51 protein-coding genes, 1 tRNA gene and 1 pseudogene (2 of these 53 running past the window's edge) are annotated in these 57671 nt (G+C 40.6%); 33 read left to right on the top strand and 20 right to left on the bottom strand.

All coding sequences use genetic code 11. The annotated features are described in order from the left end of the window. Positions 1 to 194: the 5' end (the start) of an FAD-dependent oxidoreductase gene (locus ACQY3F_RS03615; protein ID WP_428353546.1), read on the bottom strand. 1471 nt of this gene lie to the left of the window's left edge; the window shows 194 of its 1665 coding nt (coding positions 1-194); it begins with the start codon at positions 192 to 194; the stop codon falls past the left edge of the window. Positions 195 to 376: 182 nt separating this feature from the next. On the opposite strand from ACQY3F_RS03615, the gene ACQY3F_RS03610 reads away from it, so the two are divergent. Together ACQY3F_RS03610 and ACQY3F_RS03605 are read left to right on the top strand one after the other, a co-directional pair. Further along, positions 377 to 1081, top strand: a complete 705-nt coding sequence (locus ACQY3F_RS03610; protein ID WP_428353544.1) for a sulfite exporter TauE/SafE family protein — start codon at positions 377 to 379, stop codon at positions 1079 to 1081. Then, entirely contained in the window at positions 1078 to 2037 is a 960-nt protein-coding gene (locus ACQY3F_RS03605; protein ID WP_428353543.1) for a sigma-54 interaction domain-containing protein, read from the top strand. The genes ACQY3F_RS03610 and ACQY3F_RS03605 overlap by 4 nt, the downstream gene beginning before the upstream one ends. A gap of 326 nt (positions 2038 to 2363) precedes the next feature. Here the strand turns inward: ACQY3F_RS03605 and ACQY3F_RS03600 are convergent, their stop codons facing one another. From ACQY3F_RS03600 to ACQY3F_RS03590, 3 genes are all read right to left on the bottom strand, one after another. Continuing rightward, on the bottom strand, positions 2364 to 5735 hold the full coding sequence (locus ACQY3F_RS03600) for a DUF748 domain-containing protein (RefSeq protein ID WP_428353542.1): 3372 nt from the start codon (positions 5733 to 5735) through the stop codon (positions 2364 to 2366). Positions 5736 to 6016: 281 nt separating this feature from the next. Continuing rightward, a complete protein-coding gene (locus ACQY3F_RS03595; protein ID WP_428353541.1) occupies positions 6017 to 7321 on the bottom strand; it encodes an ammonium transporter in 1305 nt (434 codons plus the stop codon). Between the two features lie 15 nt (positions 7322 to 7336). Continuing rightward, complete coding sequence (locus tag ACQY3F_RS03590) at positions 7337 to 7675, bottom strand: P-II family nitrogen regulator (RefSeq protein WP_428353539.1); 339 nt, start codon at positions 7673 to 7675, stop codon at positions 7337 to 7339. Positions 7676 to 7898: 223 nt separating this feature from the next. On the opposite strand from ACQY3F_RS03590, the gene ACQY3F_RS03585 reads away from it, so the two are divergent. Further along, positions 7899 to 9392 (top strand): SulP family inorganic anion transporter, encoded by a 1494-nt coding sequence (locus ACQY3F_RS03585; protein WP_428353537.1) that lies wholly within the window; start codon positions 7899 to 7901, stop codon positions 9390 to 9392. Continuing rightward, positions 9392 to 10276, top strand: coding sequence for a universal stress protein (locus tag ACQY3F_RS03580; RefSeq protein ID WP_428353536.1), 885 nt, complete (start codon positions 9392 to 9394; stop codon positions 10274 to 10276). The genes ACQY3F_RS03585 and ACQY3F_RS03580 overlap by 1 nt, the downstream gene beginning before the upstream one ends. A 271-nt stretch (positions 10277 to 10547) precedes the next feature. Here ACQY3F_RS03580 and ACQY3F_RS03575 read toward each other — a convergent pair whose 3' ends face one another. Continuing rightward, positions 10548 to 11798, bottom strand: coding sequence for an ammonium transporter (locus ACQY3F_RS03575; RefSeq protein ID WP_428353534.1), 1251 nt, complete (start codon positions 11796 to 11798; stop codon positions 10548 to 10550). Positions 11799 to 11822: 24 nt separating this feature from the next. Next, positions 11823 to 12161: a P-II family nitrogen regulator gene (glnK, locus tag ACQY3F_RS03570; RefSeq protein WP_428353533.1), complete on the bottom strand. Its 339-nt coding sequence runs from the start codon at positions 12159 to 12161 to the stop codon at positions 11823 to 11825. A gap of 338 nt (positions 12162 to 12499) precedes the next feature. On the opposite strand from glnK, the gene ACQY3F_RS03565 reads away from it, so the two are divergent. From ACQY3F_RS03565 to ACQY3F_RS03540, 6 genes are all read left to right on the top strand, one after another. After that, positions 12500 to 13693, top strand: coding sequence for a porin (locus ACQY3F_RS03565; RefSeq protein ID WP_428353532.1), 1194 nt, complete (start codon positions 12500 to 12502; stop codon positions 13691 to 13693). A gap of 466 nt (positions 13694 to 14159) precedes the next feature. Beyond that, positions 14160 to 14723, top strand: coding sequence for an IPTL-CTERM sorting domain-containing protein (locus ACQY3F_RS03560; protein ID WP_428353531.1), 564 nt, complete (start codon positions 14160 to 14162; stop codon positions 14721 to 14723). Positions 14724 to 15298: 575 nt separating this feature from the next. Further along, positions 15299 to 16273, top strand: a complete 975-nt coding sequence (locus ACQY3F_RS03555; protein WP_428353530.1) for a hypothetical protein — start codon at positions 15299 to 15301, stop codon at positions 16271 to 16273. Between the two features lie 871 nt (positions 16274 to 17144). Beyond that, the gene (locus ACQY3F_RS03550) at positions 17145 to 17351 is read left to right on the top strand and encodes a hypothetical protein (RefSeq protein WP_428353529.1); all 207 of its coding nucleotides are present in this window, start codon (positions 17145 to 17147) and stop codon (positions 17349 to 17351) included. 43 nt (positions 17352 to 17394) lie between these two features. Beyond that, positions 17395 to 18399, top strand: coding sequence for an IS630 family transposase (locus ACQY3F_RS03545; RefSeq protein ID WP_428353111.1), 1005 nt, complete (start codon positions 17395 to 17397; stop codon positions 18397 to 18399). Positions 18400 to 18414: 15 nt separating this feature from the next. Next, the gene (locus ACQY3F_RS03540) at positions 18415 to 19380 is read left to right on the top strand and encodes a nucleotidyltransferase domain-containing protein (RefSeq protein ID WP_428353528.1); all 966 of its coding nucleotides are present in this window, start codon (positions 18415 to 18417) and stop codon (positions 19378 to 19380) included. Here the strand turns inward: ACQY3F_RS03540 and ACQY3F_RS03535 are convergent. The 8 genes from ACQY3F_RS03535 to ACQY3F_RS03500 form a co-directional block, all read right to left on the bottom strand. After that, the gene (locus ACQY3F_RS03535) at positions 19377 to 20552 is read right to left on the bottom strand and encodes a glycosyltransferase (RefSeq protein WP_428353527.1); all 1176 of its coding nucleotides are present in this window, start codon (positions 20550 to 20552) and stop codon (positions 19377 to 19379) included. The genes ACQY3F_RS03540 and ACQY3F_RS03535 overlap by 4 nt on opposite strands. Positions 20553 to 20554: 2 nt before the next feature. Continuing rightward, positions 20555 to 20911 (bottom strand): VanZ family protein, encoded by a 357-nt coding sequence (locus ACQY3F_RS03530; RefSeq protein WP_428353525.1) that lies wholly within the window; start codon positions 20909 to 20911, stop codon positions 20555 to 20557. Beyond that, a complete protein-coding gene (locus ACQY3F_RS03525; RefSeq protein WP_428353523.1) occupies positions 20908 to 22026 on the bottom strand; it encodes a glycosyltransferase family 4 protein in 1119 nt (372 codons plus the stop codon). The genes ACQY3F_RS03530 and ACQY3F_RS03525 overlap by 4 nt, the downstream gene beginning before the upstream one ends. A gap of 727 nt (positions 22027 to 22753) precedes the next feature. Beyond that, positions 22754 to 23179, bottom strand: coding sequence for a type VII toxin-antitoxin system HepT family RNase toxin (gene hepT, locus ACQY3F_RS03520; protein WP_428353522.1), 426 nt, complete (start codon positions 23177 to 23179; stop codon positions 22754 to 22756). Beyond that, entirely contained in the window at positions 23172 to 23579 is a 408-nt protein-coding gene (gene mntA, locus ACQY3F_RS03515) for a type VII toxin-antitoxin system MntA family adenylyltransferase antitoxin (protein WP_428353520.1), read from the bottom strand. Before mntA ends, hepT begins: the two co-directional genes overlap by 8 nt. Before the next feature lie 299 nt (positions 23580 to 23878). After that, positions 23879 to 24418 carry a Uma2 family endonuclease gene (locus ACQY3F_RS03510; protein WP_428353518.1) on the bottom strand — a complete coding sequence of 180 codons (540 nt, stop codon included), beginning with the start codon at positions 24416 to 24418 and terminating at the stop codon, positions 23879 to 23881. Positions 24419 to 24560: 142 nt separating this feature from the next. After that, positions 24561 to 25106 carry a hypothetical protein gene (locus tag ACQY3F_RS03505; RefSeq protein WP_428353517.1) on the bottom strand — a complete coding sequence of 182 codons (546 nt, stop codon included), beginning with the start codon at positions 25104 to 25106 and terminating at the stop codon, positions 24561 to 24563. Between the two features lie 13 nt (positions 25107 to 25119). After that, complete coding sequence (locus ACQY3F_RS03500; protein WP_428353516.1) at positions 25120 to 25464, bottom strand: type II toxin-antitoxin system Phd/YefM family antitoxin; 345 nt, start codon at positions 25462 to 25464, stop codon at positions 25120 to 25122. A gap of 915 nt (positions 25465 to 26379) precedes the next feature. Here ACQY3F_RS03500 and ACQY3F_RS03495 point away from each other — a divergent pair. Continuing rightward, complete coding sequence (locus ACQY3F_RS03495; RefSeq protein ID WP_428353514.1) at positions 26380 to 27384, top strand: IS110 family transposase; 1005 nt, start codon at positions 26380 to 26382, stop codon at positions 27382 to 27384. A gap of 310 nt (positions 27385 to 27694) precedes the next feature. On the opposite strand, the gene ACQY3F_RS03490 is transcribed toward ACQY3F_RS03495, so the two are convergent. Continuing rightward, positions 27695 to 29056: an IS1380 family transposase gene (locus ACQY3F_RS03490; RefSeq protein ID WP_428353459.1), complete on the bottom strand. Its 1362-nt coding sequence runs from the start codon at positions 29054 to 29056 to the stop codon at positions 27695 to 27697. A 293-nt stretch (positions 29057 to 29349) separates the two neighbouring features. On the opposite strand from ACQY3F_RS03490, the gene ACQY3F_RS03485 reads away from it, so the two are divergent. Further along, the gene (locus ACQY3F_RS03485; protein ID WP_428353366.1) at positions 29350 to 30309 is read left to right on the top strand and encodes an IS1634 family transposase; all 960 of its coding nucleotides are present in this window, start codon (positions 29350 to 29352) and stop codon (positions 30307 to 30309) included. Continuing rightward, the gene (locus ACQY3F_RS03480) at positions 30281 to 31153 is read left to right on the top strand and encodes an IS1634 family transposase (protein ID WP_428353512.1); all 873 of its coding nucleotides are present in this window, start codon (positions 30281 to 30283) and stop codon (positions 31151 to 31153) included. The genes ACQY3F_RS03485 and ACQY3F_RS03480 overlap by 29 nt, the downstream gene beginning before the upstream one ends. A 275-nt stretch (positions 31154 to 31428) precedes the next feature. On the opposite strand, the gene ACQY3F_RS03475 is transcribed toward ACQY3F_RS03480, so the two are convergent. Next, entirely contained in the window at positions 31429 to 31659 is a 231-nt protein-coding gene (locus tag ACQY3F_RS03475) for a sulfurtransferase TusA family protein (RefSeq protein ID WP_428353511.1), read from the bottom strand. Between the two features lie 100 nt (positions 31660 to 31759). Between ACQY3F_RS03475 and cysG the strand changes: the two genes are divergently transcribed. Together cysG and ACQY3F_RS03465 are read left to right on the top strand one after the other, a co-directional pair. After that, entirely contained in the window at positions 31760 to 33166 is a 1407-nt protein-coding gene (cysG, locus tag ACQY3F_RS03470; RefSeq protein WP_428353510.1) for a siroheme synthase CysG, read from the top strand. Between the two features lie 204 nt (positions 33167 to 33370). After that, positions 33371 to 33703: a cytochrome c gene (locus ACQY3F_RS03465; RefSeq protein ID WP_428353509.1), complete on the top strand. Its 333-nt coding sequence runs from the start codon at positions 33371 to 33373 to the stop codon at positions 33701 to 33703. Between the two features lie 270 nt (positions 33704 to 33973). On the opposite strand, the gene ACQY3F_RS03460 is transcribed toward ACQY3F_RS03465, so the two are convergent. Then, the gene (locus tag ACQY3F_RS03460; protein WP_428353507.1) at positions 33974 to 34603 is read right to left on the bottom strand and encodes a hypothetical protein; all 630 of its coding nucleotides are present in this window, start codon (positions 34601 to 34603) and stop codon (positions 33974 to 33976) included. Positions 34604 to 34709: 106 nt separating this feature from the next. Then, positions 34710 to 35921, bottom strand: a complete 1212-nt coding sequence (locus ACQY3F_RS03455; protein WP_428353505.1) for an argininosuccinate synthase — start codon at positions 35919 to 35921, stop codon at positions 34710 to 34712. 491 nt (positions 35922 to 36412) lie between these two features. Between ACQY3F_RS03455 and ACQY3F_RS03450 the strand changes: the two genes are divergently transcribed. Then, positions 36413 to 36488: transfer RNA gene (locus ACQY3F_RS03450), tRNA-Phe, on the top strand. Positions 36489 to 36795: 307 nt separating this feature from the next. On the opposite strand, the gene ACQY3F_RS03445 is transcribed toward ACQY3F_RS03450, so the two are convergent. Then, on the bottom strand, positions 36796 to 37992 hold the full coding sequence (locus ACQY3F_RS03445; protein ID WP_428352931.1) for an ISAzo13 family transposase: 1197 nt from the start codon (positions 37990 to 37992) through the stop codon (positions 36796 to 36798). A gap of 480 nt (positions 37993 to 38472) precedes the next feature. Between ACQY3F_RS03445 and ACQY3F_RS03440 the strand changes: the two genes are divergently transcribed. From ACQY3F_RS03440 to ACQY3F_RS03365, 16 genes and pseudogenes are all read left to right on the top strand, one after another. After that, complete coding sequence (locus tag ACQY3F_RS03440) at positions 38473 to 38775, top strand: helix-turn-helix transcriptional regulator (RefSeq protein WP_428353504.1); 303 nt, start codon at positions 38473 to 38475, stop codon at positions 38773 to 38775. Between the two features lie 23 nt (positions 38776 to 38798). After that, entirely contained in the window at positions 38799 to 40085 is a 1287-nt protein-coding gene (locus ACQY3F_RS03435) for a type II toxin-antitoxin system HipA family toxin (RefSeq protein ID WP_428353502.1), read from the top strand. 1722 nt (positions 40086 to 41807) lie between these two features. Continuing rightward, on the top strand, positions 41808 to 43391 hold the full coding sequence (mmoX, locus tag ACQY3F_RS03430; protein WP_428353500.1) for an aromatic/alkene monooxygenase hydroxylase subunit alpha: 1584 nt from the start codon (positions 41808 to 41810) through the stop codon (positions 43389 to 43391). A gap of 39 nt (positions 43392 to 43430) precedes the next feature. Beyond that, complete coding sequence (gene mmoY, locus ACQY3F_RS03425) at positions 43431 to 44609, top strand: aromatic/alkene monooxygenase hydroxylase subunit beta (RefSeq protein WP_428353498.1); 1179 nt, start codon at positions 43431 to 43433, stop codon at positions 44607 to 44609. Between the two features lie 13 nt (positions 44610 to 44622). Next, positions 44623 to 45045: a methane monooxygenase regulator MmoB gene (gene mmoB / locus ACQY3F_RS03420; protein WP_428353497.1), complete on the top strand. Its 423-nt coding sequence runs from the start codon at positions 44623 to 44625 to the stop codon at positions 45043 to 45045. 9 nt (positions 45046 to 45054) lie between these two features. Further along, positions 45055 to 45558: an aromatic/alkene monooxygenase hydroxylase subunit gamma gene (mmoZ, locus tag ACQY3F_RS03415; RefSeq protein WP_428353496.1), complete on the top strand. Its 504-nt coding sequence runs from the start codon at positions 45055 to 45057 to the stop codon at positions 45556 to 45558. 206 nt (positions 45559 to 45764) lie between these two features. Then, positions 45765 to 46034: a soluble methane monooxygenase-binding protein MmoD gene (mmoD, locus tag ACQY3F_RS03410; RefSeq protein ID WP_428353495.1), complete on the top strand. Its 270-nt coding sequence runs from the start codon at positions 45765 to 45767 to the stop codon at positions 46032 to 46034. Continuing rightward, the gene (locus ACQY3F_RS03405) at positions 46034 to 46453 is read left to right on the top strand and encodes a 2Fe-2S iron-sulfur cluster-binding protein (protein ID WP_428353494.1); all 420 of its coding nucleotides are present in this window, start codon (positions 46034 to 46036) and stop codon (positions 46451 to 46453) included. Before mmoD ends, ACQY3F_RS03405 begins: the two co-directional genes overlap by 1 nt. 66 nt (positions 46454 to 46519) lie before the next feature. Continuing rightward, a complete protein-coding gene (locus ACQY3F_RS03400; RefSeq protein ID WP_428352931.1) occupies positions 46520 to 47716 on the top strand; it encodes an ISAzo13 family transposase in 1197 nt (398 codons plus the stop codon). Further along, positions 47700 to 48389, top strand: coding sequence for an FAD-binding oxidoreductase (locus ACQY3F_RS03395; protein ID WP_428357596.1), 690 nt, complete (start codon positions 47700 to 47702; stop codon positions 48387 to 48389). Before ACQY3F_RS03400 ends, ACQY3F_RS03395 begins: the two co-directional genes overlap by 17 nt. 76 nt (positions 48390 to 48465) lie before the next feature. Further along, positions 48466 to 48783 carry a hypothetical protein gene (locus tag ACQY3F_RS03390; protein WP_428353493.1) on the top strand — a complete coding sequence of 106 codons (318 nt, stop codon included), beginning with the start codon at positions 48466 to 48468 and terminating at the stop codon, positions 48781 to 48783. Between the two features lie 62 nt (positions 48784 to 48845). Beyond that, positions 48846 to 49865: a TCP-1/cpn60 chaperonin family protein gene (locus tag ACQY3F_RS03385; RefSeq protein WP_428353491.1), complete on the top strand. Its 1020-nt coding sequence runs from the start codon at positions 48846 to 48848 to the stop codon at positions 49863 to 49865. A gap of 86 nt (positions 49866 to 49951) precedes the next feature. After that, positions 49952 to 50859: pseudogene (locus ACQY3F_RS03380) on the top strand (tyrosine-type recombinase/integrase). Continuing rightward, on the top strand, positions 50856 to 51932 hold the full coding sequence (locus tag ACQY3F_RS03375) for an IS91 family transposase (protein ID WP_428352924.1): 1077 nt from the start codon (positions 50856 to 50858) through the stop codon (positions 51930 to 51932). The pseudogene ACQY3F_RS03380 and the gene ACQY3F_RS03375 overlap by 4 nt, the downstream one beginning before the upstream one ends. 329 nt (positions 51933 to 52261) lie before the next feature. After that, positions 52262 to 52972 (top strand): TCP-1/cpn60 chaperonin family protein, encoded by a 711-nt coding sequence (locus ACQY3F_RS03370; protein ID WP_428357594.1) that lies wholly within the window; start codon positions 52262 to 52264, stop codon positions 52970 to 52972. Positions 52973 to 53331: 359 nt separating this feature from the next. Continuing rightward, on the top strand, positions 53332 to 55098 hold the full coding sequence (locus ACQY3F_RS03365; protein ID WP_428353489.1) for a sigma-54-dependent Fis family transcriptional regulator: 1767 nt from the start codon (positions 53332 to 53334) through the stop codon (positions 55096 to 55098). A gap of 275 nt (positions 55099 to 55373) precedes the next feature. On the opposite strand, the gene ACQY3F_RS03360 is transcribed toward ACQY3F_RS03365, so the two are convergent. Continuing rightward, on the bottom strand, positions 55374 to 55580 hold the full coding sequence (locus ACQY3F_RS03360; RefSeq protein ID WP_087870097.1) for a cold-shock protein: 207 nt from the start codon (positions 55578 to 55580) through the stop codon (positions 55374 to 55376). Between the two features lie 1008 nt (positions 55581 to 56588). Here ACQY3F_RS03360 and ltrA point away from each other — a divergent pair. Further along, on the top strand, positions 56589 to 57671 hold the 5' portion of the coding sequence (ltrA, locus tag ACQY3F_RS03355) for a group II intron reverse transcriptase/maturase (RefSeq protein ID WP_428353488.1). Its footprint extends 249 nt past the window's final position; the window shows 1083 of its 1332 coding nt (coding positions 1-1083); the start codon lies at positions 56589 to 56591; its stop codon lies beyond the right edge, outside the window.

Raw genomic sequence — 57671 nt, 5'->3', positions numbered from 1 at the left:
GCAACCAATAATTTTTCTTCTTCCTTAATCACATTCCCTACAAAATAGGGCAAGCCGCAATTAGCAAAGGAAACATGTTCGCCTTTATCAAATAACACTATTTCACAACTTTCGCATAAACGCCTCAATCGTGCTGCGCAAGAAGCCCCTCCTGCTACACCACCGACAATTAAAATACGTTTCTTGTTTTGCATTTGCTTTAACTCCATTGCGTTGAGAGATACCTTAAACCTAGAAAAATCATAAAATATAACGGTTATTTTGATGAGTCTGGTGAAATTCGATTAAATAATAATTTATCTATGCTATATAACACGGCTGATATGGCATATAACTTATTAATAATTATATTATAATAGCACCTACCTTACATTAAATGCCTTATGTTATTATAGCGATTATGGAATTCAATCAAGTAATAAGCTCACCCGTTTTTATTGCCTTTTTTATAGGCCTATTCAGTAGTCTGCACTGCGTGTCTATGTGTGGCTCTATTATTGGCACATTATCCTATAGTTTAAAACCAGAAATACGCAAAGATAAATCAAAAATGCTCACCTTTATTTTTAGCTATAATTTTGGGCGTATATTCAGTTATATGTTGGCGGGATTAATTATAGGCTTGATTGAATCAGTGCTCACGCTGCCTTTAGGAGCGGAACATGGCCATAGATTTTTACAGATCATATCAGCACTTATTATTACCGGCGCTGGTTTCTATATAGCAGGATGGTTTCCAAGCTTTGCCTATATAGAAAAAACCGGTTCGTATTTCTGGAAAACTATCGAACCTTATGGCCGCAAGCTAATTCCTGTCACCACCTTAAAACAGGCTTTTCTGTTTGGTATGGTCTGGGGCTGGATTCCTTGTGGACTAGTTTATACAGCACTCGCTCTGGCTGCCACTACCGGCGACATCACCCTCAGTATGCTTTCCATGCTTACCTTCGGATTAGGCACCTTACCTGCTGTTATGGGGTTAGGCATGGTTAGTTCATTTATTACCCGTTTGTCTAGTATGCAAACAACTAAACAAGTTATCGGTATGCTCTTAGTTCTGGTCGCAATTATTAGTTTATGAGTCATTTTAAAAATATCATCACCCACAACCCGGTGTTTGATAATGTGCTACGTAGCGCACGTATGGTCGCCGCAACGGACGTCACAGTCCTGATCAAAGGCGGAACAGGGACAGGGAAAGAAATACTGGCAGGAGCCATTCAAAACGACAGTCATCGAGCTGACAAGCCCTTTATCACCTTAAACTGCGCAGCTTTGCCCGAGTCACTTATAGAGTCCGAATTATTTGGCCATAGAAAAGGCTCATTTACCGGCGCAGTTGCCGATAAAAAAGGAATCTTTCAGGCAGCAGACGGCGGGACTTTATTTCTTGATGAGATCAACTCTCTACCCATCAACATTCAGGCAAAATTATTACGTTTTTTAGAAAATGGTGAATGTCTAGCCGTTGGCGATACAGTTCCTTATATGGTAGATGTGCGCATTATTTCAGCGACCAATAGCGATCTACAAAAACAGATTGATGCAGGAAGGTTCAGGGAGGATTTGTACTTTCGACTGAATGTCATCCCTTTAGAAATACCGGCGTTAAAAGAAAGAATTGAAGACATAGAACATTTACTGAAACACTTTAATGAGATTTTTTCTAAACAACATTCTAGAACAGCCCCAAAATTTAGCAAACAAGCCATTAAAATTCTGCAAAATTATGATTGGCCTGGTAATGTACGCGAATTACGAAATTTGTGCGAACGCACGTCAGTACTTTTATCTGGTCAGCTCATAGAAGCTGAAAATTTTCCTCATGACTTCTTTGCGACTAAAACGACCAGCTCAGATAACCAGGATTTTGCTTTGCCTGATGCCGGAATTAATCTCAATAAGCTGGAAGCCGACCTTATCCACCAGGCACTCATAAGAACGAATGGAAATCGTGCTAAATCTGCACGTTTACTGGGATTATCACGAGATACCCTCTTGTATCGTATACAAAAGCACGGTCTGGCAAATCAATAGTAAACTGCGCCAACCTCCAACCCGTAGTTGTAATGTAATAAGATAGCAAATTAGTAACTACTCAGCTTATCTGATAGTTACGAAATTAGATTGTATATTTCCAGCTAGGCACCAGAGAAGCAGGTATTTGATAATAAATATCATGATAGAACAAGCGTTTTGTAGATGGGCAAAGGAGGTACGACGTGCCCATCATGTTTTCGTTGATGGGCACGGATGAAGCCCTTTGCCCATCCTACAGCGTTTATTTTGCTGTAACTACTCAGCTTGTCTGAATTCGTTACGCAAATTATTATATTAGGTAGTGACGCCTTCCTTCTCGCTCCTTACTGCACTGTTAATGCCAACTCGGTATTTAACTGATTATTCTCAGCATCAGACACCACTTTACCATCGAGTATAAAAATTCGTGGCTGCTCGACTCCACCATTCTTGACCATATATCTAGCAATATTTCTAGCTCGTGTCAATGCCAGAATATTCAGCTTATTTTCATCGGGGGCAATCATCGCGGTTAACATATTATTAGCAACCGTATAAAATTCGCCCATATCGGGATAAGTTAACCTAGGCGTACCAAAGATAGAACGGTCAGCCAACTCAGGAAATGTCTTGATATATAAATCAGCAAGCAAGCGCTGATATTCATCCTCAGATAATTCTATATATTCGGCCCGTTTTGTTTTACCCGCTTTTTTTAATTCATCCGAGTATATCTTTTTTAGCTTATCCCTTAAGGCAGCCTGGTTCATCGCGGGCCAGTCCTGATTGGTATATGCCATTCCCTTTACTTCAAGACTTAGATCCTTTTTCTGCACTAGAGCCGTAGCTAACTCATCTAATTTTTTACCCTGCTCGGCATTGATTTCAGCATTACCTTCGGCAAATGTCACTACACTAAAATCAGCATCACTATTTAAAAAAGAACCAATCGCCGTAAAAGGAGATGCAGCCACTTTAGTTAGTAGATTAATAAAAACATCCAGTATCAATCCCCCCAGACTAAACTCAGGATCATCCATACTGCCTTTTACCGGCATATTGATACTGATCCTACCGTCTTTATCTTTTAGCAACACAGACGCCAAACGCAAAGGCAGTTTAACCGCATCTGGATTATCCACCTTTTCACCTAACTCGAATTGATCGATGACTAATTCATTAGTCGCAGATAATTGCTTATCGGTTACCTGATACCTTAAATCCAGCGACATTTTACCTTTTTCTATCTTATCACCGGAAAATTCAACCATATAAGGCGAGATGAAAGGTAAAGGAAAGCTTTTAAAGTGCAAGGCAATATCCAGATCATCTAGGCTGGAATTGAAATCACCCTGTATAGCAACAGGCGATAAATCAAAAGCTTTACCTTTTAGATCAACTTTGGTTTTAGTTTTCTGGTTTGATGAAATGCTATCTATTTGCCCTTTTAAATCATTTAAATGTACGACAAAAGGTAATATAAGTGAGTAGTCAGAAAAATCTGATGCTCCTTTTTTAATAGTAATTTTATCAATTTTATAAACAAAAGGACTTGCCGCTTTTTTGGACGAATTAACTTTTTTCGCAGCCTTGCTTTGCTTGGTAGGTTTATCGTCTACGAGCACATCATTAATATTAGTTGTCTTATCTTCCTTGATAGTCACTCTGGCATAAGGCTGATCCAAACTAACCGTTTTGATTTTTAAATTACCCGGCTGTAAATTAAAGTCTATCCCTGCCAAGGTTAATTTCTGCCATTTTAGAAAATCCTGGTTTAAAATCTGATCGCGGGTATGCAGCGCTTTAATATCAATTTGACCTCTGTATTGTAATTTCAGGTCCGCTTGTTTAGCTTGAGCAATAGATAGCTTACCCTGCGTATTAAAATTACCGCCAATAATATCCAGCTTCGCACCTTGATTTATATAAGGCTCAAAACTATCAATTCCTACTTTGCTTATCGCTATATCTAGATCTGTTTTAAAGGGCTCTAAAATTGAGTGCCCTGATATTTTAATGATGCCATGCTGATTAAAACGCGAATTAAAGGTCACCGGTAAGCGCGTCCCTTGCTGGTTACTATATTCAGTCAAGGTGAAATTCATATTCGTTAAATTCAAAGCCGCAGGCTTTGCAAGGGTATAGTCTTTAAACTGTAGGGCATAATTTTCAATTTTAAATTCACCCAGCTCTATTAACCACGGCTTTTCCTGCGCATCACTTGTTGTAGATTCAACAGGCTGTTGTGTGGTTTTCTCAGCATTCCGGGTAAATAAATTTTGATAATTAAGTTGGCCGTTTTTTGCCAGCCATAATTTGATCAGCGCATCACTTGTATTAATCGCTTGAATTTTAATTTTTCTATCCTGCAAGTTAATATCAAGTTCACTTGCTTTGATACCAGGAATTTTTACCAGCTCAGCATCTTTCTCAGTCGATAAAACCAGGTTCTGCAGATTTATAACACCCTGGTTTGCCGTCAGCTGTACTTCTTTATCAGTCACTAAATGATAATTCTTAAGCGCTATATCCAAAGCTCCTATATTGAGTAATACAGCCTCTGCATTGCGCGTGTCTGACAGATTGATTTTTGTGCCATTCAATCCTATGTCCTGAATATTAATATTCCAGGGTAACACCTGTTCCTGTTGCGCTTGTTGCCCGCTTTCCGGCTCTGTACCTGCTTCAGTTGCAAAAACTGTCTGATAATTAAGTTGACCAGAAGCTTCAAACCAGAATTGTAAATCTACCTCTGTGGATTCAATTTTTTGGATATCAATGGTTTGTCTATTAAGGTCTAGGCTTAGGCCTTCTACCGATAAACGAGGAATAGTTAAAAACTCCTGCGTATTTTCCTCACCGATAAATGTCAGACCCTCGGTCACTAAATTCCCTTCCGTTAATTTAAAAATCAGCTCATCATCGGGATAGGAAAGGTCATATTTAAAGCCTATGACCTGGGTTCCAGCTATCCATTTGAAGTGCACTAAATCTTGCAGAAACAAGCTCCATACATCATTAAACTTTAGCCCTTCTACATTAATTTCACCTTGAGACTGGATAGGGTTAACGCCGAAATTTCCACTCCAATTTAACCGGGTTCCTCCATTTAGGGCCATGGAAAAGCCTAATTCTGCACCTTTATCTACCAGAGTCGTAAAATTTTCCAGATGCAAGGTAATATTTTTGACTACCTTATGAACCGGTTCATTTTTTAATGCATCAACCGCTTGCAATTCGCCATTAATAAGGTCTATATTATTAATGATGATAGGGAAAATGCCCTCGGACTCTTCTTGCGTTTGCTCTTCCTCCGCCTCACCGCTGAGTAAATCACTAAAATTATATTGCTCATCTTTTAATGTTTCTATGCGTACAAACGGATCTACTAATTTTAAATCTTCTAACACCAAAGTCATATGTCTAATACTCGACCAGACCTGAACATTTGTAAAAAATTCTTTAAATGATACAAAAGTCTGTAAATCTTGCTCTTGCATGACAAAGCCTTGCAGACTTAATTCCAGAGAAAAAGGATTAAATTCAACCAATTCAAGTGATGCTTTACGCCCCGTTTCTGTCTCTATTAATTCAGGCAGTTTGCTTTGCATAAACTTAGGTAACAAAACAAAACCAGCTAATGTATAAAACAACAATAGGCCCACCGCAATCAGGACTGGTTTACGATATTTTTCAATTAACTGTGAAGTATCCATATAATTTAAGAATTCCGCTGTATAACATTAATAACAAAACATTTTCGGCATGCAAGCAATCATCACACAACTCAATAATAGTCTTTCTCTACTATTGCTTAGGAGCAAGGGTTTAATAATATCCAAAAGTATGACGCAGGATTTTGACATCACTGGCGTGCTAGGAAAGCAGGCGTAGTGAGGCTACGCAACTGTTTTCTAGTGCGACGGCTGGGTCAAAATAAACAACATCCCTGCGTAGGCAGTAACAAGTCAGACTCGGGTATTATTGAATTCTCATCCTACAAATTATGGTAGCCCGTTTCTTCATGTAAAACAATATCGAGACCTTCTACTTCATCGTCCTCTGACACACGTAGACCCATTAAACTATCTAGAACTTTTAAAATAACATAGGTACAAGCCACACTCCAGATAACTGTTGCCAATACAGCGACTGCCTGGACACCCACCTGATGTAATATAGTCACACCACCTAACCCAAGTCCGCCCATACTTTCAGCGGCAAACACGCCGGTTAAAATCGAGCCCACTATGCCGCCAACTCCATGCACTGGAAAGACATCCAGAGAATCATCTATATGAAAGTGACGCTTGATAATTTGTACTGCATAAAAACAGACTATACCTGCTGTTATACCTATTGCCAAGGCTCCGACAGGACCTACATAGCCAGACGCAGGGGTAATAGTACCTAAACCAGCAACCATTCCAGTGACAATACCTAGTACACTGGGTTTACCAAAACGTATCCACTCCATCACCATCCAGGTTAATGATCCTGCTGCTGCACTGATGTGAGTAACTAACATCGCCATCCCAGCAGAACCATCGGCTGTCAAAGCGCTACCTGCGTTAAAACCAAACCAGCCTACCCATAACATTCCTGCTCCAGTAACCACCATCGGCATATTATGCGGTGGCATTGCAACAGTCGGAAAACCTTTTCTGTTGCCCAGCACTAACGCAGCAACCAAGGCAGAAATACCTGCGGTAATATGGATCACAATTCCACCGGCAAAATCCATAACACCCATTTCTGCTAACCAGCCACCACCCCAGACCCAGTGACACACAGGTACATAGACAAATAGCGCCCAACAAGCACTAAAGACCATCATAGTGGAAAACTTCATTCTTTCGGCAAATGCCCCCACAATTAAAGCCGGGGTAATAATGGCAAAAGTCATCTGAAACATAAAAAATACGGATTCAGGTATATTACCAGTCAGGCTATCAGGACCCATATCGGCAATAAAGGCCTTAGATAAACCCCCTATAAAAGACTGCACAGCGCCGCCGTCAGTAAAAATCAGGCTGTACATACCGACTAACCACATAATGGATATCATGCAAGTAATAGCAAAACATTGCATTAATACAGATAAGACGTTTTTGCTACGTACCAAACCTGCATAAAATAGTGATAAACCAGGCAATGTCATAAATAAAACTAAGACAGTGGAGGTTAAAACCCATGCCGTATTTGCCTGATTTAGCTCATCAGCTACTGCCAAACCAGGTAACAAAATCATAGCTATTAATAAAATAGTTTTTTTATAGTTTTTTTTGTCTAAATTATTCATTATATACCCTATCGTTTAAACTGCCTCATCGCCCATTTCTCCGGTACGAATACGTACTACTTGCTCGAGATTCGTCACAAAAATCTTACCATCACCGATTTTTCCAGTATTAGCAGCCTTAACAATCGTTTCTATGGCTTGCTCAACATTCTCATCAATGACAGCAATTTCCATTTTTACTTTAGGTAAAAAATCTACCACATATTCAGCACCTCGATATAACTCCGTGTGCCCTTTTTGACGACCAAATCCTTTAACTTCGGTAACCGTCACCCCGCTAATACCTATTTCTGATAATGCGCCACGGACATCGTCTAGCTTAAAAGGTTTTATAATCGCAGTGATTAATTTCATAATAGCTTTCCTGATATTAAAAAAAACGAATGCCCATTCTACACAATAATAATGATGCATTGCAGACAAAGTATTATCCAGAGCAATTTTGACCTTTGCAGATTATCTCTACTATAAAATAAATATATGCTGACACTCAGTAGTTGGTATGATATCCGGTTATATTTTTTAGTGTATGGATACACAATCGTTACAAATCCTTATAACTCCTTACAAGTTAAACATGCTCTTACTTTCAAAAAAACAAGACTGGCTTGGCAATATACGTGGTGATGTGCTTGCCGGTACAGTCGTTGCCTTAGCCCTTATTCCTGAAGCCATTGCCTTTTCTATTATTGCCGGCGTAGACCCAAAGGTAGGTTTATACGCTTCATTTTGCATCGCAGTCATTACCGCCTTTATTGGTGGCAGACCTGGGATGATTAGCGCAGCTACGGGTGCAATGGCACTATTGATGGTAACCCTGGTTAAAGACTACGGTTTGCAATATTTGTTAGCTGCCACTCTATTAACTGGCGTACTACAAGTTATTTCTGGCTATATAAAACTTGGCAGTCTGATGAGCTTTGTCTCACGCTCAGTGGTCACTGGCTTTGTAAATGCTCTGGCTATTCTAATCTTTATGGCCCAGCTGCCTGAATTAACCGATGTTAGCTGGCATGTTTATGCCATGACTGCTGCAGGGCTAGGCATTATTTACTTATTCCCTTACGTGCCATTTGTGGGTAAAACTATCCCCTCTCCTCTGGTCTGTATTGTTGGCCTGACAGGGGTTGCAATTTATCTAGGTCTGGATATTCGTACCGTAGGTGATATGGGCGAGTTACCCGATACGCTGCCCATCTTTTTGTGGCCAGAAGTTCCGTTAACTTTCGAAACATTGCAAATTATCTTTCCATACTCCGCAGCATTAGCTGTCGTTGGCATGTTAGAGTCCTTAATGACGGCAACGATTATTGATGATTTAACTGACACTAGCAGTGATAAAAACCGCGAGTGCAAAGGACAGGGAATCGCCAATATAGGCGCGGGACTTTTAGGCGGCATGGCGGGTTGTGCAATGATTGGCCAATCGGTTATTAATATTAAATCAGGAGGGCGCGGACGTTTATCAACCTTAATTGCCGGCATATTTTTGCTAATTATGGTAGTTTTCTTAAATGAGTGGCTCTCCTATATTCCTATGGCAGCCTTGGTTGCAGTCATGATTATGGTATCCATTGGTACATTTAGCTGGGACTCCATTATCAACTTAAAATCTCACCCGTTTTCCGCCAATGTGGTTATGGTCATGACGGTGATTGTGGTCGTTTGGACCCACAACCTGGCCTATGGTGTCTTTGTCGGTGTGCTACTCGCCTCATTATTCTTTGCCAATAAAATTGCGCATTTTATGTATGTAGAATCAGCAATAAGCGCTGATAATGAAACCCGTACTTATATCATCCATGGCCAGGTTTTCTTCAATTCGGCCGACAAATTTACCAGCAACTTTGATTTTAAAGAAGTCGTGGATAAGGTCGTGATTGACTTAACACATGCGCATTTCTGGGACCTGTCTGCGGTAGATGCATTAGATAAAGTCGTTATCAAATTCCGCCGCGAGGGTGCAGATGTGGAACTAATAGGCTTAAATAGCGCCAGCGCCACTATTGTGGATCGGTTTGGCGTGCATGATAATCCAGAAGAAATTGAAAAAGTTATGGGAGGACACTGATGAATAATGATGATCAACAAAAACACACTCAACAACTTGTACTTGCCTGTATTGATGGCTCAACTATCAGCAGCGCCGTTTGCGATTATTCTGCCTGGATAGCACAGCGTGTTGATGCACCACTAAAACTATTACATAATATTGAACATCAGGAAACCCCAGTCACCTCTGATTTAACCGGAAATATCGGCTTAGGCACTCAGGAGCACCTGCTTGAAGACCTGACCCAGCTAGAGCAGCAACGCAGTAAGTTATTAATGCAACAAGGCAAGCTTATACTACACGCGGCTAAAGAGCGCGTCCAGCAAGCGGGTATCGCAGAGCCTATTACTGCTCAACGTCATGGTAGCGTGACCGAAAGCTTGATTGACCTGGAAGATGTTATTCGTGTTTTAGTGCTGGGTGTCCGTGGTGAAGGCCATGACCAGCAGCAAGAAAAAATAAGCTCTCATCTAGAAATGATGGTGCGCGCCATACACCGCCCTATTCTTGTGGTTAACGATGAATTTAAAACACCCGAAACTATTATGCTTGCCTACGATGGTAGCGAAGCCGCTGATAAAGCAGTAGAGATGGTGGCAAAAAGTCCGCTATATAAAGGACTGACCTGCCATTTAGTGTGTGTTAACAAGAATGCAGCCAATGCAGAAAGCCTGCTACAACAAGCACAAACAAAGCTTAAAACAGCCAATGAGCTAATACTTATCAGCACTTCTTTAAGCGGCAAAGCAGAGCTGGAGTTGTGTGCTTATCAGGAAAAACATGATATAGATTTAACCATCATGGGCGCATTCAGCCATACTCGATTACGGGAAATGTTACTGGGTAGTTTCACCATCAAAATGCTACTACATACTAAAAAGCCGCTGCTGCTATTAAGATAAAAAAAGGGCGCAATATCCAGGATATTGCGCCCTATATTTTCTTAGTTTGATGGTCTCAATTGCTTGCTTCGCTCAATGACTCCTTGGGGGGAGAAGAGAGAATTCAACAACCATGATCACCAACCAGATATGCACTAACAAATGTAGGGCGGAGCTTTAGCCCGCCGAGTTTAACTATTAGCGGGCTAAAGCGCCGCCCTACAGAAGCCTTTCTTATTATTAATAATTCAATGGGCAAAAAATCTGCCCACCTTAAACTTATTTACCCCTATTACTTACCAGAGTTAGTAAATTCCGGATACGCTTCCATGCCACACTCAGAATAATCTACACCTTGATATTCTTCTTCACTACTAACGCGTATCCCCATCACTAATTTAATCAGTGCCCAGGTAATCATGCTAGCAATAAAGACAAAAGAAAAAATAGTAGCAATACCTATTAATTGTGTCGTCAGGCTAGCCTCTTCATTCGACAGACAGACTGCCAGTAAGCCCCAGATACCAACCACGCCATGCACCGAAATAGCACCCACTGGGTCATCAACTTTCATTTTATCCAGGCTAATCACTGCAAAGACCACAAGAATACCTGCGATAGCACCAATAATAGTCGCTAACAGTGGCGTAGGCGTTAAAGGCTCAGCGGTAATTGCAACCAGACCCGCTAAAGCGCCGTTTAAAGTCATGGTTAAATCGGCTTTACCAAATAAAAGATGCGCCGTAAATAATGCAGAAATTACGCCACCGGCTGCTGCCGCGTTGGTATTAACAAAGATCAGAGCGACCGCGTTTGCTTCGCCTATATCAGAAATCTTAAGTTCCGAACCACCGTTGAAACCAAACCAGCCCATCCATAAGATAAACATACCCAGGGTTGCTAATGGCATATTACAGCCTGGAATGGGATGAATCTCACCATTAGAGCCATATTTACCTGCACGTGCGCCTAATAAAATAACACCGGCTAATGCTGCGGTTGCACCACATAAATGTACTACGCCTGAGCCAGCGAAATCCAGAAAGCCCATCTCATCAAGAAATCCACCACCCCATTTCCAGTAGCCCTGAATCGGATAAATAAAACCGGTCATAACCACTGCAAAAGCTAGAAAAGCCCACAATTTCATACGCTCTGCTACCGCACCTGAAACAATAGACATCGCCGTTGCCACAAAGACTACCTGAAAAAAGAAGTCCGCCATTGATGAGTAATAAGTCTCGCCACCACTTGCTAAAACATCGGTAGCCGAGTGATCTTCACCCAGTAAAAAACTTATCCCAGGCCAGAAACTATTAACCGCATCTGCCGGGTACATTAAATTATAACCACATAACATATACATGATGCATGCAATGGCAAATAACGCGACATTTTTGGTTAAAATCTCGGTGGTATTTTTTGCTCTGACCAGTCCGGCTTCCAGCATGGAAAACCCTGCTGCCATCCACATAACAAAAGCGCCACTGATCAAAAAATAAAACGTATCTAATGCGTAACTCAGTTCAGTTAATTTATCCACTTTATATCCTCTCTTTATATATTTTTATATTGCTTCGTTACCGGTTTCACCCGTACGGATTCTGATAACCTGCTCTAAATTGGTCACAAAAATTTTTCCATCACCAATCTTTCCAGTATTGGCCGCATTAGCAATTGCTTCTATTGACTGATCAACTAAATCATCTGATACAGCTGCTTCGATTTTCGCCTTGGGTAAAAAATCTACAACATACTCCGCGCCACGATATAATTCAGTATGCCCTTTTTGACGACCAAATCCCTTTACTTCTGTCACTGTTACACCTGAAACACCTATATCAGATAATGCTTCACGCACATCATCTAATTTGAAAGGTTTTACAATTGCGGTAATTAATTTCATTTATTTCTCCGTTTTTCTAAGAAGTTCGAATAATAGATAAGCACACTATATGCCAACATTTAAGTTATTGTTTCTAGGTTTTTTAGCATAAAAACCACCATTAGACGCACTACTACGGTGCACAAAAGCACTACTTTAGCGCGTAAAAAATCATTATGTTGTTTTTTATTAACTTTTGTTGCTATATACAACACCCTCTTTTCTGGTATAAAATATGCATAGCATTATTATGTTGTACAGAAAGCGTTTCCAGGAAGCAAATAGTCATTTTATTTCTCGGAATTAAAATAGCTGGAACTTTGATTTAAATTATCATTAATTATATATTTAGGTATTTTATGAACAAAACACAATTATTCACGCGCTCACTATTGAGTAGCGCAATACTCTTAAGCAGTTTTCAGGCCTCGGCAGCTGATGATCATTACCTGCTAACCTCTGATTCGCTATTTACTGGCCTAATCAATGACACTTCTTTTATGAAGGACACCGGCTTTGAAGTGGGCATGTGGGCTGCTGCGGGTATTACCGGCAATACAAATGGAGGATCAAACGATCCTGCTTTCGGTAATTCACCTATTGGATTCAACGACCGGGTTAATGAAGTTTTATTTAATCAGCTAAACTTTTATGTTGAACGCGCAGTCACCAAAGGCGATAGCTGGGATGTTGGTATGCGTATGGACTTTATGTACGGTACTGATGCAAGATTCACCCAGGCATCAGGCTGGGATGATAGCTGGTGGGTCAATCAAGATGGCGGCTACTATAATATAGCCATGCCGCAATTGTATATGGAAGTTTACGCACCATTAGGCAATGGCGTTACTGCTAAACTAGGACATTTCTACACTACTATTGGATATGAAGTCGTAACGGCACCAGATAACTTCTTCTATTCTCATGCTTATACAATGTTATATGGCGAACCATTCACCCATACAGGAGTATTGCTTGACTATGACCTTGATGATAATTGGTCAGTCAATGGTGGAGCGGTTATGGGCTGGGATAATATGACTTCAAATGCAGGGGCATGGAGCTTTCTTGGTGGCACTAGCTGGACGAGTAATGACCAGGCATCTTCAGTAACTGTGCAATTAATTTCTGGCGACACAAGCGATACCGAAGCCAGCAATAGAACCATGTATAGCATCGTTGCTAGCCATGATTTTACAGATAGCTTTCATTATGTATTTCAACATGATTTTGGTACGCAAATTCAAGCAAATTCTGTAGCTCAGAATGGTGGTAACTGGTTTGGTATTAACCAATACTTCGTCTATGACATCATGGATAAAGTTAGCGTTGGGCTACGTGCAGAGTGGTTTAACGATAAAGGCGGTGCACAGCGTGTCAATTCTGTTGGCGCCAATTACCTTGCAGCATCTTTCGGTGTTAACTACACGCCACTTCCCTGGTTAAAAATACGTCCTGAACTGCGTTTAGACTGGGCTGATGAGCAAGTATTTAAAAATAATACTGGCGATAGCCAGGTCGAATTTGCTATGGATATGATTGTTACTTTCTAATCAGCACCCTAGCAGTAGCTTACAAAAGCTTGCGCTGTTTTACAACGCAGGCTTTTTTCTTCCTGATTCCAGGATAGAGTGTTACATTTTTCAAAAACTTTGCTATACTTATAGTAGAATATTTAATGTAAAATATAATAAAGTTACTAGTACTAGAAAATAGTCTTTATGATAGTGACACATTCATGTGTTTTAGGCACGAAACCTCATCTCTTGATAATGGAATCAATAATGAAAAAAATGAATTTACGATTATTAGCTTTATGCTGTACTCTGGGAATAACAAATCAGGTATTTGCAGCATCAGATACCTTTCTAGCCCCTCCCTCCCTCGCCTCTTACTTTAATTTCTGAAAATGGTGATAGCTCATCCACTCCTGATTCTAGCTTATATCCCGGCTCGGCTACAAGCTCACTTCACATTTCGATTCCTTACACTACGACTGGCACTGTAGCATCGGCAATATTGAATGTTTGTTTAGCAGACGATCTATCAAGCAATTTCGCTGGCGCCATTGATTCTCCAATGGAAGACGCGATTGTTGCAAATATAACAGGAACGGGTTCCATTGCAGACACCAGCTTTCCCGTACAACTGAATCTTTTTACTTCGCCTCCTGCTACTCCAATACAAGTGACCACCGCAACTAATGCAGGAATAGAAAACCCAAGTTTAATCCCTGCACCAAACGCTCCCTGTATTAATTATCCTGTAGACGTAAGCTCCGTGATACTAAGTAATGGATCGGGTACTCTTAGTTTTGATTTAGAAGTTTCAGCTATGTACCCGGACCTCTTCTCTCCAAGCGCTGCATGGAATATGATTGTTGCTGCTGCGACAGTCTTTGATCCAAATTATATCCCAGAAGACCCTTACCTTGTCCAGGAAGACTATGTTTATGAAAAAGCTGAACTTGTGGTAACTTATGGCGGCCCAATAGTTCCAGTTCCCACACTATCTGAGTGGTCAATGATATTGCTTATGCTTTTCTTGGCTGGTTTTGCAGCAACGCGACTTAAGCAAGCTTAAAGAATTCACTACTTCTATTGGTTTTTAGGTTCTTCTACGGTCTTATTGTGCACTTTGGTTCTTTTTTCTGCCCTTCAGCGACTCTGCGTCAGTCGAACAAACATAGGGCTGACGTTAAGGCGGTTCGGGGCAAAAAAACTGCCCCTTGAACCTGATGTAGAAAGAGCATAACGAATTTTTACTTGCTCTTGAAAAATACATTTAACATCAATTAAATAACTGTTGCTCTCAGTAGTTATACATCAACCTGTAGAAAAGCCTGGCGTTAAGACTTAGGTAGCTGGAAACAAATATCATCCATCCTTGCTGGTCTTTTTGTCCGTCAACAGCACTGTAGCAATAGTTACGTAGCCAGATGAGCCTATTGCCACAGCACCGATAACAAACAAAAATCCTGCCCAAATATTGAACGATTATTTATATCCAGGTGCCGTAGTAACTATAAATTCAATGATCTACATTCGCCTCTAACTGTTATTTATTCACAGACTCACATGGTAGCCCTTAGTTTTCAATCATTTTTCCTAAGCATTGCTCTAGTGCTAATGCTCTGCCCTATCGCATTAAGCTGTGGATTGACAGACAAACCTTGTTCTAGAAAAACACACTTGGGCGAAATACCGCTTATTGGTGGTATCTGCATATATTTCACTCTACTGATACTACTACCGTGGACACAAATAGAAAACTTCTGGTACATAGCCTCAGCGACTCTGATCGTCGTTTGTGGTGTCATTGATGACTATCAGCATTTAAGCTTTAAGGTGCGCTTGAGTATAGAAATTATCGCGACAATAATCATGATATACTGGGGCGGCATAGAAATCACAAACATGGGAAACCTGTTTGGCTTAGGCGATATTCAATTAGGCATCTTTTCGCCCTTGGTAACAATCTTTGCCTTCGTAGGCGGAATCAATGCATTTAATATGAGCGATGGTATCGATGGTGCGACTGCCGGCTTATCATTAGTAGCAATGTGCTCCATAATAGTAATGTTTTCCATTTATGGCCTGGCAAAACAGCCTTCCCTGTGCATAAATTTCTTCCTGATTTTCACTCCGGCTCTGATTGCATTTTTACTCTTCAATACCCGTATTTTTGGTCGTAAAAGTGCCTTTATTTTTCTAGGCGATGCAGGTAGCAAGCTCTTAGGTTTTACTGTCTGTTACCTATTAATTTTCATCTCACAGGGCGAGAACAGCGTTATTTCACCTGTCACGGTATTATGGATTATTGCCGTTCCGCTTATTGATGCAGTATGTATTTTTATACGCCGTGCCCACAAAGGTAAATCAATATTCACACCTGACAGAGAACACTTCCATCATATATTACCCCTTGCTGGTTACTCGATGAATCAAACGTTGAGCATCATTCTATTTACTCCTCTTAGTCTGGGTTGTTTTGGAATTTTAGGGGAAAAGCTATTTAAACTACCCGAATGGCTTATGTTCGCCTTATTTCTGGGGCTATTTTTTCTATATTACTGGGCAATGAGTCATGCATGGAAAGTCATGAAAGTTGCCAGAAAACTCCATACAGACTAAAGCATAGTTAACGTGTTTAATATAGGGCACCTTTCATTTCTCAGTGTACGCTTTTTTATTTAATGCGTGGGTTGGATGAGATTTTTTATTGCGTAGCATTCAAAAACGAAATCCGACAATTTTAGAAAATGTCGGATTTCGTTTTCTCGCTACGCTCAAAATCTCATCCAACCTACAGATTAACAGGGATAAGGAGCATAAAGTCATGGCAAGATGGAAAATAAACACTTCGAATGGCTCATATTATGAAACTTCATATGGAATATCTGAGGCTTCGTAGTAAAAATAGAAAACCAAAGTGTAAACTACTTTCATACTCTTACCTGATTACCCATGACTCTCAGCCATTCTCCGTCATTCCTGCAAGCTTTTAGCAGGAATCTCATGGGTTTAGTACAGATTCCCGATAAAAGACTTCGGGAATGACGAGGTTTTTAACATGCTGATTTTCTAGGTTTATTCTACTGTAGCTGAGAGTGGTACGTAATCAGCTACTCTTATGAAGGATGCCTAATATAGAGCTATATTTCTAAAGGTAAAACAACACACATCTGCCTTGTATTACCAGGCGCCGGGCTAGATTGGCTCAACACACTCCATTTTGGCATAAGGTGCCCTAAGTTAAGTATTTTCTGTAGGATGTGCTGAGGAACGAAGCGCATCAACTCTAAACGATACGCTTCGTTCCTCAGCACATCCTATTGTTATCTTAACTTAATAGCAGTGACCTACAGCCCCCTATCATTTTGCATTTCACTGTAGCGCATGATGTTTAAAACATTTTTTGCTCTACAATATTAGGATAAATCTGTTCGCCTGAAAAGCGAAGGTTTTAACCTTACGAATGAAAAATCAATCAAGCAAAAATTTCATGACACCAGACTTACAATTTCTCATCAACTGCTGCAAAACTAATCCAACAGCTGCTGATATCGAACAGACCCGTACACAGTTCAACAGTCTGCAATTATCAGAGATAACAACACTCGCCCATGCGCATGGTGTCTTTCCTCTTGTTTATCAGACCATCCAAACGCATGCCGCCGACCTACTAAGTACTTACGCAAAATTAATTTAACGAAAAAAGGTGTCATAATAAACAATTATTTTGCTGACTCTAAATGTTTGTGCTCTATATAAAACACCTACTCCCAGAAGAAATTACTGCTTTAAATGTGATGCATAAAAACCATCCACTTCATTTAAGTAGAAGTCGAGCTCATGCTATTTTATTAAGTTTCAAAGAGCATTCTGTTCCCATGATTTGTTCTATTTATAACGTATGCCGCCAAACTGTTTCCACTTGGTTTTCTAACTGGGAAAAGAATGGAATCGATGGATTGGTTGACTGTCAGGGAAGAGGACGGCGAGGTATTTTAACTGAAAAACAACAAATAAGCTTAGTCCAGAGAGTTGAAAAATCTCCTAGATCATTAAAATCAGTACTAGCAAAATTTGAAGAAGATCTAGGCATTTCAGTTAGCATTGATACTATAAAACGTATTTGTAAACAAGCTGATCTTGTTTGGAAACGAGTTAGAAAATCCTTAAGGATAAAGCGTAATCAAGATAAATTTGATTTGGCAACCGATGAAATAAAAGAATTAATACAACAACATAAAGAGAATGAACTTGATTTGTGCTACTTTGATGAGTCGGGGTTTACACTAGAACCCTGTGTTCCTTATGCTTGGCAACAGTCAGGTGAGACGATTGAAATACCAAGCTCAAACAGCAAGCGTCTTAATGTATTAGGTTTTGTTAACAGAGATTGCAGGTTTGATTCTTTTGTTTTTGAAGGGAGTGTAAACACTTCGGTTGTTGTGGCTTGTATTGATGAATTTGCTAAACAGATTAAAAAACCAACAACTCTTATTATTGATAATGCATCGACTCATACGAGTAATGAATTTAATGAAAACCTTGAAAGGTGGAAAGAAAAAAACCTATCCATTTACCGTATACCGCCATACTCACCCGAGTTAAATATTATCGAGATTATATGGCGTAAAATAAAATACGAATGGCTTCCTTTTTCAGCTTATGAATCCTATGCCTCTCTTCAGGAAGAATTATTTAAGGTGCTGTCTAATATTGGAAAGAATTACAAAGTAGAGTTTGCATAAAAGGTTAAATTAATTTTGCATGGGTACTTATCCAAGAAAACCCTAGCTGAACTCAAACAGCACAACATGACCATCGTCATGCAAAACATGCGCATGACTGCCGAGCTTACTCGTGTTATGCAAGCACTGGAAGAAAATGCCATCGAAGTCTTGGCATTTAAAGGCCCTATTCTGGCGCAGATTGCTTATGGAGATATTACGCTCAGGCAGTTTGGGGATCTGGACCTTCTTTGTAAAAAAGAAGATCTCTACAGAATTAATACTTTGTTAAAAACACTACAATATGACAGCGTTTTTAAGCTCACAGCCATTCAACAAAAAGCCTGGTTAAAACACACGCATGATGTGGCATACATCCACGCCAGTACGGACATAATTCTGGAGATGCACTGGTCACTTCTGGATAATGACTACCCCTTAACATTTAATCTGGATAGCATTTGGAATCACCCTGATACAGTCACCATCAAAGGGCAACGGATAAAGACGTTTGCCTCAGAAAGCCTGCTGTTCTATCTCTGTGTCCACGGCTCCAAACACCTGTGGGAGCGTATAGAATGGATCAAAGACATTGATCTTATCATCCGCACACAAGCAATAGACTGGGACAAACTTGCCAAGCAAGTCAACAACAGCGGCTTTGAAAGAATGTTTTTACTGGGACTGTCACTATCCAGCGATCTTTTTCAAACGCCTCTACCCACAAATTTACAGCAGCAGATCAACAATCAAAGCTGGCTGAAGAAACTAAGCCGATTCGTCATCAATGACTGGCAGCAGCACAGTAATATGCCACAACAGACCGTTGCCATGTTATCCCTGTTTCCAACACTCAGTTTAAAATTGCAATACCTGCACAAAATCATTCTCAAGCCATCAAGAACAGAATACAGCTTTATCGACCTGCCTGAAAAATGGTACTGGTGTTACTATCTCGTGCGCCCTTACCTGCTTATAAAAAAGTATTTATTTAAGCGCTAGACGCTTTCATCCCGAAAACTTGACCAGAACCGGGAACGCTTTTCATCCAGCCTGCTTTTTTGATAGTCTCTGGCGGTATCAAAATTACGCTTCGCCTGTTCTGTCATGCCCTGCTTATTGCTGACTAGATTCCGAATAATATCTATCAAGCGCTTAGGCTGTTTATGACTAAACATCATGTGCTTATCTAAAAGCTCAGGAATTCCACCAACTGACGAACCGATGACCGGGCAGCCTCTACTCATCGCCTCGATAACTGACCTGGGCAGCCCTTCCTGAAAGCTGGGTTGCAGGTAAATATCAATCTCATCCATCCAGTTTAAAACAGCCTTCCCGGTCGATAGTGTGCCATCAAAAAAAACCTTATTGCCGATACCCGACTTTTCAGCCAATTGTTGATAGGCGGCCGGATCACCCGCGCCCAGGATATGATATTCAAAATCGGCAGTGTCAAGCATTGCTTCGGCAAGCATTTTTATAGCAACATCGATACCTTTGTACTGCACATTCATATTTGCAATCGAGCCAAACACGAGCTTACCCGACATCAATTCAATTTTATTATATCTCTGCGCTAATATACGTTCATCAAACAAGGGCAATTCAACATCAGACACACTGATACATGTCGCGGTTTGTTTTGCAGGGTACCTCTTTTGTAAAAACTGCTCTGTGACATAGCTGACATGCCCGGATTTTTTAATCGCATTGTGCATTTTTAGATAAAAAAAGGGCGCATAGACTTTAGATTGGAAGCCTCCATAATGCCACATGGCATCCCAGGCACACCCCACCACTTCAACGATATATTTCTTGCCCATTCGGTGCGCAATTTCAGCCGTCATTAATCCGAGCTCACTCGGCACTCTGACGATCACAGCCTCATAAGAACCCAGCAATTCTGCAATATACGTTTGATATCGCTGGCGCAAGCCAAAATAAGAATGCAGCGTAGAAATGCTATCCAGAAAAATAAAATTAACGCCCGGGCCACCAGCAATGGGCATACCCCGGGTATCTTGAGTATTTTCAACTTCACGGTGCCGTGCAAGCACCGTGACCTCCGAAAACACATCAACATACCGACTTAAGATATTGTTCGAAAAGGTATTAGAATGAACATTTCCTTCTTGAGTCAAAAAGACATGATCATGAACAAACAGAATACCCATATCTAACGGTTTTTTTCCTGTGCGCTCAACCTGAGCAAGCCAGTCAATTGCAGAACTTGAATTAAAATGAAATAGCTAAAGATACCCATGGCATTAAACAACATGTCCTCGATTGAAAACCCTCGCTCGGCGAACAAAAACTGTATCGTTTCGATTGCCAGTGCCACCAGACTCAAAAGCATGATGATTTTTAACCACGGCATTGCCGGAAAAGACCTTCGCAACATCCAGGATAAAATAAAAAATGTGAGCGCGTGTGCCGCCTTGTCATGATTAACAATAAAGGCCGGAGTCAACTGCCCTGATGAAAATGCAAAGATGCCAATCACCAGAAGAGTTAATGACAGCAAGTATTTCATACCAACAAGTGACGAATTGCACTTTGATATTTTACCAGCACATACTTCTCATCAAACTCGGCAATCACTTTCTCCCGACCTTTCTGGCCCATCAAGCCCCGTTCTGACTCGTCTAGTTTAATCATTTTCTCCATCTGATCGGCTAAATCCTGCACATTTCTTACCTGGCATAAAAAGCCATTTTCGCCATCAACCACAACATCTCTACAACCAGGAACATCGGTGGTAACAATAGGTTTGCTCATAATAGCTGCTTCTAAAAGTACCCGTGCCAACCCCTCCCGATAAGAAGGCAAGACCACGCAGTCAGTCTGTGAAATGATAGATTCTACGTCATCACTTGTACCTAAATAATTGACAATACCGTCCCGTTGCCAGCTCATCATTTCCTTTTCAGTGATAGCAGTCGGGTTACCGGGATAAAACGCCCCCAGCACATCAAACTGCACTTCGGGGTATTTAGATTTAATGATTTTCGCCGCCTCTAAGTACTCCATTAAACCTTTATCTTTAACCAGTCTTGCAATAAACAAAAAAGAAAAAGCCTTATTGTTCTTTTTTCTCGCATGAGGAGAGAACTTAGTGATATCTATTCCAGAACCCTGTATCACATCAGCTTTGCTTTCAGCAACCAGCTTTAAATCAATAAACAACGCTCTATCGTCTTTATTTTGAAAAAAAACCACTTTAGGAATATGTAAAAAAACCCTGTATAGATACCGGGCAATTTTAGAAGACAGTTTATCATTAAGAAAAACAGTACCCAGGCCTGATATATTGCTGATAACGGGTATACCATTCAACCGCGCAGCAATGGCTCCATATATATTAGGTTTAATCGTGTAATGGAGTAGCACATCTGGCTTAAGTTTTTTATACAACTGGCAAAATGCCCAGATTAACTTTAACTCTTCTAAAGGGTTTGTGCCTTTATTATTCATCGTTATATTATGGAACTCAAACCCTAGTGCTTCGATCATGGGAGAATAACTGTCTGTCGGAGCAATGGCAATAATACGATACCCCTCCTCTTGCAAGGCCTGCATAAGACCTAATCTAAAATTATAAATATTCCAGGATGTATTGATAACGATTGCAATTGTTTTATTATTCATTAAAACCTTTTATATAAATCACGTAAATATTCAGTCCCTTGTTCCAAAAAATAATCCATGGGGAGAGGGGGATAATGCTGTTGACTTAAGCCCTCTCTTGCTCGAGAGGGTTGGGCTTAAAATAACCCGTAGCCTCAACGGTTACATAAGGTATTGTTCAAGCTTCCAAATAAAGCAACCTGAACTTTACTTCAAAATAAACTCTGAATACTCTGGCAATAAAAATATTCCTGATTACCCATAAGTCTCAGCTAGTACAGCACCACCGCCTTGATGTTTAGATGTTTTTTATACTATTGATTTAAAACAACTTTCTATCATCCATCCAAAATGGTTGCTCTACAAGAGGAGGTTTTATATTTAATAATCTAATTGACCTATATTTTTATAGATCCCCCTCAAACCCCACTGCCAATAAGTTAAGGGATAAAACAATAATAAACAACATGTTACATCGTAGGCTGGGTTAGCTTAGCAAGCGAAGCGCAGATAACGTAACCCAGCATTTTACGTATATGGGGCTTTGCTGGGTTACGTTTTTTTTCGCAAAAAAAATCTAACCCAGCCTACAGTGTAATTCATTGATTGTTAGACAATAAATCCTTAACTTAATGGCAATGCCCTCAATCCCCCCTTCTCAAAGGGGGAGGCTAAAAGCACAATACTTTTACAGTCACTTTAGCCTGCATTTTAAAAAGGCGAACTAAAGATCCGCGCCCCATTGTGCTCAAATTATTTCATGCTCATTCCTAAGCATGATTTGTTTAATATAATCCTTAAAATCTTCAAGATGATGACTAGCTATCTCGTAAGTAATTGCCAAATCAATATCATCATAATTATGAACAGCTACATTCCGATAACCTATTGAGCGTCTCATTTTATCAGCAATGTCAGGGCTTATAATATTCAAATGCTCTAAACTGGTAAAAGCTTCTGCCATAGTTGCAGGGACAGCCTGGTTTGTATTCGCAAGTATATGTGTAGCAATATCAACATTCATTTGGATGGCACGCGTTAAATTAAGTACCACCACATCCTGAGCATCATAGTCTTTGATAAAATCAGCTTCCGTTTCTGGAAGACGTTGCTGAATTCGATTTAAACACCTTAAAACAGAATCAATTTTCTGTGCGATAACTATTTTATCCATTTGTAAGCCATTTTTTTCTTCTTTCCGACAGCATTCGTTCAATATAAGGCATAAAATCCTGAGTAGTATTAATATTTTTTATAGTTAACTCGATATAATGTGCTTGTGAGCCTATTAAGCGTTTGCCATATTTTATAATTTGGGATAGCAAGGGCTGGCCTACTCTATTTAAATCAACAAGGTCAATTTCAATTTCTAATAATTTTGATAATTCTATCAAATAATTAAGTTTCTCTTTAGCTGTTATTGTTTTACCTGATGATAGCTGAACAGCAATATCCATATCACTATGACTATTTTCTGTTCCTTTTGAGTATGAGCCAAATAAAATGGCTGTTTCAATTTCTGTATGTCCAGTGAGCCATGTTATAAGCTGTTTTTCTTTGTCTGATGATCTCATGGTTAATTATTATTTCACCTGTTTAACATTGCAGCATGTAAATACAATCGACTTTTAGCTTATATACAACAATTATGAATTTAATTCAATAACTTAGTATGAAAATGAACTCCGAAACTTTAGTTATAATCATACCTTTCATAGGAATCAGCATGACACACTTGAGCACAGTGGGGCGCGGATCTTTAGTCCGCTTTTTAAAATGCAGGCTAAAGAGCTACGCCCCATATCATGATGTAAATGTGTGTCGTGAATGTTCCTTAGGTTAAAGGTAAATACCTGACTCTACTTTTTCACAATCAGTTTCGCCAAATAGTAGATAAATCTAATACAACAGAGCATTCTCCCAAATCAAATTCAAAGTCACCCTTATCAAAATCCCCTTGTTTTTGATAATAACCACTTACCCATCGATAAACTTTAGCAATTTTTTTCTCGGGATAAACGAGCACATAATAAGCGACCCCCTCTTTTTCATACAACTGAAACTTTAATAACTCATCTCGTCTTGCAGTTGACGGAGAAGACACTTCAAAAATAACACGAGGAGCCTTTAAAATTTTTTCATTAACCTCATCACAAATAACTAAAACATCAGGCCTAACAACAGTGTCATTAGATATTTCCCAATCTACTTCCATTAAAACATAACAATCAGGACATCCACTCAGTTTATTTTTGATTACATTATTTAGCTGGGTCAGTATATTCCCAGCAACGATCTGATGAGAAATGCTCGGAGAAGGTGACATTGCATAAGCCATACCATCAACTAACTCCCAGTCACCTTTCCATTGATTATAGTCATTAAGCGAGTAATGCTCACGAAAAGCTAACATTGCATACCCCATTCATTTGAAAATTATTATCATAGCATAGCCCATAAAAGTAATTGACCTACATACGAGCTCAAGTGTGAATAATATAATCATACCTGTCTTTGGTAAAAGGTAAATACCTGGAACCCTATTTTTTGGAACCCTATTTTTGCAGCGACTCTCGCCAATCCTTACTGGATTCAAACAATAATTTACTTCTTTGAATTGATTTTAATGTAGCAGTGATTTCTGCATACCTTTTTTTAGTGATTAAATTATTATCAAAAACATTCTTAATAAAAGATAATGTTGATACCCGATTAGTTGATGATTTAAATCTCGATTCATCCAAAAACCAATGATCTTCAAATAAAACAATGGTTTTCTCATTACTATTTATATTAAAGCTTGCAATTGAAACCTCTCCAGCATCATCAGGTAACTGATAATGGCTATCCATTTTTACTCTAAACAATGCAGCTTCACCAAAAGTTGTTTTTTCTGTAACAACATGCCCGGCATGTTTAGAAAGAAACTGAAAGGTTTTTTCCGCATCTGGAAATCTGTCCCTTTCTGATGAGACTTCATACTCAACAATATCTGTTAGTACCACTTGAACTTCTGATTTAAAACAAAAGAGCAAATCAAGTGCATTAGCATAAGATAACGAAATAAGTGGACCTGAATCGGGTATGACAATCTTAATCACTGAGTACCTCTCTCTATGAATTGAAAATATGACTCATAGTGTCAGACATTCGTTGAATCTCATTATCATCAAGTCTTGGCATAGTAATACCTAAACGCCAAGCGTCTTCCAGAAGTTCTCTATATAGTTTATAACCACCTTGCTTTAACGCAATAGCACGGGAAATATTTCCTTCAAAATAGCTTTGTATGATGATTTTTTTTGCCTTCCAAACATCAGGAAGTGCCGCCTTTTGATTTGCGTTTGAAACAACTACAAAAGGATGTCCGTTTTTAAGAATTGTAACGTCATCAATCCTTGCGTTATCAAGTAACTCACCAAAGTTTTGTTTTGCTTGTGTTGCAGTAAATGTTTTCATTATTACCTCTTGAATTTTTACACTTTAGCATTCGCACATTATAGACAATATTACAGTGAATATCAGATTTTATTAAATTAATAGACAATAACAACAAGCCAAGTTTTATTTTCGAAAAAGCTTATTTTCTAGGCCACTTCCTTTATCTTGTTGTAAAGAAGTGATGTGCCGCATGGTTCCAAAGAAATACCCATACACTTTCAGAGATGCTTAAGTTTCTGCACACCTTTTTTCTTCACCCTCCAATGATTGACATGTAGGTTGGCGCTGAGTTTACGAAGCCCAACAATCACTGTGCAATATCTGCCATTAAAACAGGATGTGCTGAGGCACGAAGCGCATCGTTTACAATTGATGCGCTTCGTGCCTCAGCACATCTATAGAAAATTGTTTAACTTATATGACAGTGGGCTGTAAGGTGGGGTTAAATTAAGCTGATTTCTTAACACTTATAGCTGATACATCTAACGTTAATGTAATATTTGAGATAAATCTGTTCGCCTGAAAGGCGAAGGTTTTAACCTTACGAATGGAAAAAATAAAAAACCACATTAATACCTTTTTAGATTACAAGTAAATAACTGACCCTTCCTCTTGTTTTCTTTTTCATGTGTATTTACAGAATTAAGTTTTCGTTGATGGGCACGGATGAAGCCCTTTGCCCATCCTTGTATATTAAACATATCTCTTAAACACAGGATTATTTAACACAAAACAATTATAGTAATAACTGATTTTCTGGGGAAGCCGGCCCATCCTGAAGCTTCGAGCTTGTATGTAGATTGGCTCCCCACCCTCGTCATCCATGCCGTGGAGTATCTGAGACCTGTAAGCGATGCTTCTGAGTCTGCATTCACAAGGACGGTAGGTGAAGTGTCAGGGTTGGGAAACCAGTGATCATTATAATACTTAAATATGAGAGAAAAAATGAATACTATCGGAATTGATGTGAGTTGTAAGGAATTAGTTGTTGTCGTCATGGTTAATGGCAAGGCACGTAAAGCTAAATCCTTTGATACTCCCTTAGGTCATCAATCAATTATTCGGTCTTTAACAAAACTTAAAGGAGAAACAAAGGTTTGCATTGAGGCAACAGGTGTCTATCATTTTGATTTAGCTGTCGCCCTTAGCAGGGCTGATAATATTGAGGTGATGGTTATCCCTAAGGCTGCACACAATTTTTTTAAAGTATTAATGACACGCAGCAAAACCGATACGGTTGATGCAGGGAATTTAGCTATTTATGCTGAAAGAATGCCTTTTGACGTCTGGGAACGTCCAGCCGATGAATGTATCAGCTTAAAAGCCACTGCGCGCCGTATTGCAGCTCTAAATAAGCAAAAAACACAAACTAAAAACCAGCTTCATGCTTTAGTATCAACCGTGGAAACACCTGCACTGGTCATTGAGCAGACGGAAAAGTTGATTGATGTATTAGATGCACAAATTAAAACCCTTCGCGACAGTGCTCTTAATATCATTTATCAAAATGAAGAGCTGGAGCAGGCTTATACATTAATCACTGGAATCAAAGGGATTGCACAAGCCTCAGCCGTACAAATACTAAGTGAGCTTATGATCTTACCTAAGAATATGACTGCTCGGCAATGGGTTGCTCATGCGGGGCTGGACCCAAGGATCTTTGATTCAGGGAGTAGCGTGTCTAAGAAGCCACGTATCAGTAAGGTAGGGAATAAATATATTCGCCAGGCCTTCTATATGCCTGCACTGGTTTCGAGCCGCTTCGAGCCAAATATTAAAGGCTATTATCACTTAATTGATGATAACGGCTTAAAAAAAGTACAAGCCGTCTGTGCTGTAATGCGTAAATTATTGCACGCCATCCATGGCATGTTACGGACGAATAAAGAATTTGATGGAGCGCGTTTTTATACGCTGCCCATAACTACAGATTCATAAAAAATATGAGTATTTGTAAATTTACGCTTGCGTTTTAATAGAGTATCTACGCAAAGAAGTAAAATATAAATGTTACCTAAATCCTGCAAGCCCATATTTTGACTCTCATTAACCTGTCTAGCTAAGTGGTTATTAGGTTTTTACTGCCGCTTTGCCAGCCCTCTTTGTCCAACCGATCAAAATATCCAGATTTAAATCATAAATAGAGGAAATTTTTTGTATCGTATGGATATCCCCCGAGCCCAAGGCAATAAACACCCTGCCAACGTGCCATGACCTTTTAATCAAAGTGACTTAACTTCGGTTAATGTTAAGCGAGTAACCCCACCTTAACCCAATCATCCCATTCCTGTGGATAGAGCGGATCTGCAGGTGTTCTGACTCTCAGCTGATTATTGCCTGTGAGTAATTTTCCAGCCACCCGAATCAGATAAGTACGAAGTGTATCCGGCTCCCATTGGCACAACGTTTTGTTGCCACTCAATTGAGCCATCCAGCGCACGGTATTGTAGGCAAGAACGGCGCAATGAAATAATGCGGCATTAGCCAGAAATTGATTCGTTCTGATTTTACCTAAACCCATTTGTGATTTTGCTTCTTCAATCCATGTTTCGCACGTCGCTCGTTCACCATACTTCTTATGTGTTTGCCAAGGCGATAGAGGTTCAGTTGTTACATAACAAAAATAGTCATATTCTGCCGTATCCCAAAGCTCGGACTGAGGTCCTGTCACTTGTTTAGGTTGCTTTATCCTGACCGCGACAAACTGACGAGAGCGAGACCAGCCACCACAACGATATTGAAACTCGCTCTGCTCCCAACCGGGTCGGCCTTGTATGGCTGTCCAGGCCTGTTTGGCCAGCAATGCGTTCAAATTCTTAAGTTTAACCTTTATTAGATACCCATGCCCTCTGGTATCGAGAAATTCAAGCAAATCACCGACAAAATAACCACTGTCACCGCGAAAAATAATGCGCATCCGATTGGGCAAGTGTGCAAGTAACTGTTTGGTAAATTCTACAACACCATTGCTTGTAAAGGCATTGCCTGTCCGGAACCAGGCTTGTAAAATTTCTTTTGTTTCCGCTAGAAAAGCGAGTTGTGGATGGTATGAACGGGCACCTTTCTTTTTGGGGTTGAAGCCTTTGGCACTTCCTTCTTGTCGACCACAAACGGTGTCCACAGTTGAATCGACATCGACCCACTGGACGGATTGTATGCCAGTTTTCGATTTTCCGGAACGAAGCAATCGCCGCCAGTGTTGACCACGCAAAGTATGCGTGAGCGTTTCAAACGGGCTTATCTGCCTATCACTTACTTCTTTAAAGATCCGTAAAATTGTGGTTTCAACAGGAATCTTTATCCAGCCAGCTACTTTGCGCAGTACGCTATCTGCCCATACGGTCGTCACCTTTGCCATTGATGTTGCTCCCCCCATCATGCCAACCAACGTCAATAGAACCACATCAGATAAGTGATGGTCTGCATTTTCACCCCGCCGATGTGGAACGCTTTGTTTTACGGTTTTTTCAAAACCTATCCTGTCTAAATATTTCACGACGGGAATCAGTCCCGCCTGGCTTGTCAATCCATGTGCTGTAGATGTCATTTTTACCGTTCGGGTACGGTTTCTTACGTGAGATGAGGATTTTGATACTTTAGAGGGCTTCATTAAAACAATGAGATAGTGAAATCAGGAAAATGATATTATATCATTGTTTAATAAGGAGTTTTGTGGATTATTATGTATAATGCTTGCAGGATTTAGGTGTTAAAATAATGATGCGTATGTACTTACCCCATGTTCAGTCGTTTTTCGCTCAAAAACCACTAACAGGTCTATTTTAATAGGATAAAAAAATAAAAACCTAATCATTACAAACACTTGCATTTCCAAGCAAAGCGTAGTGCCATAACATAAAAAAAATAATTGCATTCACTTGATTTTTATGGAAAAATTCAAGTATGTATATCCGATGCACAACGACCCGAACCAAGGCAACTGGCGAGACCTACAAAACGTTTCGGCTAGTTGAGTCCGAGCGAATTGATGGCAAGGTCAAGCAACGTACCCTGCTTAATCTGGGTCGTTTCTTCGATGTGCCCAAGTCCCAGTGGAAGTCATTATCAAGTCGTATTGATCAATTACTGACAGCACAGACTGACTGGCTCACTATTGACCTAGAGGAATCACTCGAAACACGGGCACAATATTACGCCACTCAAATCATCACATCCCGAAGTACAACCCTTGACGATAGCGTTCACTTTGAGACCGTTGATATCGGCAGTTTAGAGCTTGTACGACCGCGCCGTGTGGGAGTCGAGCAAATAGCGTTGCACGCTGTAAGGCAGTTAACCCTGGATGATAAATTGAAATCTCTGGGATTTAACCAGCACCAGCTTGCCGCCTCCCTCGGTACTATCATTGCTCGCATGGCCTGTCCTGCAAGTGAATTAGCCACACACGGCTGGCTGCAGACAACCAGCGGCCTCGGTGAGTTAATCGACTATGACTTCGAAGACATGGGGCTGGATCGTCTGTATCAGGTATCCGACCAATTATGGAAACACCGGGAAGCCATTGAAACCCATTTATATCAGCAAGAACGGGATCTGTTCAGCTTCAGTGAAACTATCACGCTTTATGATCTGACAAATACCTTCTTTGAAGGCGAAGCCAAAACAAACCCAGCTGCCCAAAGAGGCCGCTCCAAGGAAAAGCGCAGTGACTGTCCCCTGGTTACATTAGGGCTGGTGCTTGATGGCAGTGGCTTTCCACGTAAAAGCCAGATCTTCCCAGGTAATGCAAGTGAACCACAAACCCTGCAAACCATACTTGAAGGACTGGAAGGGCGAACAGGATCCACTGTGATACTTGATGCAGGCATTGCCAGTGAAGAAAACATCCAGTATCTTCATTGAGCATGGCTTTCACTATATTGTTGTCTCACGCAAACGCAAGCGGGATTTCGATGAAGAAAAGGCAACTCTGATCAAAGATATTCCGGGGCAACGCGTAAAAGTTCAAAAAGTGACTGTAGAAGAGACCGGAGAAATTGAACTGTACTGTCACTCGCAACTCAGGGAAAAGAAAGAACAAGCCATGCAGGATAGTTTTTCAGAAAAATATGAAACCGCACTCAACAGCCTGCATGCTGGATTGAGCAAAAAAGGAACCACAAAAAATTATACAAAAGTGTTAGAACGGCTGGGACGCATAAAGGAAAAATACGCGCGTGCAGCACAGCACTATGAAGTAACGGTCGTACCTGATGATGAAGGAGACAAGGCCAACTCAATCAGCTGGAAGCGTATGGAAAAAGCCAACTCGCAGGCAACCCACCCTGGAGTCTATTGCTTACGCACCAACCTGACCGACTGGAATGAAGAAACGCTCTGGCGCACCTACACCATGCTAACCGATCTAGAAAGTGTTTTTCGCAGTTTAAAAAGTGAACTCGGGCTACGCCCTATCTACCATCGAAAAGAAGAACGGGTTAATGGGCATATCTTTATCACTCTCATTGCCTATCATCTCGTCCAGACCCTTCGTTATCAACTCAAGGCTGAACATATTAATGATAGCTGGCAAACAATTCGACGGACCATGGAAAACCAGCAGCGCATTACTGTTATTTTACGGCGAGAAGACGGGAAGACGATTCATTTAAGGAAAGCAACGAATGCAGAGCCGCGACAATCCGTTATTTATAAAGCACTGGAAATTTCAGCGCTGCCAGGAGGTGTTAAAAAAACATTGATTTAGCTTTAATTCAAAATAAAAAAATCTGTAGTGCCAACACCAAGGCCGGATTGTGCGTATCTAATTGTTTTTAAATGAGTTGTTGTCACTGAAATCGAAAGATGGGTTACGAGTCCGCACAAAGTTAACGTAATGCCGGAAATACAGGTGCTACGAATACCCCGTATTCCGCAAGCTTCATAACAGGCTACATAGAATTTAACAACAGGTAGGAGCCGCAGCGATACAACGTTCCTTAGATAAAACGATACCAAAAAACCGTTATATATCAAGAGTCGCTATTTTTTCTGTACATAAAAAATCTGCTGATCATCTTCGCGTAGATATTCAATGATTTCATGCCCCGTTTGTTCACTATAAACACCAAAATCAAGATGCGCAGCCGGATCAGTCGCAATAACCCGCACCACTTCACCTGAGAGCATATCTTTCAAAGCTTTTTTTAAGCGTAATAAAGGCAAGGGGCAGTGTAAACCAGCGGCATCTACTTCAATATTAAATTCAATCATTCTGATTTTAAATTTTCTCAATCATGCTTTATAAAGAGCGCATATAATAGCATCACAACACTCTTTCTGAACGATGAACTTACAGATTTATTAGCAATACATGGACTATTTTCCACTTTTTATCGATTTAAAAAATAAACATTGCCTGGTCGTAGGAGCCGGTGATATCGCAGCACGAAAAATTGAATTACTTGCAAAGGCCGGAGCCAATATTACAGTTATTGCGCCTGACATTAGCAATAGTGTCACTCAATTGGCGGCAAACAATCCAGCCATACAAATCCTGCAAAAAAACTTTAGTACTGATGATATTTCCCAACAACGGCTGATAATTTCAGCCACTAACCAGCCCGATATAAATGCCTTGGTTGCAAGCACGGCCGATGCCCATAATATCCCAGTCAATGTCGTAGATAATCCAGCCTTGTGCAGCTTTATTGTGCCTGCAATTATTGACCGCTCACCCGTTGTAGCGGCAGTTTCTTCTGGGGGAGCATCACCTGTTCTTGCCCGCCTATTACGTTCAAAATTGGAAAGCCTTATTCCGCCCGCTTTTGGCAGGATGGCTAAACTTGCTGAAAAATATCGGGCACTGGTTAAAGAAAACATTAACCCTCCTGCTCAACGGCGTATTTTCTGGGAAAAGGTTCTGCAAGGTACAATCGCCGAGCTATTTTACTCAGGAAAAGAAGCTGAAGCAGAATCACGTCTAAAAAATGCAATACTCAATACGCCGGAGCAACTAGATAATACTGGGGAAGTTTATTTGGTAGGCGCAGGACCTGGCGACCCTGATTTACTCACCTTTCGTGCATTACGACTGATGCAGCAGGCTGATGTGGTTGTGTATGATCGCCTGGTATCGACTGAAATCCTCGAACTGGTTAGACGCGACGCAGAAAAAATTTATGTCGGAAAACAGCGAGATAATCATAGCCTGCCGCAGGAATCTATCAATGAATTACTCGCACGTCTGGCAACAGAAGGTAAGCGTGTCGTGCGCTTAAAAGGTGGCGATCCGTTTATTTTTGGCCGGGGTGGTGAAGAAATTGCAACTCTGGTGGAGCAAAACATTAACTTTCAAGTGGTGCCCGGGATTACCGCAGCTTCGGGTTGCGCGACGTATGCAGGCATACCACTGACTCACAGAGATCATGCCCAGTCCTGCACCTTTGTTACGGGTCATTTAAAAAACAATCGTGTCAACCTAAACTGGCAACAATTAGCCGCTCCTAATCAAACTATCGTTATTTACATGGGGCTGGTTGGCCTAGAAGTTATCTGCCAATCCATGATGCAACATGGTGCCTCTGCAGATTTACCCATTGCATTGATACAACAAGGCACAACACACAACCAGAGAGTCATTACCGGTACCTTAAACACTCTGCCTGAAAAGCTTAAAGGCCAAGGTATACACGCGCCTACTCTATTTATTATTGGTACTGTTGTGGCCCTGCACGAATCATTAAAATGGTTCCAGCCTGAAAACACTCGCGAAATATAAATCAAACTTGGACTTAATTACTATAAGCGATTGTTTATTAAAATATTTACAAATTAAACCCAGTAATAAATCACAATAATAGTTGAAAAATTCGCTTAAATTATCTATCATCTATAGGTTAAATTTTTTCTAGGCTATGTTTTCTGAATAAAATTCAATAAAAAAGCATAGTTGTTTTATTAATACTAAGAGGAAGAGATCAAAATGAAAAAAATACTATTAGCTGTTTCTACAGTTGCTCTACTAGGTTTAAGCGTTCAAGCATCAGCTGGTGACTTTAAAGTTGGTAAAAAAATATATGACCGCGCTTTCGGTCGTGGTTGTGGCGCTTGTCACGATATCGCTTCAAACCCACAATTAATTGCATTAATTAAATCTGGCGATCTAAAAAAAGCTAGCTTTGCTACAACTTTAAAAGAAGGTAAAAACGGCATGCCTAAAGCGATAGACGCAATCATGGCTGTTGGTCCCGTTAAAAAAGCAGGTCTAGATGAAGAACAAGCTATAGATGCTGTATGGAGCTACCTAGCTCAATAGGTTCTTAGTAATAAAGACAAAAAAGCCGTTTCAGGGAAACCTGAAACGGCTTTTTTTATGCCTAAAAGATAGCGAAGAGCATGACTTTAGCTCACATTAAACGGGTATTAAGTACCCAAGCATAATTAATTTAACAAATTTTACGCAGGATTTTTTTCATTTTCAAGGCGCATACACGGCGCATAGCTGGCTACGCAACTATTCATGCAACGCTGGAAATGAGAAAAAAGACAAGTAAAATGTTGAATTAATTATGCTTGGGTACTTACACTAAGATATTTTTTTCTGCTCACTAGAATCATGCTCTAGCGCATAACGCTTACGCACCCAAACCCCACCGATAACGGCAAGCATCAGTCCACAAGACGAAATCAGGAAATTCACCAGACCTTTAAGCTGCGAAACTTCTTCTGCTAAAGCAATGGTTTCAAGGTTTTTTGGTGGCTGCAAATATTTCTGTGCAATCAAGCGACCCGCCCCGGTTTCTGAATAAGTTTTTAAAACCACTAAATCCTCTTGTAAAGCACGAATAGTATCCAACCCCGTCTCGATAATAGTTCCGCTATTTAAAGAGTCTTCTAAAATTTTAAGCTTACTTTCAATAGAACCGCTAACTAAGCCTACTAATTGAGACTTTAAAGCATCCACTTCAGCGGATAAAACAGGATTCATCTGCACTTCATACAACTCAGTAGCCCTTGAAGCGACAGTAACTTGCTTAATCGTCTTTTCTGCAGGCATTAATAACATACCCATAAAAATAACGGCCGCCATCAAAACAACGAGCAAAGCGAGCACCAACCGGTTCATAGTCAGCACACCAAGTTGTGTTGCTGAATTTAGAACAGTCAAATTACGCACAGATTTATTATTCTTATTATTTTTGCGTAAATCACTCATTAAATCTAAACCTCTTCCCCTATAAACAATCCTAAGCTAAATCATTATACAAGTTTAACAAAAAAAATCCCGCTCACTTTTGCAGCAAACGGGAAATAATACAAAATTATTTCAGCCGCCTAGCTGCAATACGCATTCTTAAAGCATTCAGCTTTATAAAGCCCTCAGCGTCTTTCTGGTTGTACGCGCCCTCATCATCCTCAAAAGTTGCAATGGCCTCATCAAACAAACTATCTGTCTCTGAAATCCGCCCCACTACATCCACATTACCTTTATAAAGCTTCACACGCACTTTACCGTTAACCGTTATCTGTGACTGATTAATCATGGTTTGCAACATTTCACGCTCAGGACTCCACCAGTAACCATTATAAACCAGCGTCGCGTAGCGCGGCATTAACTCATCTTTTAAATGCGCAACTTCACGATCCAGCGTCAAAGACTCAATCGCTCTATGCGCACGCATCATAATCGTACCGCCCGGTGTTTCATAACAACCACGCGCCTTCATACCCACATAGCGATTTTCTACAATATCTAAACGGCCTATACCATTATCGCCGCCAATTTTATTTAACTTAGCCAGCACATTCGCCGGTGAGTGTGGCACGCCATCGATCGCAACAATATCACCCTTCTCATAAGTTAAATCCAGATAAGTTGCCACATCAGGAGCAGCTTCAGGTGAAACACTCCAGCGCCACATATCCTCTTCAGGCTCATTCCACGGATTCTCTAAAATCCCCCCTTCATAGGAAATATGCAATAAATTAGCATCCATAGAATAAGGGGAAGCCTTACCTTTCTTCATTTCAATCGGAATACTATGCTTCTCGGCATAAGCTAACAATTTCTGTCTGGAATTCAAATCCCATTCACGCCATGGTGCAATAATCTTGATATCCGGGCGTAAAGCATAAGCACCCAGCTCAAAACGCACCTGATCATTACCTTTACCCGTGGCTCCATGAGAAATAGTATCCGCGCCTGTCTCATTCGCAATTTCTATTAAGCGCTTAGAAATCAAAGGACGGGCAATTGATGTACCTAATAAATACTCACCTTCATAAATAGTATTGGCACGAAACATGGGAAACACAAAGTCACGCACAAATTCTTCACGCAAATCATCAACATAAATTTCTTTGACACCTAAAGACTTAGCCTTCGCGCGTGCCGGCTCAACTTCTTCACCCTGCCCTAAATCTGCCGTAAACGTTACCACTTCACAAGAATACTCATCCTGTAACCACTTCAAAATAACCGAAGTATCCAGTCCACCTGAATAAGCTAAAACTACCTTTTTGGTCTCTGACATTGTGCTCAAACTCTAAATAAATGAAAATTTTGTAATTATACTATTAAACAGCCCAGGCTTCATTTTAATAATTCCCGTAAATCAATTCACAAGCTCCAGCACGTTAACAAGACAATTCTTAACGGTTTTTATATAAAAATAAAATGTAGATCTACAAAGAAAAACTCACGACTTACTACATCACACAAACTAAAAGCAATAAATTTACCTGATTACCCATAACCCTGAGCTATCATTCGTCATTCCTGCATGCTTTAAGCAGGAATCTAGTCGGATAAGCATAGATTCCCGATAAAAGACTTCGGGAATGACGAAGTTGTTAACATACTGATTTTTCAAACTTTATTCTACTATGGCTGAGAGTTGTACGTAATCAGGTAAATTTATATGAAACATAGTGTTAAATTTAAGAAAATAAACACCTAGGAAATAAAATCTAAAAAAGGTTGACGATCTAAGGGATAGCTGGAATAATACCCGTTCTTTAGCAAGCCCAGGTAGCTCAGTCGGTAGAGCAGAGGACTGAAAATCCTCGTGTCGACGGTTCGATTCCGCCCCTGGGCACCATTGCTAAAGCCAAATTCAAGGCCTGATAAGTTTTCTTATCGGGCCTTTTTTTTGCTCAAAATCACATTGTTGTAAATTTGTCTCAGATTTTGCATTGTTCACACACTCCCCTATGCGCTCACCTGATAAACACTAGTCTTTGAGGGGAAGCTGCCTGAATTTGCTTTATCATCTCATTTGATTAATCAATTACGCTGAGTAGTTACTGATATTAATAGATAGATCTCCCTAGTCGAGATGATAATTTTAAAAAAAGAACTTAATGTGCCTGTTCTTGGCCACATGTTAGGGAGATGGAAAGAAATAATCATCCAGAACAACCAGGAGAAATGGTCAAAAACCATTTCTCCAACGATGGCATTCGGTCAACAAACTGATAATACGTCTTCATTGCTTTTTTACCTACCTTTACTCCTGTTTCATATATTTTTTCTGTTAATTTAACAATAGGTGCTTTGCCATTGTAGGTCATACTTTTGGCAAATTTTAAAGTTGTTTCAACTGTATCCATTATGTCGCCACTAATATGATTTTCATAGGCTCCCCATACTCGTTCAATTGGGTTATATTTACTATGATAAGGAGGGTAGTAGGCCAGTTTTATCTTTATGTTGCTTTTTTCAGCAAACTCCACAAGCCTTTTTATAAACTGAGTTCTGGAGCTACTGTTCTCCATACCATTGTCAGCGTTAATTGTCAGAATATCTACTCCATATTTTTCTTGAATTTCTGGCCAAATTTCTTCCAATCGGTCAACGATGAAATCACTGCTGGCATAGCCTGCTGTAAAGAAAAGGAAAAAATCATCATGTTCAGGCAGATAAAAACCAAAAGGAGTTAACTTTTCCTTAACATCTAAATCATGATCCTCTGCTTTTGTTAAAACCCGATTTCGTCCTCCCCGTGAAAAATTTCCTATATTCATTCTTGCTTTGGCATCAATTGATATACGAATCTCTTTTGGGTTGATATCTGCCATTCCATTGACTGAATGAACTTGTTCAAAAATTGCATCCGTTTCCTTGATTTTCTTATGAGGCTTTGTTTTTTGTACCTTTTTTGGATGGTAACTCAGGTCATTTAATTTTGTATTGATAGTTTTTGAGCAAGGTAATGTTTTTTCATCGTAATAATCAATCTCCAGTAAACGTTTTCTAACTTCTTTAGCCGTTAGCCGGGTATATAATCGACAGGAATTAAAAGAGGGATCCGTTTGACACTCCGGTTCAGCAATTTTTTTTATGTCATCAAGTAGATGAGGAAAATGCTCTTCACTTTTATTACGCCCTCTCGCTGAAAAATTATCTTCTATGGGCTGAGTTTCAAGTTCATATTGTCCTTTTCGGATAGTGCCTCTATTCCATCCTAGTTTTTCTTCAGCAATACTTGCACCACCTGAGCCTAGTAGCTCCACCGTTTCAGCCATGAATATACGACGTACCGAGCCTTTTAAACGATGGGCTGTATTTATAATCCAACCTATAATGCTATCTGTTAATATCAACAAGCTTATCTGCCTAGTGTGAGAATAAATTCAGAATTCATTATTATAAATTATTGAGACACAAGCTTACTTCGTTTGGATGATTATTTCTTTCCATCTCCCTTAGCCTTTAGCAGATTTCATCATACGGGATATTTTCATGAAAACAAATATAGCAATATATACATTGCTTTTAAATAAAAAAGAAACTAATATGTTTCTTATATTAAAAAAGAAATAGTTTAGTTTCCTATAATCCTAAAAACCGCAGTTGAACGCTAAAAAACACTCTAAGCATTTGAATATAAAAAATAATGACCACAACAACTTATCACCTGCAGGGTGAACAGACACCGCTTCACGGTTTTGTGAATAAATCTGAGCGCGAAATACTGCGTTACAGCTATTGCCAAAGGCTACGGCCATTGCCTGCTAGCTGTGCCTTGTCTTTCGCACTCAGATTTTCCACAAAATCCCTGCTCAACTGCGGTTTCTAGGATAATGAAACCATTACTTGAACAACTAAAAAAACGCAGAATAGCCCTTGGCCTAAAGCAAAAAGATATGCTGCTTCGTATCGGCGTATCACGCCAGCAGTATCAGCATTTAGAGTCCAAGGGCAACCCTAGACTAAACACCCTTGAACTCATTGCCAAAGGGCTGAAAAGTGAATTGATCTTGATCCCTACAGAAAAACTGAACCTTGTAAAAGAAATTCTGGAGAATGAAACATTATCATCTCCAACATCAGAAAATACAGCCTCTAAACAAAATGAGGCAAGCACACTTGCAAATGATCCATAGAAGAATTTGCTGGGGGGCGAAGAATGAGCCCTCATCATCCAGAAAGTGATCAAATAGATGAAATTAATGTTCTTAAATTGACTATGCATGGCAGGCTCGTAGGGTATCTGGCTGGTTTTCAAAGCGGTCGGAATGTTTTGAGCTTTGCTGCTGAATTTAAGGATGACCCTTTCCGCCCAACATTCAGCCTGATTACGCACCCGAACTTTCCTAATTCTGTAAAGCTCATGTCACAGCCATGGGTAAACAATCTGAGACTACACCCCGTTTTATCCAACCTACTCCCAGAAGGTGCATTACGGGAATTAATCGCCCAGGGCTTAAAAACCCATATCGACAATGAGTTTCAGATACTCTCTTATCTGGGTCAAGACCTACCAGGCGCATTACTTGCTACACCGATGGAACCCAAAGATGTACCGATAAGTGTACTGACCACCCACGGCCAGGCCAGAGCCATACAATTCGAAGACAGCAACCAAGACAATAAATTCTCCCTGGCAGGCATTCAGATGAAGTTTTCCATGAAGGAAAAGGATGGACGCTATAACCTGGCTAAAAATGGCGAGCTAGGTGACTGGATTATCAAAACCCCATCCACCAAACATAAAAATGTGCCTTTAAACGAATTCACCGCAATGTCCCTTGCCGCTTTGGCCGGTGTTGATATCCCAGATATCAAGCTTATTGAGTTAAATAAACTGGATAAGCTACCACAAATTAATCTCCCCGATGAAAAACTTGCTTTTGCAATCAAGCGTTTTGATCGTGATGGTAATACAAGAATTCATATGGAAGACTTTGCCCAAGTCTTAGTGAAATATCCGCATAAAAAAGACGATTCCGCTAATTATGAGCAAACTGGCAAGGTGATTTACGATTTTTCCGGCGATGGACTATCTGATGCACAACAACTTGCCAGACGCTTACTAGTCAATATTTTGCTGGCTAATGGTGATGCCCACATAAAAAACTGGAGCCTTCTGTATCAAGATCAAGTTACACCAAGACTGTCTCCCGCATACGATATCGTAACCACCAGCGTATATATCGACAATGAAACTCAATTTGCCTTGAATCTTGGTAAAACGAAAGAGTGGTTTACAGTGACGCAAGACAATTTCCAATATTGGGCTAATAAGTCTGGTATTCCATGGCGTGCGCTCAAACCGCATATTGATGACACTATGGAAAAGGTGCGAACATTATGGCCTGAAGCTTTGAAAAATTTGCCGATGGAAGAAGAGCATAAAAACAAACTAAAAGCACACTGGCTTAAACTTCAAACTGATTTTCGGATAGAAGTTTAAAATAAAGCTTCTTTTACAGGTTTTCTAGCGGAGTTAATTTATGTTGAATTGAAAAGCAAGCCTACTACTGAACTTCTATTATAATAGAGACTAACTTAACTTGTTTTAGGTAGACTTAACCATGCCTATCCGGATGTTGCACAAAAACCTACCTGATTACGTACAACTCTCAGCTACAGTAGAATAAAACTAGAAAATCAGCTTGTTAAAAATCTCGTCATTCCCGAAGTCTTTTATCGGGAATCTGTACTAAACCCATGAGATTCCTGCTAAAAGCTTGCAGGAATGACGGAGAATGGCTGAGAGTCATGGGTAATCAGGAAAACCTATATATGGTGTAACCGGACAGGAAAATTAACTAAATCAATACAACTGGTAGTTGTATTGTGCGCTAACCGGATAGGCATAGACTTAACAAAGAAAGTATTTTTTGATCTGTAGTAGATTTGTCACACGATTAAAATTTAAGTGACGTTTGGTATAGGATTAATGTAGTAGGAATTGGTTGGCCAATTCCTGCAAGCAATTGATTTATTAATACTTATAAAATAGTAAGTTACTGAAAATCCTCGTGTGGACGGTTCGATTCCGCCCCTGGAACCATTGCTGAAGCCAAATTCAAGGTCTGATAAGTTTTCTTATCGGGCCTTTTTTGTGCCTGACAGATTCTCCTGTCGATCTCCGGCTGGGTGGATAAAACCTCCTAAATGTAAAACCTTAATTTATTCAAAAGTTATTTTTCAAAATAACGAGTGAACTTAGAAAAATCAGTGGGGCGCGGAATTATAGTGCACGATATTGAATTAATATAACACTTTCAAAAAAACCTTAGATTCAACCGGAGGTAAATTGGGCATTTTTTGGAAGTGCTGTGGAATCAATAAATTGCATTATAAACCGTAAGAAACTGATTTTTCTAGAATTAATGACCCTAAGGGGCGAGCCAGCTTGAAACAAAGATATTCACGTCAAAAAGCTATATTTCTGTGAACGAATTTTATAGTATTACCTGATTACACATAACCCTCAGCTATACTTCGTCATTCCTGCATGCTTTAAGCAGGAATCTAGTCGGATAAGCATAGATTCCCGATAACAGACTTCGGGAATGACGAGGTTTTTAACATACTGATGTTTCAAGCTTTATTCTACTATGGCTGAGAGTTGTACGTAATCAGGTTATATTAAGCGGACCGAGCGCTTGAATTGGTTCACTACCTTCAGTATAGAATCAATGCTAGAGCATGTCATTTACAGCTGTAATCCTGATATGGAGCAGCATTGAACTATGACTGCTTTATAACCCTGTACAGACCCCAGTTACTATACAAACAGCCTCTTTCATCACCTGTGTGCAAGTAAGCCTGGCAAAAATCTAGAGGCTCAACATAGTAGTCCAGCAAACCAATATCGTCAGAAACTTAATTTTCAGATAGTCCCAGAAAAGCTTATAAAAAATAAGTATACGTCTAGTTTCTCGGCAACTGTCCAGAATTTAAACACTTGCACATCGCACCTTTCCATACAGAAAAAACCTATGTCACTGAAAACAAAAACCATTTCACAAAACCTCACAATTGGCACGCCTATTGCTCTTAAATAACTGGAAGCTACCGTTTTGCTTGGGTTAGCACTCTACTTCAATACAGTATCATTTCTAACAAAATGCATAGTATTAACGGTAGCTTCTTTATACAACTAACGAAAATCGAGGAATATAACATGGCAATAAGTGCTGCAACAAAAGCTGCAACGGATGCTTTAGCTGTCAACCGTGCTCCTACTAGCGTTAATGCGCAGGAAGTACATAGGTGGTTACAAAGCTTTACTTGGGATTTCGATAAAAATCGTACCAAGTACCCAACTAAGTACAAAATGGCGAATGATACCAAAGAGCAGTTTAAGCTCATCGCCAAAGAATATGCGCGCATGGAGTCTGTTAAAGATGAGCGTCAGTTCGGTAGCTTACAAGATGTATTGACGCGCGTTGATGCAGGTAACAAAGTGCATCCAAAATGGAACGAAACGATGAAAGTCATCTCTAACTTCTTGGAAGTTGGGGAATATAATGCGATTGCTGCGACCGGTATGCTATGGGATTCAGCAATGGCACCAGAGCAAAAAAACGGCTATCTGGCGCAAACATTGGATGAAATTCGTCATACTAACCAATGTGGTTATGTGAACTATTATTTCACTAAACATGGGCAAGATGCCGCGGGTCATAATGATGCGCGTCGTACACGTACTATCGGGCCACTATGGAAAGGCATGAAACGCGTGTTCTCTGATGGTTTTATTTCAGGTGATGCGGTTGAGTGTTCTATTAACTTACAGTTAGTCGGTGAAGCCTGTTTCACTAACCCGTTAATTGTTGCCGTCACAGAGTGGGCAGCAGCGAATGGTGATGAAATTACGCCAACAGTCTTCTTATCTATTGAAACAGATGAGCTGCGCCATATGGCAAACGGTTACCAAACAATTGTCTCGATCGCAAACGATGAAGCCGCTTCGAAATACTTGAACACTGACCTTAACAATGCCTTCTGGACACAGCAAAAGTATTTTACACCTGTTTTAGGAATGATGTTCGAATATGGGTCACATTTTAAAGTGGAGCCTTGGGTTAAAACCTGGAACCGCTGGGTGTACGAAGACTGGGGCGGTATCTGGATTGGTCGCTTAGGTAAATACGGCGTAAATTCTCCAGCAAGTTTACGTGATGCAAAAAAAGATGCCTACTGGGCGCATCATGATTTATTCCTGATTGCTTATGCATTATGGCCTACAGGTTTCTTCCGTTTAACGTTGCCAACTGCAGAAGAAGCAGACTGGTTTGAAGAAAACTACCCGGGCTGGTACGAGAATTATGGAAAAATCTATGAAGAGTGGCGCGCACGTGGCTGTGAAGATCCCAATAGTGGCTTTATTCCAATAATGTGGTTCATCGAAAATAACCACCCTATTTATATAGACCGTGTCTCTCAAGTACCTTTCTGCCCAAGTCTATGTAAAGGCGCAAGTACTCTACGTGTGCATGAATATAACGGCAAGAAAAACACCTTTAGTGATGACTGGGGTGAGCGCATGTGGTTAACAGAGCCAGAGCGTTATGAGTGTCAGAATATGTTTGAGCAATACGCAGGACGCGAATTATCAGAAGTGATTGCTGAATTACATGGTGTACGTAGCGATGGCAAGACCTTAATCGCTCAGCCACATACCGATAAAGATGGAAAAATGTGGACACTGGATGATATTAAAGCACTGAACTGTGTTTTTACTGACCCTGTTGACGCGCTGTAAGTCACTTTACTTTTAATCCATATATTAGGAGATACATTAATGGGAATTCAAATAGAAACAGGTCAACGCGGGTTAACTGATCCAGTCATGCAAAAAGTGATTGCGGATGCAGTGCCTGACCAACCTTTAGAAAGCAACCGTAAAATGAACTATTTTGTTAAGCCGCGTGGCCGTCGCTTATCAGAGTATGAAATCTTATGTTGTTATACACAACCTACGCCAGATTGGATTCCAGGTGGCTTAGATTGGGGAGACTGGACGCAAAAATTTCATGGTGGTCGTCCATCTTGGGGTAATGAAACGACTGAAATGCATTCCACAGATTGGCATAAACATCGTGACCCAGCTAAACGCTGGCATGCTATTTATGTTAAGGATAAAGCAGAGGAGTGGCGTTATACGCAACGTTTCCTCAAGCAATTTTCTGCTGATGGTCAGATTCGTACTATGGATCCTGTTTGGCGTGATGAGGTCTTAAACGACTATTTAGGCGCATATTGTTTTAACGAATATGGTTTATTTAACTCGCATTCTTCGGCTTCACGTGACTGTCTCGGTGATACTCTACGCATGAGTATTTCCATGATCGGATTTGATAAAGTTGATAATGCACAAATGATTCAGCTAGAAAGAACCTTTATAGCTAAATTAGTGCCAGGATTTCCTGAGTCTACCGATGAGCCGAAAAAAGAGTGGACTCAAGGCGCTATTTACAAAGGTGCTAGAGAGACTGTTGAAGATATTTGGCAGGCAACGTATGACTGGAATGAAATTTTATGGGCAGGCCATCAAGTGCATGACGCTATATTTGGTCAGTTTGTTCGTCGTGAATTTTTCTTGCGTCTATCTTCTTACTATGGTGACAACTTAACACCATTCTTTATCAACCAAATGCAACTGTATCATTCGCAAACGAAAGGCATTACCGGTGACATGTTCTTCCATTGCTTAGGTGATGATGCTGAGTTCGGTGATTACAACCGTCGTTTAATGCGCGCCTGGACAGATAAATGGCTACCAAGAACGGTTAACGCATTGAAAGATTTTATGGGGATTTTTGCAAAAATTTCTAAAATTTATCATGTAACAACACCAGATGCAATAGAAACAGCATTAAATCGCGTATTTGATGACTGGAAAGAAGATTACGCAGATAAGATTAGCTATAAAGTGGATACGGCTGCTCTGGTTAAAACAGTCATGTCAGGTCTTAAATAACAAGGAACTCAATATGTCAAATAATGCAAATTCGTATGGTGCTGGCATCATGGCGAAAACCGGCAAAGCGTTTGCCGATGAATATTTTTCTGAAGAAAACCAGGTTGTTCATGAAAGTAATGAAGTGGTTTTAGTGCTCAAGAAGTCGGATGAAATGAACATCATTGTTGATGAAATTTTATTGGGTGACCGTAAAGCAGATAACCCAACGCTAGTGGTTGAAGATCGTGCCGGTTACTGGTGGCTAAAAGCAACCGGTAAAATTGAAGTCGATTGTGCAGAAGCCGCTGAAGTTTTAGGCAAAGATTTCAATGTTTATGATTTCCTGGTGGATGTCTCATCGACTATCGGGCGTGCTTTTACACTAGGCGAAACCTTTACCATTACTTCCGAGTTAATAGGGCTTGATCGTAAACTCGAAGACTTGAAAGCATAGGAGATAAAGATGGCGAATTACAAAGTACATGATAACCCTGTTCGTGATGAATGGCTGGCAAAAATCGGTCAATTAAACACACTGAAATCTGGTGCTGCGTTTTTAACGGATTTCCGTAAAAAGCACACGCCCCCTTTACGTGAAAACTTTGATTTAGAACTCGATTGGGGCTGGATCGAGTGCAAAATCGAAGAAAAAGTGGCCATGCTCAAGCATGCGGAACTTAGTGATGATCAATTCTTAAACAATTGTGTTGGTGGTGCAAATGCACAGGATATTGCCGATGCAGTGGTTGCCAGAATGGATGACTGCTCTGATAAATATGAGGCTGAAAAGCTACATATTAATTTCCGTACAGACTATAAACCGCCGATGATGCCAACCAATGTCTTTATGGATACGGATCGTTTATTAGGTACAAAACTGATGGAACTGCGTAACATTGATTATTACGCAATGCCATTAGAAGAGCTACGTAAAGAGCGTGGCGTTAAGATCATTACTATTCAGTAAATACCTTAACAAGCTTTGCCAAAATACAATGCTTTTTAAAATGCGTTAAAGCAAAGTACCTGGCAGACAGTAAGAGCATCACCAGAAATGGCGGTGCTTTTACTTTTTTAAATTGAACCTGAAAAAAACAGTTTAACGAACAGCTCAATGTTTACATTAAACAGTAAGCAACTGATGTTTTCAGGTAGGAATAGGTGGACAACAGAATGACACAATTCAAAGAACAACAAGAAACCACACCAATGCCACTGGCTTTAAACAACGATGACCTGACCAAATTATATGACGATGACAATTATACCGCCTACACTGAAGATCTAGAATTCATGTGGCGCTGGACTATATACCGGGACAACAAATTAGTCCAGGAAGGTTGTTCATTATCAGAAGATTCCTCACGGCGTGCGGTCAACCACGTCCTGGCATTTTTCAATATCTCTGCAAAAAAGGCACAGACAGAGGAGGCGAATTATTAATGGCTAATCATCAAATTAAAATCCTTACCGAAGAAGGTCAATCGGTCACATTTGATTGCGCACCGGGTGAAGATATTATCAGTGCAGCCATACGCCAGAGCATATATCTCATGTCATCCTGCCGCGAAGGCGGCTGTGCAACATGTAAGGGATTCTGCTCCGAAGGCGATTATGAACTGGGCAAAATTAGCTCACAGGCACTACCCTCGGAAGAAGAAGAGGATGGTTTTGTACTCCTCTGTCGATGTTACCCTACAGATGATATGGAAGTTGAAGTCCCCTATACCTTTGACCGAATTTCTTATACTGAAGAAGGCAAAGAGTTTGCTACCGAAATTGTTGCCCTGGAAAAGATTTCCAGTAATGTCATGAAGCTCTGCTTAGGGAGATGGAAAGAAATAATCATCCAAACGAAGTAAGCTTGTGTCTCAATAATTTATAATAATGAATTCTGAATTTATTCTCACACTAGGCAGATAAGCTTGTTGATATTAACAGATAGCATTATAGGTTGGATTATAAATACAGCCCATCGTTTAAAAGGCTCGGTACGTCGTATATTCATGGCTGAAACGGTGGAGCTACTAGGCTCAGGTGGTGCAAGTATTGCTGAAGAAAAACTAGGATGGAATAGAGGCACTATCCGAAAAGGACAATATGAACTTGAAACTCAGCCCATAGAAGATAATTTTTCAGCGAGAGGGCGTAATAAAAGTGAAGAGCATTTTCCTCATCTACTTGATGACATAAAAAAAATTGCTGAACCGGAGTGTCAAACGGATCCCTCTTTTAATTCCTGTCGATTATATACCCGGCTAACGGCTAAAGAAGTTAGAAAACGTTTACTGGAGATTGATTATTACGATGAAAAAACATTACCTTGCTCAAAAACTATCAATACAAAATTAAATGACCTGAGTTACCATCCAAAAAAGGTACAAAAAACAAAGCCTCATAAGAAAATCAAGGAAACGGATGCAATTTTTGAACAAGTTCATTCAGTCAATGGAATGGCAGATATCAACCCAAAAGAGATTCGTATATCAATTGATGCCAAAGCAAGAATGAATATAGGAAATTTTTCACGGGGAGGACGAAATCGGGTTTTAACAAAAGCAGAGGATCATGATTTAGATGTTAAGGAAAAGTTAACTCCTTTTGGTTTTTATCTGCCTGAACATGATGATTTTTTCCTTTTCTTTACAGCAGGCTATGCCAGCAGTGATTTCATCGTTGACCGATTGGAAGAAATTTGGCCAGAAATTCAAGAAAAATATGGAGTAGATATTCTGACAATTAACGCTGACAATGGTATGGAGAACAGTAGCTCCAGAACTCAGTTTATAAAAAGGCTTGTGGAGTTTGCTGAAAAAAGCAACATAAAGATAAAACTGGCCTACTACCCTCCTTATCATAGTAAATATAACCCAATTGAACGAGTATGGGGAGCCTATGAAAATCATATTAGTGGCGACATAATGGATACAGTTGAAACAACTTTAAAATTTGCCAAAAGTATGACCTACAATGGCAAAGCACCTATTGTTAAATTAACAGAAAAAATATATGAAACAGGAGTAAAGGTAGGTAAAAAAGCAATGAAGACGTATTATCAGTTTGTTGACCGAATGCCATCGTTGGAGAAATGGTTTTTGACCATTTCTCCTGGTTGTTCTGGATGATTATTTCTTTCCATCTCCCTTAAATCGCGCTGATGGCGAAAAGCAAATCAAGCTTGATTCCGGTCAGTATTATGATCTGCAGATACCTGGCACCGAGATTACCCGTTCTTATTCGCCCGCCAATATTAGTAATAATGAAGGGCAACTGGAGTTTCTTATCCGCCTGCTAGATGGCGGTAAATTTTCCAGCTATCTTACTCAAGACGCAAAACTGAATCAATCTATCCAGGTCAAAGGCCCTTCAGGCGTATTCGGTTTAAAAGCGGATGGTTTTACACCTCGGTATTTTGTTGCCGGCGGAACAGGTCTGGCGCCAATATTATCCATGGTCAGATTTATGAAAGAATGGGGCGAGCCACAACCTTGCTGCATTTATTTTGGCTCTACATTCGAAGAAGAAGTTTTTTATGCGGAAGAATTAAAGCAACTCGCCAGTGAAATGGATAATTTGACGGTCAAAATCTGTGTCTGGAAAGCCACAGATTCCTGGGACGGTGAAAAAGGTAGCGTTGTCGATATTTTAAAAAAGGACCTGCAACAATCCTCGACTAAACCTGATCTATATTTATGTGGTCCGCCTGGTATGGTTGATGCCACCTATGGCGTTTGCGAAGAAGCTGGAATTTCCAAAGATAAAATCTATCTGGAAAAATTTCTTCCTAGCGCTGCATAAACTAGCCTTAGCTCAGGCTCGCTATATTTATAAGAGCAATTGATTTTTCTAGGATTAACTCTACCAGGACAAAACTATGGATAAAACTGACCTGGATTTTGTCTATGAAATGGTTACCCATCTAGATCGGACGATTCAGCATTTAAACGTTACGGAAATAGAAATTATCACTAAGATCGGTGCCATGAGAGTTGAAGAATTAACAGAATACTGGCAGCAAGAACTGACGACTGAAGAGGCTGAGGAAATTAAAAGTACCTTTGACCACTGGGACCTCATGTTAATTTCAACCTGGGCTCATTTACAACGCGCACATACTACTCGTGCAGAAGCCGGACAGGCTCTGATGAAGAATGGCAGTCACCAAGACCCGCTACGCAGCCATGATAAATAACTTTATCCTTTGCTGTGCAAGGAACAACCGCCAACAACAAGCAAAAAAACACAAGGAATACTATGCCCAAACAGATTATATATGATGCCGAAGCCCGGCTTAAATTTATGGCAGGAATCAATAAAATCGCGGACGCTGTGAGTGTCACCTACGGTAGCGCAGGGCCTGCTGTGATTATTGAACATGTCGCCGATGGATTAACTCCAGTATTTACCCGCGATGGCGTTACGGTTGCTCGTTCTATTAGCTGTGCAGACCGTACTGAAGATTTAGGCGCTAGAATGTTACGAGATGTAGCCGGTGCCGTATCAAGACAGGCAGGAGACGGCACTACCACCGCCTGTGTATTGGCTCAGGAGATTGCCAGGCTCTGTATGAAGCACATAGAGACGGGCTTTCATCCAATACAATTAAAACAAGGTATGGATGTTGCACTGGCCGTTGTAGAAAAAAAACTGCAAGAAAACGCAGTCATGAATATCGATGAGCAATGGATAGATAAAATTGCAGCCATTGCAACCAAGGATGAGCCTGGCGTAGGGGCCTTAATAGCTGAGGCATTTAGCAAACTGGGTGTACAAGGGCAATTAAATTTTCAGCTAGGCAATGGCCGTGAAGATGTGCTCGAAATTACTGATGGTATCCTGTATGAGCAAGGTTATTTATCACCCTACTTTATTACCGATAAAATCCGCTCTGAAGCAGTCCTGGATAACCCTTACATTCTCATGTACGACCGGGAAATAAATGACCTGATGGACCTGGTACCTATTCTTGAGGAAGTGAATGCAGAGGGGCGTTCATTGCTGATTATCGCCGAAGATGTGCTCGACAAAGCATTAACAGGTCTGTTACTCAATAATGTCCGGGGTATTTTTAAAGTTGCGGCTGTAAAACCACCTGGTTTTGGCGATAAAAGGGTCAACCGCTTTAAAGATCTAGCTTTAATGACCGGCGGTGTAGCCATTCTGGATGATGTTATGTCCTGTAAACTTGAACATGTTACGCTGCAGCAGTTAGGGCAAGCCAAACGCGTTGTTGGACGAAGCCGCTATCGCGGAGAAAAACAGCGCATCCCTTAAATTTAAAGTGTAACCTCATTGCCTGTTATATGCATAACAGGTAACTTGTAAGCTCATCCAACTAACAATAATGAGGTTACACTGTTATGACACCATCGATAGAGCTTAAATTCAACCATTATTATATCCAGCACTGTAAGCATTTAAAGCTTAAGGGACTGCAACCCAAAACCATTGACGCTTATTCACGCGCTATTCGCCGTATCGGGGAACACTTTCAGGGGCATCTGGATAACTTAACGCAAGATCAACTGGTGGATTATTTTCATGCTCTTTTAAGCCGCCTTTCCTGGAGTGCCGTGAAACTAGATCTCTATGGTCTCAAGTTTTTCTATACACATGTGCTACAAAAGCCGTGGGTTGATGTGCTAATGATTAAACCACCACGATGTACGCGTATACCCGATATTGTCACTGTGGTTGAAGCACAACAACTGTTTATGTCGACCCGTAATCTAAGCTATCGAGTTTTTTATTTTACGATTTACAGTCTAGGTTTACGTTTGGGCGAGGGCTTAAGCCTGAAAGTAGGTGATATTGATGCGACACGCATGCGGGTACATATTCGCAATGCCAAAGGCAATAAGGATCGGCTTGTGCCTTTGCCTGTGAATACCTTGAAGGTGTTGCGTAAGTTTTGGGCTGTGCATAAAAATCCAGTGCTGGTATTTCCCAACCGTGCCCGGGGTCTAAAAGGTGCACATCTTGCTGAATCCCCCCTTGATCGCGGTGGCATCCAGAAGACAATCCGTCTTGTGACGCAAGAAATGGGACTAAAAAAAAGATTTCCTGCCACTCGCTGCGCCACAGTTACGCCACTCACCTGTTAGAAGCCGGGGTTGATTTAGTTGAGTTGCAGAAGATTCTGGGCCATACCAGTTTAGTAACCACGGCTCGCTATACGCATTTGACCGATATTACCGATGAGAATGCAGAGCTGCACATTAATCAGTTAGTCAATGACTTTTCTATTCACTGGGGGCAGATTTCATGATAACCCTAGCTGCAGTGATTGATCAATTTCAGTCTGACTTTTTAAGCGAGTATCAATCTCGTTTACGCTCCAATCAGATCAGTGCATTACATGCCATGAAGAGCTGTCGGACACAGCTGAGTCCTGTGATGCAGGTTAACTGTGCAGACTGTGACTATCAAACCTTTGTGCCTCATTCCTGTGGCCAGCGTAACTGCCCGCATTGTCAACATCATGAGAGTCAACAATGGATTGAACGACAGGTACAAAAACAAGTCCCTGCTGATTATTTTATGAATACCTTTACCTTACCTGCGCAGTTAAGGTCGTTAGCCAGGCAGCATCCGCGGTTACTTTACAGTATGATGTTTGACTGTGCCTGGGCGACTTTACAGAGTTTTAGTAAAAATGATAAGCAGTTGCAAGGCGATGCCGGGGCGATTGCTGTCTTACATACACACTCACGCGAATTAAATTATCATCCGCATATTCATGTCATTATGCCTGCGGCAATCGTGGATAAAATCAAGAAGCTCTGGCGCACTAAGGAAGGCAAATACCTGTTTCATCATAAAGCACTAGCAAAAGTATTTCGTGCAAAGATGCTAGCGCGTATGAACGAAGAAAAGTTGCCATTTCCCACAGCTATTCCGGAAAAATGGGTGGTCGATTGTAAGTTTGTCGGTGCAGGCGATAAAGCATTGATATATCTGGGTCGATACCTGTATCGTGGTGTGATTCGTGAACAGGATATCTTATCCTGCCAAAATGGCAAAGTAACCTACCGTTATCAAGACAGCAAAACCAAACGCTATCAAACCAAAACGGTATCGGGGGCTAAATTTCTGTGGCTGGTGCTGCAACATGTTTTGCCTAAAGGCTTTCGTCGTGCGCGCAATTATGGCTTTTTACATCCGAATAGCAAGGGTGTTATTAAGTTGATTCACTCCCTGCTAAAGTTTGACCCGACGAAGATATTGCGTGCACTCAAAGTACGGCCGGCATTCAGTTGCAAATGTTGTGGCGGGGCGATGGTTGTTGGGCGTCGGCAAATACCCAGGGTGGAAATAATGTTTCAGCCTTTGCCAACTTAACAATTGGAATCACTAGCGCTTATGTAAATTTAAACACTTCGACCCAGGCTATCAGCGGATTAAATGCTGAGGGAGTTGCTTGGGCTAAAATCGGAGATTAAGGCAGAATTTTGCTCCGATACTTGGACTTTGAGAGTTGACTGCAATGGACAACGCTCAAAGTTCAGTTAAACAGGTAAAAACAGAGGTTCGATTCATCAGTCGGGCTGATCAACAAAAAGCTATTTTCATAGAGCGCATTAAATGAATTCCTACTATCGTGCCGGGCTTGTCCAACAAACGGTTCAGATTGTGGCTCGCTTCGCGATCACAATCTAACCTTATTCGTTATAAGCAATGATTCAGTAACCATTATTGGTGCTAAAGGGGATCAAGCAGCAATAGATCAAACCATCTCCAGACTTAAGCAGGAAGCTGAAACCATTCTGCAAAAAAAACCGGGTGATGGTTCACCTTCTGGAAACCAACATGACCATGAAGAATTAGTTGAACGGCTTGCTATTCTGGCCGGAAAAACAGGTGTTTATGAAGTTGGCGGCACCACCGATGTCGAGATCAAGGAACGCATGGTACGTATAGAAAATGCCTATATGTCAGTACAGGCGGCACTGGAAGAAGGCGTTATGCCTGGTGGAGGCGTAGGCTTCTACAATATTATGACTGCATTAGATGGTGTTATTGCTACGAATACGGAGCAGCAGCAAGGTGTGGAAATAGTTAAGCAGGCCTTGCAAAAGCCACTGCAAACGCTGGTTGAAAATGCTGGGTATAACTCGCAGGAAGTCATTGCACGTATCAATAGCGAACATAATCCACACTTTGCCCTTAACACGCAAACTAAAGAATACGGTGATTATTTTGCTATTGGTGTGATTGATGCCGTTAAGGTGGCTCGCCTGGCATTGCGTAATGCTGTCAGCGTAATAGGTACTTTAATTACCACACATGTCGTGGTGATGCATGTACCAGACCTGTCTATTATGGATGGTTACTCACCCGAGTGGGCCGCTGCCACACGAGAGGACCCTCGTGCTCCATAAAATATACGATAGTTTAACTGCGCACCTGACAGTCTGGTTTGACCAGCTATCATTCATTGAAAAGGCAGTCTATGTAAATTTATGCTTGCTTATTCTGGCACGAATAGTGCCCCGGCTAGTCTCTTAGCATGTTAGTAATTGTTTAATTTTTCAATACCTTACTCCCTTCTGCTCAGCCCATGAGCACTTTTGTTCTGTTATGGAATAAAGGCAGTGCGACATTATGCCGCATTGCCTCTTTTTCTTATTCTGTTATCTTGTTAAGTAAACGTTGTAAGCAATTGTTTTATAGACCAAAATAAGCGAATATAGTTTTGTGTCGATACGATTTTTTACACAGAAATCTCAAGAGACTAAATATGGATATTGCACTCAAAATTCCCAGTAAAATCAATATTGTTCAAGAAACATTTCTGTTACGTCAATCCTTTGAATTTGAAATGTTCCGCCCTATCCAGGCATGGCAGTGGATGGTACAGTCTCGCTCAGTGCCAGATCAACGTGACTGGGTGCGTCCCGAAGTATCAGATGCCTGGTTCCGTTGCCTGGAAGAGTATCATTTACCTCTGGGTAATTTCGCTAACTGGGATAAACATTTGCGGCACCACACCGCAAATGATGATATGGATGCAGCAGAACACGTAGCCCAGCAAATAAAACACTTAAGCCACCATTTTCAGGTTTTTCTTAAAGAATCCGGGGGTATGATGGTCGTCGTTGCTCCCAATAGTAGCCTCTTATACGTGGCTGGTGAGCAACAATTTCCCCGCGCCTTTCAACTGCCTACACAAATCAGGCAAACCAACTGGCATGAATCAGTGTTAGGTAATAACGGCATAGGAACAGCGCTTAAATTAAAAGCCCCTGTTGCATTTCAGGGCATGGAACATTATTTAAGCATTTTGCACCCCTACACGACGGTTGGTTACCCCCTGCTCAATGAGTCGGGAGAATTACTCGCTGTCATTGGCCTGGTCAGTGATCATCAGGAGAAAATGAATTCTCTGTTTGCCTTTTTACATTTGATTTGCGTCCTGGTAAACACTAGCCTGCCCATTACCAGGAACCAGACAGCACAAGTGCGAGTACTGAAAAAAATTGCTTTTCAACCGGCAAAAAAAATAGATGAAACGGAATATTCTTCCTCGGTCACAAAAGAGTTAACCCACCTGGTCGATAAAGCGGTTAAATTACAAAAACATAAAATCCCCATCTTAATTACCGGGGAGTCTGGCGTAGGTAAAGACCATTTTGTTAATTTAATGAAAAACGCTGGCCCTAGAAAAGATGCCCCGCTGATAGCGATTAACTGCGCGTCTATCCCCCGTGAGCTTATCGAAAGTGAGTTATTCGGCTATGAATCCGGCAGTTTTACTGGTGCAAGAAGCGGGGGTAAGCCCGGAAAGTTTAGTCTGGCAAATCATGGCATAATATTTCTGGATGAAATCGGAGACATGAGCATAGACTTGCAGTCTACCCTATTACGTGTTCTTGAAACCTCTGAATTTACTCCTGTAGGAGGAACGCGCCCCATACATGTTGATGTGCAAATCGTAGCCGCAACCAATGTTCAGCTTTCTGAAGCCGTCAAGGCAGGGCGTTTTCGCCAGGATCTTTACTACCGCTTAAATGGCGCACAAATTCATTTACTGCCATTACGCGAACGCACAGATAAACAACAAATTATCCAGCACCTGCTACAAAGGGAAATAAAAAACATAGTGGGTGACAACCAAGTATCCATTTGCCCTAAAGTGATTGATTTACTCAACCATCACCCCTGGCCAGGCAATATAAGACAATTTATCAATGTTGTCAGAGCAACCTTATATACAGCAGGAGATACACATATTACCCAGAATGACCTACCCATGGATTTCATGCAGGAATGGAATGACACCAATGCATCATCAGTACCTCAATCTTTAGAAATTGACAGTCCCGTTAATACCAGCAGCATGAGTTTAGCCGACTGGGAAATGCACGCCATTAAAACCGCTTTAAATCAATATGGCGGCAATATATCGCTTACCGCAAGAAAGCTGGGCATCACTCGTACCACCCTGTATAAAAAAATCGACCGCTTTGGTTTAAACAAAAGCCCCGATAGTAACATTTTAGCCTAGCACCCATTTAACTTCCTGATTACGTATGACGCTCAGCCATAGGACCAAAAGGGTCAGACTCGATTGAAAGTAATAAATATTATCGGCTGCTCTTGGCTGCATGTGAACATACAATTTGGTAGGAATGTGACTGACGAAGCAGGTTTCTCAATGATCACTAACGACCCATTGCAGCCAGTCAAGATTCTTTTTGATAAGCAAAATACTGCAATCTTGGGGAAAGCAAAGCCTTGCTTCCCTCTAGATTGCCTTGATATCTATCTGTTATTGGGTGTTTATAGCGGTTGTACTTTATTAGCACATGGCCCTTTTTGACCCTGACCTACTTCATATTCAACCTCTTGGCCGTCATTTAGAGTTGCGTAGCTCCCGCCAGCCTGAATTTCTGAGTGATGAACAAATAGATCTTTACTTCCATCTTCTGGAGTTATAAAGCCAAAACCTTTATCCGCACTAAACCACTTAACTGTACCTTTACTCATGAGTCATCTTCTTATTTATAAGGGTGAAAATAATATCACTATTTTCGCTATCACCATTACGAAAAAAGTTTTTAAATTTGTACAGAATAATTTAATATTCAATATTCAGTGTATCTTCCCTATTTTTAGCTTTAAAATCAACACATTTCTAAAACCAGCCAATCAAATATAGCATAAACATAATTGTAATCTATTTTCATCAAGCTAGATTCAACGAGTCCGTAACAACTGTCACTGCTGTAACAATTTCAAGTCACCTTTATTTTATATCGTTCAGGCTTGAACCATTAGCTCTGTTGAACTTATATTTACATACAAGCTAGTTGTTACCTTTAGCTGATCAAGTGACTAAACCAAGGTCAAATTGTAATTATATAAGAAAACTTTGCTACACCGTAAGATTGTGTTTCATATCGGATGTTACTACAGCCGTTACGCTATTTTCAGAGCTGTAAGTAAAGGTAAACTAGAAATTATGGCGTCAAGGTTCCTTTTTGCTACCCAAGCAATAAGCCTGGGACCAAAAGGGTGTGCGGCCGAGCAAGGTCGATAATTCCAGCAGGTGAAAGTCCCGCTCTGGCAAGGTAGGTCAACCACCAGATAGTCAACATCGGGCAGGCGGAGGTAACTCCAAACGTCAAGCACGATGGGCGCAAGCCAGCAGGCCGTAAGCGCAAGTTGAAGTGATTTAGCCTCGAAATGGTTTTACGTAAGCAGGACGACAGAGTACCCTTTCTGGAAGTCCCTATTCTATGACGCGCATGACAAGTATCATAAGGCTGCTTCGGGGTTGTAAAGCATGGCATGTTGGACATTGGGAATAATCGGCAACTCGGGAGATCCTGAATCGTCTTTCAAGAAGAGAGTAGGTTGAACAAGTGATAATAAAACAAGAACAGCCGAAGCGGTTCAGGAAGTCGGATGGTGGCATAGTACCGATGAAAGTGTGTAATGCATCTGGAGGGAAGGCCATCACGACAACAACAGCGGAGCAGGGACACATGTATCATGCACAGTAATGTAGAAAGCGTGCCAACAAAACTGCAACGCATAGCCAAGAAAGCCAGCACAGACAAGGACTGTCAATTCACCAGCTTATATCACCTGATGAATAAAGAGTTACTGCTGGAATGTTTTACGGGGCTCAAAGGAAAAGCCGCGTCAGGCATAGATAATATCACCAAAGAGAAATACGCCATTAATCTGGAAGCAAACCTAGATAATCTAGTCGAGCGACTGCATAAAATGGCGTATAAGCCACAGCCTGTCTTAAGGATTTACATTCCCAAAGCAGGCAGTCAACGGAAACGACCACTGGGTATCCCGACGCTAGAAGATAAATTGGTACAGGCTGGCTTAGTCAAAATCCTGCAAGCAATCTATGAGCAAGATTTTCTTAACGATTCTTATGGATTCAGACCGCTACGAAGTTGTCATGATGCGCTACGCGCATTAAGCGAAACAGTAGAAAACCAGCCTGTTCATTATATAGTAGAAGCCGATATAAAAGGTTTCTTCGATAATGTAAACCAAGATCAATTGATACAATTTATCAGTCATCGTATAGCGGACAAACGGATCCTCAGACTCATCCAACGGTTTCTCAAAGCAGGGATACAAGAAGATGGACAACACAAAGCCAGTGAAACAGGCACACCGCAAGGTGGAGTTATTTCGCCACTGCTAGCCAACATTTACCTACACTACACATTAGACCTATGGTTTAAAAAGTGTATAAAGAGCAAATGCAAAGGCTATGCAAGGCTCATTCGCTATGCGGATGACTATGTTGTCTGCTTTCAAATAGAAGCTGAAGCCAAGCACTTTAAGGAGGCCATGGAAACACGGCTAAAGCAATTTAACCTTGAAGTTGCGCCCGAGAAAACCAAACTATTTAAATTTGGAAAATTTGCTCAATCAAAAGCAAAAGCCAGTGGCGAAAGACCCGCCACGTTTGATTTTCTAGGGTTCACGCACTACAACTCACGTAGTCGAGATGGCAAGCGTTATCGGATGAAAAGGAAAACGGTCAGTAAACGATTTACCGCCAAGGTTGTTGGGTATAAAGAATGGCTAAAGGCAAACAGAACG

The organism is Methyloprofundus sp., from assembly GCF_965251085.1.
Classification (GTDB): Bacteria; Pseudomonadota; Gammaproteobacteria; order Methylococcales; family Methylomonadaceae; genus Methyloprofundus.
The sequence above is the reverse complement of the archived record's forward strand: the minus strand, read 5'-3'. Positions and strand labels throughout refer to the sequence as shown.

What these genes read in the sequence shown, in the direction of transcription:
- ACQY3F_RS03610 (WP_428353544.1), top strand. Translation starts at nt 377, where the DNA reads ATGCCTTATGTTATTATAGCGATTATGGAATTCAATCAAGTAATAAGC.
- ACQY3F_RS03605 (WP_428353543.1), top strand. Translation starts at nt 1,078, where the DNA reads ATGAGTCATTTTAAAAATATCATCACCCACAACCCGGTGTTTGATAAT.
- ACQY3F_RS03600 (WP_428353542.1), bottom strand. Translation starts at nt 5,735, where the DNA reads ATGGATACTTCACAGTTAATTGAAAAATATCGTAAACCAGTCCTGATT.
- ACQY3F_RS03595 (WP_428353541.1), bottom strand. Translation starts at nt 7,321, where the DNA reads ATGAATAATTTAGACAAAAAAAACTATAAAAAAACTATTTTATTAATA.
- ACQY3F_RS03590 (WP_428353539.1), bottom strand. Translation starts at nt 7,675, where the DNA reads ATGAAATTAATCACTGCGATTATAAAACCTTTTAAGCTAGACGATGTC.
- ACQY3F_RS03585 (WP_428353537.1), top strand. Translation starts at nt 7,899, where the DNA reads ATGCTCTTACTTTCAAAAAAACAAGACTGGCTTGGCAATATACGTGGT.
- ACQY3F_RS03580 (WP_428353536.1), top strand. Translation starts at nt 9,392, where the DNA reads ATGAATAATGATGATCAACAAAAACACACTCAACAACTTGTACTTGCC.
- glnK (WP_428353533.1), bottom strand. Translation starts at nt 12,161, where the DNA reads ATGAAATTAATTACCGCAATTGTAAAACCTTTCAAATTAGATGATGTG.
- ACQY3F_RS03565 (WP_428353532.1), top strand. Translation starts at nt 12,500, where the DNA reads ATGAACAAAACACAATTATTCACGCGCTCACTATTGAGTAGCGCAATA.
- ACQY3F_RS03550 (WP_428353529.1), top strand. Translation starts at nt 17,145, where the DNA reads ATGACACCAGACTTACAATTTCTCATCAACTGCTGCAAAACTAATCCA.
- ACQY3F_RS03545 (WP_428353111.1), top strand. Translation starts at nt 17,395, where the DNA reads ATGTTTGTGCTCTATATAAAACACCTACTCCCAGAAGAAATTACTGCT.
- ACQY3F_RS03535 (WP_428353527.1), bottom strand. Translation starts at nt 20,552, where the DNA reads ATGGGTATTCTGTTTGTTCATGATCATGTCTTTTTGACTCAAGAAGGA.
- ACQY3F_RS03530 (WP_428353525.1), bottom strand. Translation starts at nt 20,911, where the DNA reads ATGAAATACTTGCTGTCATTAACTCTTCTGGTGATTGGCATCTTTGCA.
- ACQY3F_RS03525 (WP_428353523.1), bottom strand. Translation starts at nt 22,026, where the DNA reads ATGAATAATAAAACAATTGCAATCGTTATCAATACATCCTGGAATATT.
- hepT (WP_428353522.1), bottom strand. Translation starts at nt 23,179, where the DNA reads ATGGATAAAATAGTTATCGCACAGAAAATTGATTCTGTTTTAAGGTGT.
- mntA (WP_428353520.1), bottom strand. Translation starts at nt 23,579, where the DNA reads ATGAGATCATCAGACAAAGAAAAACAGCTTATAACATGGCTCACTGGA.
- ACQY3F_RS03510 (WP_428353518.1), bottom strand. Translation starts at nt 24,418, where the DNA reads ATGTTAGCTTTTCGTGAGCATTACTCGCTTAATGACTATAATCAATGG.
- ACQY3F_RS03500 (WP_428353516.1), bottom strand. Translation starts at nt 25,464, where the DNA reads ATGAAAACATTTACTGCAACACAAGCAAAACAAAACTTTGGTGAGTTA.
- ACQY3F_RS03495 (WP_428353514.1), top strand. Translation starts at nt 26,380, where the DNA reads ATGAGAGAAAAAATGAATACTATCGGAATTGATGTGAGTTGTAAGGAA.
- ACQY3F_RS03490 (WP_428353459.1), bottom strand. Translation starts at nt 29,056, where the DNA reads ATGAAGCCCTCTAAAGTATCAAAATCCTCATCTCACGTAAGAAACCGT.
- ACQY3F_RS03485 (WP_428353366.1), top strand. Translation starts at nt 29,350, where the DNA reads ATGTATATCCGATGCACAACGACCCGAACCAAGGCAACTGGCGAGACC.
- ACQY3F_RS03475 (WP_428353511.1), bottom strand. Translation starts at nt 31,659, where the DNA reads ATGATTGAATTTAATATTGAAGTAGATGCCGCTGGTTTACACTGCCCC.
- cysG (WP_428353510.1), top strand. Translation starts at nt 31,760, where the DNA reads ATGGACTATTTTCCACTTTTTATCGATTTAAAAAATAAACATTGCCTG.
- ACQY3F_RS03465 (WP_428353509.1), top strand. Translation starts at nt 33,371, where the DNA reads ATGAAAAAAATACTATTAGCTGTTTCTACAGTTGCTCTACTAGGTTTA.
- ACQY3F_RS03460 (WP_428353507.1), bottom strand. Translation starts at nt 34,603, where the DNA reads ATGAGTGATTTACGCAAAAATAATAAGAATAATAAATCTGTGCGTAAT.
- ACQY3F_RS03455 (WP_428353505.1), bottom strand. Translation starts at nt 35,921, where the DNA reads ATGTCAGAGACCAAAAAGGTAGTTTTAGCTTATTCAGGTGGACTGGAT.
- ACQY3F_RS03440 (WP_428353504.1), top strand. Translation starts at nt 38,473, where the DNA reads ATGAAACCATTACTTGAACAACTAAAAAAACGCAGAATAGCCCTTGGC.
- ACQY3F_RS03435 (WP_428353502.1), top strand. Translation starts at nt 38,799, where the DNA reads ATGAGCCCTCATCATCCAGAAAGTGATCAAATAGATGAAATTAATGTT.
- mmoX (WP_428353500.1), top strand. Translation starts at nt 41,808, where the DNA reads ATGGCAATAAGTGCTGCAACAAAAGCTGCAACGGATGCTTTAGCTGTC.
- mmoY (WP_428353498.1), top strand. Translation starts at nt 43,431, where the DNA reads ATGGGAATTCAAATAGAAACAGGTCAACGCGGGTTAACTGATCCAGTC.
- mmoB (WP_428353497.1), top strand. Translation starts at nt 44,623, where the DNA reads ATGTCAAATAATGCAAATTCGTATGGTGCTGGCATCATGGCGAAAACC.
- mmoZ (WP_428353496.1), top strand. Translation starts at nt 45,055, where the DNA reads ATGGCGAATTACAAAGTACATGATAACCCTGTTCGTGATGAATGGCTG.
- mmoD (WP_428353495.1), top strand. Translation starts at nt 45,765, where the DNA reads ATGACACAATTCAAAGAACAACAAGAAACCACACCAATGCCACTGGCT.
- ACQY3F_RS03405 (WP_428353494.1), top strand. Translation starts at nt 46,034, where the DNA reads ATGGCTAATCATCAAATTAAAATCCTTACCGAAGAAGGTCAATCGGTC.
- ACQY3F_RS03390 (WP_428353493.1), top strand. Translation starts at nt 48,466, where the DNA reads ATGGATAAAACTGACCTGGATTTTGTCTATGAAATGGTTACCCATCTA.
- ACQY3F_RS03385 (WP_428353491.1), top strand. Translation starts at nt 48,846, where the DNA reads ATGCCCAAACAGATTATATATGATGCCGAAGCCCGGCTTAAATTTATG.
- ACQY3F_RS03375 (WP_428352924.1), top strand. Translation starts at nt 50,856, where the DNA reads ATGATAACCCTAGCTGCAGTGATTGATCAATTTCAGTCTGACTTTTTA.
- ACQY3F_RS03365 (WP_428353489.1), top strand. Translation starts at nt 53,332, where the DNA reads ATGGATATTGCACTCAAAATTCCCAGTAAAATCAATATTGTTCAAGAA.
- ACQY3F_RS03360 (WP_087870097.1), bottom strand. Translation starts at nt 55,580, where the DNA reads ATGAGTAAAGGTACAGTTAAGTGGTTTAGTGCGGATAAAGGTTTTGGC.